The organism is Streptomyces sp. NPDC047061 (assembly GCF_040643955.1).
GTDB lineage: Bacteria > Actinomycetota > Actinomycetes > Streptomycetales > Streptomycetaceae > Streptomyces.
Map to the genome: position 1 here is coordinate 111,517 of NZ_JBEYVI010000028.1, position 43,063 is coordinate 154,579.

At 73.9% G+C, this 43,063-nt stretch carries 35 protein-coding genes and 2 pseudogenes (1 of these 37 cut by a window edge); 17 read left to right on the forward strand and 20 right to left on the reverse strand.

Annotated features, from left to right (window positions below; translation table 11 throughout):
• Positions 1–255, reverse strand: partial view of a TetR/AcrR family transcriptional regulator gene (locus ABZ887_RS32985; RefSeq protein ID WP_361297395.1) — the 5' portion only. Its footprint begins 342 nt before the window's first position; only the first 255 of its 597 coding nucleotides appear in the window; its start codon is at positions 253–255; its stop codon lies beyond the left edge, outside the window.
• Positions 256–361: 106 nt separating this feature from the next.
• Here ABZ887_RS32985 and ABZ887_RS32990 point away from each other — a divergent pair, with 106 nt between their 5' ends.
• Positions 362–793 (forward strand): tautomerase family protein, encoded by a 432-nt coding sequence (locus ABZ887_RS32990; protein ID WP_361297398.1) that lies wholly within the window; start codon positions 362–364, stop codon positions 791–793.
• Positions 786–1,811: an alcohol dehydrogenase catalytic domain-containing protein gene (locus ABZ887_RS32995; RefSeq protein WP_361297401.1), complete on the forward strand. Its 1,026-nt coding sequence runs from the start codon at positions 786–788 to the stop codon at positions 1,809–1,811. Before ABZ887_RS32990 ends, ABZ887_RS32995 begins: the two co-directional genes overlap by 8 nt.
• A gap of 25 nt (positions 1,812–1,836) precedes the next feature.
• Here the strand turns inward: ABZ887_RS32995 and ABZ887_RS33000 are convergent, their stop codons facing one another.
• A complete protein-coding gene (locus tag ABZ887_RS33000) occupies positions 1,837–2,997 on the reverse strand; it encodes an NAD(P)/FAD-dependent oxidoreductase (RefSeq protein WP_361297404.1) in 1,161 nt (386 codons plus the stop codon).
• A 120-nt stretch (positions 2,998–3,117) separates the two neighbouring features.
• Here ABZ887_RS33000 and ABZ887_RS33005 point away from each other — a divergent pair, with 120 nt between their 5' ends.
• From ABZ887_RS33005 to ABZ887_RS33015, 3 genes are all read left to right on the forward strand, one after another.
• Positions 3,118–3,891 (forward strand): TetR family transcriptional regulator, encoded by a 774-nt coding sequence (locus ABZ887_RS33005; RefSeq protein ID WP_361297407.1) that lies wholly within the window; start codon positions 3,118–3,120, stop codon positions 3,889–3,891.
• Positions 3,892–3,920: 29 nt separating this feature from the next.
• The gene (locus ABZ887_RS33010; RefSeq protein ID WP_361297410.1) at positions 3,921–4,796 is read left to right on the forward strand and encodes a PhzF family phenazine biosynthesis isomerase; all 876 of its coding nucleotides are present in this window, start codon (positions 3,921–3,923) and stop codon (positions 4,794–4,796) included.
• A gap of 119 nt (positions 4,797–4,915) precedes the next feature.
• On the forward strand, positions 4,916–5,677 hold the full coding sequence (locus ABZ887_RS33015; protein WP_361297413.1) for a TOPRIM nucleotidyl transferase/hydrolase domain-containing protein: 762 nt from the start codon (positions 4,916–4,918) through the stop codon (positions 5,675–5,677).
• On the opposite strand, the gene ABZ887_RS33020 is transcribed toward ABZ887_RS33015, so the two are convergent.
• Positions 5,660–6,532, reverse strand: coding sequence for an LLM class F420-dependent oxidoreductase (locus ABZ887_RS33020; RefSeq protein WP_361297416.1), 873 nt, complete (start codon positions 6,530–6,532; stop codon positions 5,660–5,662). The two genes, ABZ887_RS33015 and ABZ887_RS33020, sit on opposite strands and share 18 nt — an antisense overlap.
• A 326-nt stretch (positions 6,533–6,858) precedes the next feature.
• Here ABZ887_RS33020 and ABZ887_RS33025 point away from each other — a divergent pair.
• Positions 6,859–7,947 (forward strand): annotated as a pseudogene (locus tag ABZ887_RS33025) (right-handed parallel beta-helix repeat-containing protein); the annotation flags it as partial.
• Positions 7,948–8,015: 68 nt separating this feature from the next.
• Here ABZ887_RS33025 and ABZ887_RS33030 read toward each other — a convergent pair.
• Both ABZ887_RS33030 and ABZ887_RS33035 read right to left on the reverse strand, forming a co-directional pair.
• Positions 8,016–8,255: a hypothetical protein gene (locus tag ABZ887_RS33030; RefSeq protein WP_361297419.1), complete on the reverse strand. Its 240-nt coding sequence runs from the start codon at positions 8,253–8,255 to the stop codon at positions 8,016–8,018.
• 26 nt (positions 8,256–8,281) lie between these two features.
• On the reverse strand, positions 8,282–9,352 hold the full coding sequence (locus ABZ887_RS33035) for a chitinase (RefSeq protein ID WP_361297422.1): 1,071 nt from the start codon (positions 9,350–9,352) through the stop codon (positions 8,282–8,284).
• Positions 9,353–9,550: 198 nt separating this feature from the next.
• On the opposite strand from ABZ887_RS33035, the gene ABZ887_RS33040 reads away from it, so the two are divergent.
• The gene (locus ABZ887_RS33040; RefSeq protein ID WP_361297425.1) at positions 9,551–10,591 is read left to right on the forward strand and encodes an NlpC/P60 family protein; all 1,041 of its coding nucleotides are present in this window, start codon (positions 9,551–9,553) and stop codon (positions 10,589–10,591) included.
• Between the two features lie 7 nt (positions 10,592–10,598).
• Here ABZ887_RS33040 and ABZ887_RS33045 read toward each other — a convergent pair whose 3' ends face one another.
• Positions 10,599–11,261, reverse strand: a complete 663-nt coding sequence (locus ABZ887_RS33045; RefSeq protein ID WP_361297492.1) for a response regulator transcription factor — start codon at positions 11,259–11,261, stop codon at positions 10,599–10,601.
• A gap of 73 nt (positions 11,262–11,334) precedes the next feature.
• Positions 11,335–12,585 (reverse strand): sensor domain-containing protein, encoded by a 1,251-nt coding sequence (locus tag ABZ887_RS33050; protein WP_361297495.1) that lies wholly within the window; start codon positions 12,583–12,585, stop codon positions 11,335–11,337.
• 245 nt (positions 12,586–12,830) lie between these two features.
• On the opposite strand from ABZ887_RS33050, the gene ABZ887_RS33055 reads away from it, so the two are divergent.
• The 3 genes from ABZ887_RS33055 to ABZ887_RS33065 are packed head-to-tail and all read left to right on the forward strand — an operon-like array spanning position 12,831 to position 16,353.
• Entirely contained in the window at positions 12,831–13,076 is a 246-nt protein-coding gene (locus ABZ887_RS33055; protein WP_361297428.1) for a hypothetical protein, read from the forward strand.
• Complete coding sequence (locus ABZ887_RS33060) at positions 13,073–13,822, forward strand: ABC transporter ATP-binding protein (RefSeq protein ID WP_361297431.1); 750 nt, start codon at positions 13,073–13,075, stop codon at positions 13,820–13,822. Before ABZ887_RS33055 ends, ABZ887_RS33060 begins: the two co-directional genes overlap by 4 nt.
• 2 nt (positions 13,823–13,824) lie before the next feature.
• A complete protein-coding gene (locus ABZ887_RS33065; RefSeq protein WP_361297434.1) occupies positions 13,825–16,353 on the forward strand; it encodes an ABC transporter permease in 2,529 nt (842 codons plus the stop codon).
• Positions 16,354–16,659: 306 nt separating this feature from the next.
• On the opposite strand, the gene gndA is transcribed toward ABZ887_RS33065, so the two are convergent.
• Complete coding sequence (gndA, locus tag ABZ887_RS33070) at positions 16,660–18,099, reverse strand: NADP-dependent phosphogluconate dehydrogenase (RefSeq protein WP_361297437.1); 1,440 nt, start codon at positions 18,097–18,099, stop codon at positions 16,660–16,662.
• A 186-nt stretch (positions 18,100–18,285) separates the two neighbouring features.
• Between gndA and ABZ887_RS33075 the strand changes: the two genes are divergently transcribed.
• Both ABZ887_RS33075 and ABZ887_RS33080 read left to right on the forward strand, forming a co-directional pair.
• Entirely contained in the window at positions 18,286–19,203 is a 918-nt protein-coding gene (locus tag ABZ887_RS33075; protein WP_361297440.1) for a peptidoglycan DD-metalloendopeptidase family protein, read from the forward strand.
• A gap of 99 nt (positions 19,204–19,302) precedes the next feature.
• A complete protein-coding gene (locus tag ABZ887_RS33080) occupies positions 19,303–20,250 on the forward strand; it encodes a glycosyl hydrolase (RefSeq protein ID WP_361297443.1) in 948 nt (315 codons plus the stop codon).
• A 10-nt stretch (positions 20,251–20,260) separates the two neighbouring features.
• On the opposite strand, the gene ABZ887_RS33085 is transcribed toward ABZ887_RS33080, so the two are convergent.
• The 8 genes from ABZ887_RS33085 to ABZ887_RS33120 are packed head-to-tail and all read right to left on the reverse strand — an operon-like array spanning position 20,261 to position 28,277.
• Positions 20,261–21,598 carry a zinc ribbon domain-containing protein gene (locus ABZ887_RS33085; protein ID WP_361297446.1) on the reverse strand — a complete coding sequence of 446 codons (1,338 nt, stop codon included), beginning with the start codon at positions 21,596–21,598 and terminating at the stop codon, positions 20,261–20,263.
• The gene (locus tag ABZ887_RS33090) at positions 21,595–22,155 is read right to left on the reverse strand and encodes a phage tail protein (RefSeq protein ID WP_361297449.1); all 561 of its coding nucleotides are present in this window, start codon (positions 22,153–22,155) and stop codon (positions 21,595–21,597) included. Before ABZ887_RS33090 ends, ABZ887_RS33085 begins: the two co-directional genes overlap by 4 nt.
• A 28-nt stretch (positions 22,156–22,183) precedes the next feature.
• Positions 22,184–24,145: a putative baseplate assembly protein gene (locus ABZ887_RS33095; RefSeq protein WP_361297452.1), complete on the reverse strand. Its 1,962-nt coding sequence runs from the start codon at positions 24,143–24,145 to the stop codon at positions 22,184–22,186.
• A gap of 5 nt (positions 24,146–24,150) precedes the next feature.
• Positions 24,151–24,594: a GPW/gp25 family protein gene (locus ABZ887_RS33100; RefSeq protein ID WP_181806072.1), complete on the reverse strand. Its 444-nt coding sequence runs from the start codon at positions 24,592–24,594 to the stop codon at positions 24,151–24,153.
• 40 nt (positions 24,595–24,634) lie between these two features.
• A complete protein-coding gene (locus tag ABZ887_RS33105; protein WP_361297456.1) occupies positions 24,635–26,542 on the reverse strand; it encodes a VgrG-related protein in 1,908 nt (635 codons plus the stop codon).
• Positions 26,542–27,264 carry a tail protein X gene (locus tag ABZ887_RS33110; RefSeq protein WP_189262974.1) on the reverse strand — a complete coding sequence of 241 codons (723 nt, stop codon included), beginning with the start codon at positions 27,262–27,264 and terminating at the stop codon, positions 26,542–26,544. The genes ABZ887_RS33105 and ABZ887_RS33110 overlap by 1 nt, the downstream gene beginning before the upstream one ends.
• A 15-nt stretch (positions 27,265–27,279) precedes the next feature.
• Positions 27,280–27,702, reverse strand: a complete 423-nt coding sequence (locus ABZ887_RS33115) for a phage tail protein (RefSeq protein WP_181806069.1) — start codon at positions 27,700–27,702, stop codon at positions 27,280–27,282.
• Positions 27,703–27,758: 56 nt separating this feature from the next.
• Positions 27,759–28,277, reverse strand: a complete 519-nt coding sequence (locus tag ABZ887_RS33120; RefSeq protein WP_361297460.1) for a hypothetical protein — start codon at positions 28,275–28,277, stop codon at positions 27,759–27,761.
• Between the two features lie 1,135 nt (positions 28,278–29,412).
• Between ABZ887_RS33120 and ABZ887_RS33125 the strand changes: the two genes are divergently transcribed.
• Positions 29,413–31,236: a hypothetical protein gene (locus tag ABZ887_RS33125; RefSeq protein ID WP_361297463.1), complete on the forward strand. Its 1,824-nt coding sequence runs from the start codon at positions 29,413–29,415 to the stop codon at positions 31,234–31,236.
• On the opposite strand, the gene ABZ887_RS33130 is transcribed toward ABZ887_RS33125, so the two are convergent.
• The 4 genes from ABZ887_RS33130 to ABZ887_RS33145 form a co-directional block, all read right to left on the reverse strand.
• The gene (locus tag ABZ887_RS33130) at positions 31,173–31,343 is read right to left on the reverse strand and encodes a DUF6760 family protein (RefSeq protein WP_361297466.1); all 171 of its coding nucleotides are present in this window, start codon (positions 31,341–31,343) and stop codon (positions 31,173–31,175) included. The two genes, ABZ887_RS33125 and ABZ887_RS33130, sit on opposite strands and share 64 nt — an antisense overlap.
• The gene (locus tag ABZ887_RS33135) at positions 31,340–31,810 is read right to left on the reverse strand and encodes a hypothetical protein (protein WP_361297469.1); all 471 of its coding nucleotides are present in this window, start codon (positions 31,808–31,810) and stop codon (positions 31,340–31,342) included. The genes ABZ887_RS33130 and ABZ887_RS33135 overlap by 4 nt, the downstream gene beginning before the upstream one ends.
• Positions 31,810–32,253, reverse strand: coding sequence for a phage tail protein (locus ABZ887_RS33140; RefSeq protein ID WP_351494137.1), 444 nt, complete (start codon positions 32,251–32,253; stop codon positions 31,810–31,812). The genes ABZ887_RS33135 and ABZ887_RS33140 overlap by 1 nt, the downstream gene beginning before the upstream one ends.
• Before the next feature lie 77 nt (positions 32,254–32,330).
• Positions 32,331–33,914, reverse strand: a complete 1,584-nt coding sequence (locus tag ABZ887_RS33145; protein WP_361297472.1) for a phage tail sheath subtilisin-like domain-containing protein — start codon at positions 33,912–33,914, stop codon at positions 32,331–32,333.
• Positions 33,915–34,256: 342 nt separating this feature from the next.
• On the opposite strand from ABZ887_RS33145, the gene ABZ887_RS33150 reads away from it, so the two are divergent.
• The 4 genes and pseudogenes from ABZ887_RS33150 to ABZ887_RS33165 all read left to right on the forward strand — a co-directional run.
• Positions 34,257–39,572, forward strand: coding sequence for a hypothetical protein (locus ABZ887_RS33150; protein ID WP_361297475.1), 5,316 nt, complete (start codon positions 34,257–34,259; stop codon positions 39,570–39,572).
• Between the two features lie 93 nt (positions 39,573–39,665).
• Complete coding sequence (locus tag ABZ887_RS33155) at positions 39,666–41,195, forward strand: DUF4157 domain-containing protein (RefSeq protein WP_361297478.1); 1,530 nt, start codon at positions 39,666–39,668, stop codon at positions 41,193–41,195.
• 83 nt (positions 41,196–41,278) lie between these two features.
• The gene (locus ABZ887_RS33160; protein ID WP_361297481.1) at positions 41,279–42,727 is read left to right on the forward strand and encodes a hydrolase; all 1,449 of its coding nucleotides are present in this window, start codon (positions 41,279–41,281) and stop codon (positions 42,725–42,727) included.
• A 4-nt stretch (positions 42,728–42,731) separates the two neighbouring features.
• A pseudogene (locus ABZ887_RS33165) lies at positions 42,732–43,063 on the forward strand (hydrolase); the annotation flags it as partial.

Sequence of the window (43,063 nt, forward strand, 5' to 3'; positions counted from 1 at the left end):
CGCCCTCAGCCCGGCCGCCGGACCCGCGGCCAGCTCCTTGCGCAGCAGCCGCTCGACGGCCGTACCGGCGTACCGCACCGCCTCCGTCGCGAGCTGCTGCTTGCCGTCGGGGAAGTAGTGGTACGTCGAACCGAGCGGCGCGTCGGCGTGTTTGGCCAGCTCACGGATGCTCGTGGCGTTCAGACCACGCCGGCTGATCAGGTCGGCCGCACCGGCCACGATGCGATCCCGCGACGGCCCACCGGACTTGCCCACGCTTCCGCTCCCTCCGACCACCCCTGGCTATAACACTCGTCATAGTCTAGCGTGGCCTCGCTCTATAACGATCGTCATAGCCGCTGCTTCGTCATGGAGGAGACCCATGCCCCTGATCCGGCTCACCGCCCCGTCCGGTTCGCTCACCGACGAGGGCCGCAGGACCGTCCAGCGGGACCTGGCCGCCGTCCTGCTGCGCTGGGAGGGCGCGCCCGACACGCCCTTCTTCCGCGCCCAGGCCTGGAGTCACCTCGTCGAACTGCCGGACGGCGCCCAGACCACCGCCGAGGACGACGCGCCCCGCTTCCTGGTGGACGTCACCGTTCCCGCGGGCGCGCTGTCCGAGCGGCGCCGGGCCGGACTGGTCGAGGACGCCACCCGCACCGTCCTGACGGCGGCCGGTCTCACCTCCGCCGACGCCCTGCGGGTCTGGGTCCTGGTGCACGAGCAGCCGGACGGCACCTGGGGCGCGGGCGGCTCGGTCGTCCGGTACGCCGACCTGGTGGCGCTGGCGGAGGGTGCGCGGGCCGATGCGTGAACTGACCTACGTCGCCCGCGACACCGTCGAGTGGCGTGAGGCCCCGGACCCGGAGCTGCGCGGCGACGGGGAGGCGATCGTGGCGCCCGTGGCGGCGACCTCTTGTGATGTGGACACCGCGATCCTGGCGGGACACGGCTTCATCGAGCCGCCCTTCGCGCTGGGCCACGAGTGCGTGGCGAGGGTGGTGGAGACCGGCGACGCGGTGACCGTCGTACGCCCCGGCGACCTGGTCGTCGTCCCCTGGTCCATCAGCTGCGGCAGCTGCGAGCACTGCCGTGCCGGACGCACCGCCCACTGCTCGGCCGTCCCGCACATGGCGATGTACGGCGCCCCGATCGGCGGCACCTGGGGCGGCCTCTTCTCCGACCTGGTCCGGGTCCCGTACGCGGACGCCATGCTCGTACCGCTCCCCGCGGGCCTCGACCCGGTGGCCATGGCCTCGGCGAGCGACAACTGGTCGTTGTCCTGGCGCCTGGTGGCCCCGCACCTGAGGAGCAGGCCGGGCGCCCGGGTGCTGGTGGTGGCCCGCGGCAGCATCGGCCTGTACGTCGCCGACATCGCCCGCGCGCTGGGCGCGTCCAGCGTCCTCTACGTCGACCCCGACCCCGGGCACCGGGAGATCGCCCGGGGCTTCGGCGCCGCCACGGCCGAGAGCCTCGACCCGCCCGTCCACCACGGCTTCGACATCGCGGTGGAGGCCACGGGCCGCGTCGACCAGTTGGCTCTCGCGGTCAAGTCCCTTGCCCCGGAGGGCATCTGCGAGTCCGCGGGCAACCACTTCCGCCCCGGTGAACTCCCCCTCCTCGACATGTACCTCACCGGCGTCACCCTCCGCGTCGCCCGCGACAACGTCCGCGCCCACATCCCCGACGCCCTCGCCCTGGCCGGCTCGGGCAAGGTCGACCCGGCCCGCGTCGTCTCCCACGTCCTGGACTGGGAGCAGTTGCCGGAGGCCCTCCCGGAGAAGCACCTCAAGCCGGTCTTCGTACGGGACGAGGGGTCGGCCGGGCCATGATCGACGCTCACGCGGTCGGCTGACCTCAGGCTCCGGCTCCGGCTCCTGTGAACATGGCGATCAGGCCGTGCGGGGAGTCGTCGCCGAGCATGTGCTCATGGAGGGCGGCGGCGTCGGCGGCCTCCGCGGCGCTGCGCGGGAACATGGCCTGCTCGTACGCGGTGAGCGCGGCCTCGGTGTCGCCGGGGTGCGCGGCTAGCGCCTTGCCGAGTTCGGCGCCGTCGTACATGGCCAGGTTGGCGCCCTCGCCGTTCGGGATCATCAGGTGGGCCGCGTCGCCGAGCAGGGTCACCCCCGGCACCCGGTCCCACCGGTGCCCGGCGGGCAGGGTGTGCAGCGGACGCAGGACCGGTGCGGTGTCGGCGTCGGTGATCAGAGCGGTGAGCTCGGGCGCCCAGCCGTCGAACTCCGCCGCGATCCGCGTGGCGACCGTGGTGGCCGGGGTGGCAGCGGCCGGATCGGTGAAGCCGGCCGCGGTGAACCACTCCTGCGGCCTGCGCAGCGCCACGTAGGTGTGGAGGGTGCCGCCGGTCTCCCGGTGGGCCTGGATCCCCTTTCCCGGCGCGAGCGCGAACATCGCCCCGCCGCCGACCGCCTTCGCGGCGGCCGGGTGCCGGAGGTCGGCGTCGAACAGGTAGGTCTCGACGAACGAGGTGCCGGTGTACTCGGGTACGGCGGCGGACAGCAGCGGGCGGACCCGGGACCACGCGCCGTCCGCGCCGACCAGCAGGCCCGTGGTGACGACGGTGCCGTCGGCGAACGTCACCTCGTGGCGGCCCTCGCCGAGGGCGCGGACGCCGTCGGCCTTGTGGCCCCACCGGACGGTGCCGGGCGGCAGCGATTCGAGCAGGATCCGGCGCAGCTCGCCGCGCAGCACCTCGGGGCGGCTCCCCGTGCCGTCGTCGGCCTCCTCGAACAGGACGGTCCCGTCGGCGGCGAGGGCCCGGGTCGCCTCGCGCCCCTCCAGCACGAGGGCGCGGAACTCCTCGTAGAGGCCTGCCTCCCGGAGCGCCGGCTGGCCGTTGTGCTCGTGGATGTCGAGCATCCCGCCCTGCGGGCGTGCCGTCGCGGAGGCCTCCGCCTCGTAGACGGTGGCCGGGATGCCGTGGACGTGCAGGACGCGGGCGAGCGTGAGGCCACCGAGTCCGGCTCCGATGATCGTGACGGGCGTGACGGGCACGCGCATGGTGACTCCTCCGGGGAAGGGGCCGGCCTCTCAGGGCCCAGGCCCAGCTCTGGAACGACATTCCATAATGGAATGCTGTTCCATGTTGGAACGACGCTCCAGCCGTGTCAAGATGGCGCCATGGCAACGCGGACACGCCGGTCGCAGCGGCGCACAGAGGCGCTCTCCCGGGAGCGCATCGTCGAGGCCGCCGTCGAGCTGCTCGACACGGCCGGCGAGAGCGGGCTGACGTTCCGGGCACTGACCGAGCGCCTCGCCACCGGGCCCGGGGCGATCTACTGGCACGTGGCCAACAAGGACGAGCTGCTCTCCGCCGCCACGGACGCGGTCGTCACCGCCGCCGTGGCCGTCGGGCACACCACCGCCGGAGCCCCGCAGCCGCCGCCGGAGAAGCCCGCGCCCGAGCCCACGCCCGAGGCCTCGCCGCAGGACGGGATCCGGGGTGTCGCGCTCGGGCTGTTCGACGCGATCGAGCGGCATCCGTGGCTCGCGACGCAGCTCGCCGTACAGCTCACCCGCAGCCCCTGGGGGACGGTGACGCCGCGGATCTTCGAGAGCATCGGCCAGCAGGTCCGTGCCCTCGACGTGCCCGAGAGCGAGTGGTTCACGGTGGCTTCCGCCCTGGTGCACTACATCCTCGGCGCCGCCGGCCAGAACGCCGTGAACAGCGTGAGCGCCCGCGACTTCGCGCCCGGCGTGGACCGCGCCCGTTTCCTCGACACCGTGTCCAAGGCGTGGGAGGAACTCGACCCCGACGAGTACCCGTTCACCCGGGCCGTCTCCGACCAGATGCGCGAGCACGACGACCGCGAGCAGTTCCTCGCCGGCGTCGATCTCGTCCTCGCCGGCATCACCGCCACCCGGCACCGGGAGTCCGGCCGCGTGCAGGAATAGCCGCCGGTCCGCGCCACGTTGCCGCGACCATGACGACGAACGCGCCACGGCCCGAGATCCTGCGCTACACCGCCTTCTCCAGCTCCCCCGAGGGCGGCAACCCCGCCGGTGTCGTACTGGACGCCACCGGTCTGGACGACGGGGACATGCTCGCCATCGCCGCCGAACTCGGCTACTCGGAGTCGGCGTTCCTGACCGCGCCCCCGGCCGGCCTCGGCGGCCAGGACGGACGGGCCTACACCGTCCGCTACTTCAGCCCCAAGGCCGAGGTGCCGTTCTGCGGGCACGCCACCATCGCGACCGCCGTCGCGCTCGCCGAGCGGACCGGCCCCGGGGAGCTGGTGTTCGCCACCCGCGCGGGCACGGTGCCGGTGGCGGTGACCGTGGAGGGCGGGGCGGTCCGGGCCACGCTCACCAGCGTCGAGCCGCACACCGAGGAGATCCTGGACGCCGACCTCGCGGAGGCGCTCGCCGCGCTCGACTGGCCGGCCGCCGATCTCGACCCGGCCTTCCCGCCCCGCATCGCGTTCGCCGGCGCCCGCCATCTCGTGCTCGCGGCGGCGAGCCGCGCCCGCCTCGCGGACCTCGCGTACGACTTCGCGCGCCTCGAGGCGCTGATGCACCGTCTGGACCTGACCACGGTCCAGCTGGTGTGGCGGGAGTCGGCGACCGTCTTCCACGTACGGGACCCGTTCCCCGTCGGCGGGGTCGTCGAGGACCCGGCGACCGGCGCCGCGGCCGCCGCGTTCGGCGCGTACGCCCGTGAGCTCGGCCTGGTCCCCGAGGACGTCGTCCTCACCCTGCACCAGGGCGAGGACCTGGGGCGCCCCGGCGAACTCACGGTGACCCTGCGCGCGGCCGACCCGCGCGTCCGTGTCGGCGGCACCGGGGCCCGCATCGCCTGAGCCGCCGGGCCGATCCCGAGCGCGGTGGTGCCACGGACGTGCGGTGGTGCCACGGACATGCGGCGGTGGCACGGATATTCCGTGGCACCGCCGCCGGACCCGGGCGGAGACTCGTCCCCATGACGGACACGCCGGACACACCGGACCCGGCGCATGCGGCGCACGCAGAGGCCGGAGTAAGCGAGGCAGATCCGGCCAATGCGGCCGATACGGCACCCGCCACGGGCGCAGCCCGTCCCGCGGGCATCGCGGTCACCCCCCGCCCGCCCGACCTGGCGGCCTTCCGGGAGGCCGTCCGCGCCTGGGCCGGCGGTGGGCCCGAGGAACCCGCGCGGGAACTCGCCGGCCGGCTCGCCGTGCGGGTCGCCGTGCTGCTCGAAGGACCCAGCGACCTCGCGGCCGTCAACGCGCTGGCCGCCCTGCGCGGCCGGGACCTGGCAGCCGAAGGGGTCTGCGTGCTGTCGATGGGCGGGGCGATGAACGTCGGCCGCTTCGCCCGCCTCCTCGGGCCGACCGGTCTCGGCCTGCGCCTGACCGGGCTCTGCGACGAACGCGAACGCCCCTACTACACCCGCGGCCTGGCGCGGGCCGGCGCCGCGGAGCACGGCTTCTTCGTCTGCACGGCCGACCTGGAGGACGAGCTGATCCGCGCCCTCGGCCCGCCCCGGGTCGCCGAGCTCGCCCGCGCCGAGGGCGACCACCGTGCCCTGCACACCTTCCTGAACCAGCCCGCCCAGCAGGGCCGCGGCGCGCAGCAGCAGTTGCGCCGCTTCCTCGGTACGACATCGGGCCGGAAGATCCATTACGGCCGGGTACTGGTCGAGGCCCTGGACCCCGACCGCGTACCCGCACCGCTCGACGCCCTACTCGCGAGCCTCTGAGCCCCCCAGCCCCAGCCCCAGTGCCCCCGCCAGCGCCCGGTAGGCGGGCAGCGGGTCGGTGCCGTCGGGGTGCAGTACCTGGAGCGCCACGTGGTCGGCGCCCGCTTCCAGATGGGCCCGGACGCCCTTCGCGACCCGGGCCGTGTCGCCGTGCACGATCAGCGCGTCGAAGAGGCGGTCGCTGCCGCCGTCCGCGAAGTCGGCGTCGTCGAAGCCGAGGCGGCGCAGGTTGCCGACGTAGTTGGCCAGGCCGAGGTAGAAGCCGAGCGTGGCGTCGCCGATCGCGCGGGCCTTGGCGGGGTCCGTCTCCAGGACGACCTTCTGTTCGGGGGCGAGGAGGGGCCCGGCGCCGAGGATGTCGCGGGCCCCGCGGGTGTGCTCGGCGGTGACGAGGTAGGGGTGCGCGGCCGCCGTGCGGTCGCGGGCCAGGCGCAGGACGCGGGGACCGAGGGCGGCCAGCGCCCGGCGGGCGACCGGGACACCGCCGGCGTCGAGGACGTCGAGGTAGTCGTTGAGGGCCTCGTAGGGCCGTACGAACTCCTTCGTGGCCTCCGGGTGGCCCGCGCCGATGCCCAGCAGGAAGCGGTCCGGGTGGCGTTCGGCGATGCGCCGGTAGGAGCGGGCGACCCGCTCGGCCGGATGGGACCAGATGTTCACGATGCCGGTGGCGACCACCAGGTTCTCCGTGGCGTCGAGCAGCTGCTCGGCCTCGGTGAGGTCCGGGTCGTTCACCCCGCCGAGCCACAGCGTGCCGTAGCCGAGGCGTTCCAGCTCGGCGGCGAGGCCGGGCTCCGTCCTGCCGTGGCGCCACACACCGACGGCGCCCAGGTCGATCTTGCGAGGGATCTCGTCCATACCCCGGAGAACCGGCGGGCCACCGCCGACTATTCCGCTCGCCATCGAAATAGTTCGCGAGCACCCACCACGCGCACCCCTCACGCGCACCGGCCACGAACGCCCACCACCACACACCTTCACGATCACACTTATGAACGTCAATTACATGCATGACCCTTGACGCGCCCACAACACCCTCCTAGCTTCGCAGAGAAAGCGCTTTCCGCAAGGTCCTCGATGGAGACGAACGGAGATGAACGATGCACGTCAGACCAGTCATCGCGGCCGTCGGCCTGCTCGCCGGCACGCTCGTCGCACTCTCCGGCAGCCCCGTGCAGGCCGCGTCCAGCGTGCTGTACGTGGCGCCGGGCGGCACCGACGGCGCGGCCGGCACCCAGTCGGCCCCGACCACGCTCACCTCGGCGATCAGCCGTATCGCCGCCGGCGGCACGATCTACCTGCGCGGCGGGACGTACGCCTACTCCGCCACCGTGACCATCCCGGCCGGCGCCAACGGCACCTCGGGCGCGCTCACCACCCTCTCCGCCTACCCGGGCGAGACCCCGGTCCTCGACTTCTCGGCGCAGAGCGAGAGTTCGTCGAACCGCGGCCTCCAGCTGTACGCCGACTACTGGCATCTGTACGGCCTCACGGTCGAGCACGCCGGCGACAACGGCATCTACGTCGGCGGCAGCAACAACGTCGTCGAGCGAGCCGTGACCGCGTACAACCGCGACACGGGGCTCCAGCTCGGCCGGATCTCCTCCAGCACGCCCAGCAGCCAGTGGCCGGCGAACAACCTCGTCGTCAGCTCCGAGTCCCACGACAACGCCGACAGCGACGGCGAGGACGCGGACGGGTTCGCGTCCAAACTGACCACCGGGACCGGGAACGTCTTCCGGTACGACGTCTCGCACCACAACATCGACGACGGCTGGGACCTCTACACCAAGACCGACACGGGAGCCATCGGGCCGGTCACCATCGAGTACTCGCTCTCCTACGGCAACGGCACGCTGAGCGACGGCAGTCAGAGCGGGGACGGCGACCGCAACGGCTACAAGCTCGGCGGCGACGACATCGCCGTCAACCACGTGGTGCGGCACGACATCGCCTACGGCAACGGCCACCACGGGTTCACCTACAACAGCAACCCCGGCACGATGACCGTCTCGAACAACGTCGGCATCGACAACGCCGAGCGCAACTTCTCCTTCGACAAGGGCACTTCGGTGTTCCGGACCGACACCTCGTGCCGGTTCGCCGTCAGCGGCTCCAACGACAAGACGGTCGGTGACGCCGACAGCTCCAACCAGTTCTGGACGGGCACCAACGGCTCCCGGTGCGCCCCCTACGCGGGCGCCCTCGGCTGGTCCTTCGCCTCCTCCGGCAAGCTGAACGTCACCTTCGGCGGGGCGGTCGTGTCGCCCTGACGGGGGGCACCGCCGGTGCGGTGCGGCCGGGGCCGTCCACAGGGTGTGGACGGCCCCGGCCCGCCGGGTCAGAGGGCTGCCAGCCAGGCCGCCGTGTCGTCCGGATGGCCGAGGGAGTCGATGATCCAGTGCGGCTCGCCCACGAGCCTGGACACGTCCTCGGTCAGCCTGCTGTTGACCGCCCAGCCGGGACCGTCGAAGTACAGCGCGTCCATCTCGTGGTACGGCAGGCCCAGTCGGCCGCTCAGGGTCCGGGCGAGCGTGGACTTGCCCGCGCCGGTGACACCCACCACCAGGATCCGTTCCACGGGGGCACCCCCAACCCGGTGACGGGCTAGGACCGCCGGCCGCCGAACGGTGCGAAGGTGTGGCTGAAGTACCACTGGTCCTGGGCGATTCCGGAGCAGGCGTTGGCGCCGGCGGTGCCGACGCAGCCGCCGTTGTCGCGCTGGAGGGCCCAGAAGGAGAGGGTGTCGATGCCCTGGGCGGCGGCCCAGCGCTCGACCATCGCGGCGTTCTGGGTGGTGAAGGTCTCCGCGGGACCGAAGTCGTCGATGCCGGGCATCTCGGTGACGCCGACCTTGCCCCACAGGTCCTTGGCGCTCTTGTGCGGGTAGAGGGCGTGGAGTTGGGCGTGCAGGCCGTCGGCCGCGGTCTTCGTGTCGGCGGCCATGTCGTGGGCGGCACCGTCGTAGTAGTCGAAGGTCATGATGTTGACGACGTCCACGCGCGCGTGGTTGGCGACGGCGTTCTGCAGGACGGCCAGTCCGTTGGCCTCCAGACCCTTGGTGGTCGTCGGCAGGGTGTAGGAGAACTGGAGCGGGCGGCCGGTGCGTTCGGCCCACCGCTCGGCCTTGGCGACCGCCTTGTTGCGGCGGTCGATACCGGCCGTGTTCGCGAGGGAGTCCGCCTCGATGTCGAGGTCGATGCGGCTGATGCCGTAGGTCGTGACGAGCTTCTCGTAGACGCCGGCGATGGCGTCCACGTCGGCGCAGCTGTCGGCGAGTTCGGTGCCGGTGGTGTCGGCGCTGTAGCCGCCGAAGGAGGGGATGGCGTTGCCGCCGCGGGCCTGGAGGGCGGCGATGTCGGCGCCGAAGGTCCCCGGGCCGATGGGCTGGGTGGCGTCGCCGTTCCAGTCGGCGGCGCAGGAGCCCGCGTTCGGGGTCTGGAGGAAGGCCAGGGTGAGGTACTTGTTGCCGGACTCGGCGGCGAGCGCGGCGGGGCTCTCGCCGGTCCAGGCCTCGAAGTAGGGGGCCGCGACGTGGGCGGGCATGGGCTTCGCGGCGTGCTGGGCCGCGTGCGGGACGGCGGCGGGGGCCGCGTGTGCGGCGCCGGCCCCCAGGGCAACGAGCGCGGCGGACAGAGCGGTTGCGGGCAGGGCGTGCAGGGCACGAGTGCGTCTCATGGACGCCCATATTTGGACTAGACCAATTAACTGTCAAGGTTCTTTACAATCAACAGACCCTTTCGTTCGATGTGTCGTCAAGAGACGTTCCTGTTCAGTCACTTCCGGCCAAGATTTTTCATGCGAAGATTTGAACTGACCATAAGAGAGTCATTAGGGTCTGTTGCCCGAACCTCTGCTCGGAAGGAGCTCGCCTCCGTGGCGTCCCACCGTCGTGCAAAGCAGCCGGGCCGTGCCCGCGTCACCGTGCTCACCTCCGCCGCCGCGGCGGCCGTGGCCCTGAGCGCGCAGGCGGCCAACGCCGCGCCCAGCGAGAAGCCGAGCAAGAACGAGGTCAAGTCCCGGGTCGACAAGCTCTACGAGGAGGCCGAGCAGGCCACCGAGAAGTTCAACGGGGCCAAGGAGAAGCAGGAGAAGCTGCAGAAGCAGATATCCGCGCTGCAGGACTCGGTCGCCCGCGGGCAGGACGAGCTCAACGAACTCCGGGACGGCATCGGCTCCATGGCCACCGCCCAGTACCGCAGCGGCGGCATCGACCCGTCCCTCCAGCTGTTCCTCTCCTCCGACCCGGACAGCTACCTGGACAAGGCGTCCACCCTCGACCAGCTGAGCAGCCAGCAGGTCGAGACGCTGAAGAAGATCCAGGCCAAGCAGCGCGAGCTGGCGCAGGAGCGGGCGGAGGCGACCGGCAAGCTCAAGGACCTGGCCGCCACCCGCACCGAACTCGCCAAGAAGAAGAAGGAAGTCCAGGCCAAACTGGCCGAGGCACAGAAGCTGCTGAACAGCCTCACCGCCGCCGAGAAGGCCGCCCTCACCGCCGAGCAGGAGCGCGCGAGCCGCTCCTCCAGCGAGCGGGTGGACCTCGGCGACGACACCTCCGCCACCGGCCGGGCCGCCGCCGCCTTCGCCGCCGCCAAGACCAAGCTGGGCACCCCGTACGTCTACGGCGCCACCGGCCCCTCCTCCTTCGACTGCTCGGGCCTGACCTCCTGGGCCTACGCGCAGGCCGGCGTCTCCATCCCGCGCACCTCCGAGTCGCAGGCGACCATCGGCACCAAGATCTACTCGACCTCCGACCTCCAGGTCGGCGACCTGGTCTTCTTCTTCAACGACCTGCACCACGTGGGCCTGTACGCGGGCAACGGGCAGATCCTGCACGCCCCGCGCACCGGCACGGTCGTCCGCTACGAGTCGATGAGCACCATCGGCGGCCCGTTCATGTTCGGCGTCCGCGTCTGACCCGGGATCAACGGGATCTGACCCGGGCGTCCTCCAGGTAGTGCAGGACCGCCGCCACCCGGCGGTCCACCCGGTCGGCCGGGGAGAGGTCCAGCTTCGCGAAGATGGACCGGATGTGCTTGTGCACGGCGCCGTCGGTGACGACGAGCCGTTCGGCGATCGCGGAGTTGCCGAGGCCCTCCGCCATCAGCGCCAGGACGTCGCGCTCGCGCGGGCTCAGCCGCTCCAGGCGGGTGTCCTGGCGGGACCGGGCGAAGAGCTGGGCGACGACCTCGGGGTCGATCGCGGTGCCGCCGGCCGCCACCCGGTGCAGGGCGTCCAGGAACTCCTCCACCCGGCCCACCCGTTCCTTGAGCAGATAGCCGAGCCCGCCGACCCCGCCGGTGAGCAGCTGGGTCGCGAAGCTCTGCTCGACGTACGCGGACAGCACGAGGACGGCGAGACCGGGGTGGCGGCGCCGGGCCTCGACGGCCGCGCGGATGCCCTCGTCGGTGTGGGTGGGCGGCATCCGGACGTCGAGGACGGCGACGTCCGGCGCACACGCCTCGACGGCGTCCAGCGCCTCGTCCGGGGTGCCGGCGGTCGCGGCCACGTCCATCCCCTCGGCCCGCAGCAGCAGGGCGAGGCCCTCGCGGAGCAGGGGGTCGTCCTCGGCGATGACGATCCGCAGGGACGGGCGTGCATCGTCGCGTGCCGGACGAGCACCGCCATGTACTGGGCGGGCACCGTCATGTGCTGGTGCTTCACGATCCACTGGGCAGGTCCACTTCCAGGGTTGTCGGGCCGCCGGGCGGGCTGGCCAGGCGGAGGGTGCCGTCGTGGGCGGCGACGCGGCGGCGGATGCCGGTGAGTCCGGAGCCGCCGGCCTCCTCGGCGCCGCCCCGGCCGTCGTCGGCGACGGTGAGCCGCAACCGCCCGCCCCGGGCCCGGACGGTCACGGTGACGGAGCGGGCGCCGCTGTGCCTGGCGACGTTGGTCAGGGCCTCGGCGACGACGAAGTAGGCGGTCGCCTCGGCGGAGGCGGCACAGCGTTCGGGCGCGTCCACGTCGATGCGGCAGGGCACCGGGCAGTCGGCGGCGAGGCCGGACAGCGCACCCGCGAGCCCCCGGTCGTCCAGGACCGGCGGCAGGATGCTCCGCGAGACCGTGCGCAGCTCGGCCAGCGCCTGTTCGGCGGCGGACTGGGCGCGCTCCAGGATCTCCTCGGCGCGGGACGGATCGCGCGCCACCTGCCGGCGGGCGGCGCCGAGCAGCACCGTGACGGAGACCAGCCGGTTCTGCGTGCCGTCGTGCAACGCCCGCTCGATGCGCCGGAGTTCGGTGGCGTGGGCGTCGAGCGCGGCGGCCCGGGTGGCGGTGAGTTCCGCGACCCGCAGGGAGAGGTCCTGGTCGGGTCCGGCGGCCAGCAGCCGCCGCCCGGGGCCCGCCTGGAGCCGGGCCATGCCGGGGGTCAGCCCCAGGATGACGGCGAGCGAGCCGATCCCGAACGCGCAGACGGCGAAGGCCTCCGGCCAGGAGTGCGCGACGCCGAAGCCGACGGAGGTGGCGGTGGTGTCCTTCGGCACGAACTGCCAGTACAGCGGGAACGCCGTGTCCCGGACGGCGGACAGCGGCAGCAGGAACCCGGCCAGGCCCAGCAGCAGCCCGGCCGTGCCGTGCCGGGCCAGCCAGCGCAGCTCCCGCCCGGTGGCGGGGTCGCCCAGGGCGGTGCGCAGCCGGGTCGGCGGGGCCGGCTCCGGGGCGGGGACCTCGGGGCCGCGTCGGCCGAGCCGTTCGCGTTCCCGGCCTGCCAGGGCGTGCAGCGCGCGCAGCAGCGGGGGCGCCAGGAGCAGGCCGACGCCCAGCGGCGCGGTCACCGCGGCGACCGCGAGCAGCAGGAGCAGGAGCAGGGCCGTCGCGGCCGTACCGAGCCCGCCGACGAGCTCCGCGAGCGCGCCGCCGGCGGCGCGTACCGTCCGCCCGGCGAGGGCCCTCACTCCCTCACCGCCGTCCATCCGCTCGCCGCCGCCCGCCGCCGTACCCCCGGGCGACGGCCGGGAGCCGGTGACAGCCATCGTCATCTCCCTTCTCGACGTCAACAACCCTAGGGCGTACGGCAGTTCACCGGGTCCCGGAACCCCGGAAGGTACAGCCTGCTGTACCTCCGATCCGGCGGTCCACGGGATCGGCCGAGGGGGGTCACGGTCCGTAGCGTCGGTGCCCGTACCGCAGGACGTCGGCCCCCAGCAGGAGGTTCCCCGTGGCCCACCCCGACCCGTACCGCCTCACCGGCACACCGCCCGTCGACCACCGTGACGACGGCACCGGAACCGGCGGCGTGGACCTCACCCGCACCCTGCTCTGGTCCCTGCTCGTCCTCAGCGCGGCCGCCGACATGGCGACCTCCTACGGCGGCACCGCCCCCTGGATCAACGTGGCCTGCGGAGTGGTGACCCTGCTCAGCGCCGGCACCCTGGCCGTGCGCCGGCTGCGAGGCCGCCGATGACCACCACCGCGACGGACACCGCCCGCCGGGCCCCGGCCATCGCGCTCGCGGGCGTCGGCAAGACGTACCCGGGCGGGGTGCGGGCCCTGGACGACGTGTCGCTCACCGTGGAACACGGCACCTTCCTCGCCGTGATGGGCCCCTCGGGCTCCGGCAAGAGCACGCTGATGCACTGCGCGGCGGGCCTGGACGCTCCGACGTCGGGCAGCGTCCGCATCGACGGCCGCGAGATCGCCGGGCTGAACGAGACCAGGCGCACCGAACTGCGCCGGGAGCGCGTCGGTTTCGTCTTCCAGGCCTACAACCTGATCCCGTCCCTCTCCGTCGAGGACAACATCACGCTGCCGCTGCGGCTGGCCGGCCGCCGCCCCGACCGGGACTGGATCCGCACCCTGGTCGAACGCGTGGGTCTGGCCGACCGGCTCCACCACCGCCCCGCCGAGCTCTCCGGCGGCCAGCAGCAACGCGCGGCCCTGGTACGGGCGTTGGCCGCGCGCCCGGCGGTGGTCTTCGCCGACGAGCCGACCGGCGCGCTCGACCTGCGCAGCGCCCACCAGGTCCTCGACCTGCTCCGGACCCTCGTCGACGACCTCGGCCAGACGGTGGTGATGGTCACCCACGACCCGGCCGCCGCGGCCCGCGCGCACACCGCGCTGGTGATGGCCGACGGCCGGGTCGTCGAGGCCCTGCACCACCCGATGGCGAGTCAACTGGCCGCCCGGCTCGCCACGTTGGGAGACCACTGAACATGTTCCGCTTCGCCCTGCGGATGGCCGCGCACCGGATCGCCTCGCTGCTCGCCGTGGCCTGCGCGGTCCTCGGCGGCGCCGCCCTGATCACCGCCACCGGGGTGCTGGCCGAGTCCGGTCTCCGCTCCCAGCTGCCCCCGGGCCGCCTCGGCGGTGCGGATGTCGTGGTCGCCGCCGACCAGGAATTCCACGTCTCCGGCGACCTGCCGATCGCGCTGCCCGAACGGGCCACGGTCCCGGCCGGCCTCACCGCCCGCCTGGCGAAGCTGCCCGGTGTCACCCTCGCCGTCGGCGACCTCGGTCTCCCGGCCGCCGTGACGGACGCGCACGGCCGCCTGCTTCCGACCGGCGCCGGCCAGGACCCGGCGGCGGCCGGACACGGCTGGTCCTCGACGAAGCTACTGCCCGGCGCGCGCGTCGAGGGCGCGGCCCCGGCGGCCCCCGCCGAGGTGGCGGTGGCCGCGACGACCGGCCTGTCCGTGGGCGACCGCGTCCTGGTCACCGCGAACGGCCGCGCCGCCACCGCCTACCGCGTCTCGGCGCTGGTCCACGCCCCGGACGCGGGCGTCTACTTCACGGACGCCAGGGCGGCCGAACTGGCGGGCCGTGGCGCGAAGTCGGCCGACGCCGTGGACCTCATAGGCCTCCGCGCCCGGCCCGGCGCCACGGACCGGGTGGCCGCGGAGGTCCGTGCGGCGGTCGCCGGCAGCGGACTGAAGGTGCTCACCGGAGCCGACCGCGGTACGGCCGTGGCCCCCGGCGTGGGATCCGCCCGCTCCCTCCTCGTCCTCCTCTCCGGCTCACTCGCCGGGATCGTCCTGCTGATCACCGGGTTCGTGACGACCGGCGCCCTGGGCGTGGCGATCGCCGGGCAGCGCCGGGACCTGGCGCTGATGCGGGCCGTCGGCGCGACCCCGCGGCAGATCCGGCGGCTGGCCGCGGCCCAGTCGACGGCCGTCGCCGCGGTGGCCCTGGTCCCGGGCGTCGCCCTCGGCTACCTGCTGGCCGGCCGCTTCCGCACCCTGCTCGTCCACCGGGACGTCCTCCCCGACCGACTCCCCCTCACGCTCAGCCCGTTCCCGGCCCTGGCCGCCGTCCTTCTCCTCCTCGCGGCCGTCCGGTTCGCGGCCCGCTGCGCGGCCTGGCGCACGTCGAGGATGCCGGCCACCGAGGCGGTCGCCGAGTCCCGCAGCGAGCCCCGCGCCCCCTCCCGCCCCCGCACGGTCGCGGGCCTGCTCCTGATCGCCGGCTCCGCCGTCCTCTCCGTCACCCCGCTCCTGCAACGCACCGCGATCGGCGCCTCCGCCACCTCCATCGCGGGCATCGTCGCCGCGATCGGCCTGGCCCTGGCCGGCCCCGCGCTGGTCGGGGCGGCCGGGGAGGCGGCCGTACGACGGCTGCGCCCCGGGGTGTCCGCGCCGACCTGGCTGGCCCTGTCCAACGTCCGGGCGTACGCGCGGCGCGTCACCGGGGTGGTCAGCCCGCTCGCCATGGCGGTCGTGTTCGTGCTGACGTACACCCTCGCCCAGACCACCGTGCTGGCCGCGACCTCCGACGACACCCGCACCGGGACGCTCGGCCAGTACCGGCTGACCGCGGGCGCCCTGGGCGGGCTGCCGACGGACACGCTCTCCGCGGTACGACGGCTGCCGGGCGTTCGGGCCGCGGCCCCCGTCGGCACCACGACGGTCGTCTGGCCGTACCGTCAGTTCGGCGACACCGACACCGAGTCCGCCGCCGCGCTGATCCTCACCCCCGCAGCGCGGGACGTCCTCGACCTCGGGGTGACCCGGGGCAGCCTGGCCGGCCTCACCGGGGCAACGGTCGCCGTCAGCAGCGAGGTCGCGGGCCCGCGCGATGCGCAACTCGGCGCCCGTATCAAGCTGTTCCTGGGCGACGGCGCGCCCGTCGAGGCGAAGGTGGTGGCCGTCTACGACCGCGGGCTCGGCTTCGGCCCGGTCGTCCTCTCCCGCGACCTGGCCGCCGGGCACACCACGTCCGGGCTCGACCAGAGCGTCCTCGTCCGCACCGACGGCACGGCCGGCGCCGAACGCGGGCTCACCGCGCTGACCGCCGCCCGACCCGGCCTCGCCCTCTCGGACACGGCCCCGGAGGCGGGCGCGGACACGCCGCCCGAGGTGTGGGTGAACCTCGCCGTCATCGTCGTCCTGCTCGGCTACCTCCTGCTCAGCATCGCCAACCGGCTGGTCGCGGCGACGGCCCAGCGCCGCACGGAGATCGCCGCGCTGCGGCTGGTCGGTACGACGCCCAGGCAGATCCTCGCGATGATGCGCAGGGAGGCCGGGGTGATCGCGGTGGCCGCGCTGGTCTCGGGGACGGCGCTGTCCGCGGTGCCGCTGGCGCTGCTGGGCGAGGGTTTCCTGTCCCGCCCCTGGCCGGCCGGCCCGGCGTGGCTGTTGCCCGCGGCGGCGGCGACGGTGGTGGCAACGGCGTACGTGACAGTGGAGCTGCCGACGAGAAGGGCCCTGCGGCTGCCAGCGGCCGAGGCTGTCAGGGTGGGTGCGTGAAGCGCCCTGTCTTTTGGGGGCGCGGGGCTGTATTTGACTTGCGGCTGCCGCCGCGTGGGCGCGACCAGCCACGACGGACCCGCAGCGGGCCGCGCCCCGACGCCCCCGGACGAGCCCCGTAAGGGGCGCGGGGAACTGCGCGACAAGCCACGGCGATGCTGCAGTCGGCTGACGACGGATCGCGGCACTCTCGGACCGCAATTCCGTTCAGTGTCGGCTGCGGGTCCGCTGTGGCTTGTCGCGCAGTTCCCCGCGCCCCTAAAAGCCAAAAGCAAAAAGCAAAAGGACAAAGACAGGGCGCGCTGATCAGCTCTCGGTTTCCGGGCGGGCCTCTGTTGCCCAGTGGGTGTGGAAGGTGCCCTCTCTGTCGACGCGGGCGTAGGTGTGGGCGCCGAAGTAGTCGCGCTGGCCCTGGAGGAGGGCCGCGGGGAGTCGGGCGGCGCGGAGGGTGTCGTAGTGGGAGAGGGCCGCCGAGAAGGCCGGGACGGGAATGCCCCGGCGGGCCGCCGACGCGACCGTCTCCCGCCACGGCACCTGCGCGTCGGCGATCTCCTTCGCGAACTCCGCCTCGGCCAGCAGGCTGACGAGGTCCGGGTCGGCCCGGTAGGCCGCGCGGATCCGGTCCAGGAAGGACGCGCGGATGATGCAGCCGCCCCGCCAGATCCGGGCCACCGCGCCGAGGTCGATCTTCCAGCCGTACTCGGCGGCCGCGTCCTGGATCATCGTCCAGCCCTGGTCGTAGGCGATGACCTTCGACGCGTACAGGGCGTGTTCGACGCGGGAGGCGAAGCGGTCGGCCTCGGTGGCGCTGAGCGGGGGTGTGGTGCCGCCCGGCAGACCGGCGTAGGCGGCGCGCAGCGCGCTGCGGCCGGACGCCGCTCGGGCGAAGGTCGCCTGGGCGATCGCGGTGACCGGGGAGGCCAGGTCCAGCGCGGTCTGCACGGTCCAGCGCCCGGTCCCCTTCTGCCCGGCCGCGTCGGCGACGACGTCGACGAAGGGCGCGCCGGTGGCGGCGTCGACGTGGGCGAGGACGTCGGCGGTGATCTCGATGAGGTAGGAGCCGAGACGGCCGCCGTTCCACTCCCGGAAGATGTCGGCGATCTCGGCCGGCGCGTACCCGCCGACCTGGCGCAGCAGGTCGTACGCCTCGGCGATGAGCTGCATGTCGGCGTACTCGATGCCGTTGTGGACCATCTTCACGAAGTGCCCGGCGCCGTCCGCGCCGACGTGCGTGGCGCACGGCTCGCCGCCCACCTTCGCGCTGATGTCCTCGAACATCGGCCCGAGCACGGCGTACGACTCCGCGGAGCCGCCCGGCATGACCGACGGCCCGTGGAGCGCGCCCTCCTCGCCGCCGGAGACGCCCACACCCACGAAGTGCAGGCCCTTCTCGCGCAGCGCGGCCTCGCGGCGGCGGGTGTCGGCGAAGTGGGCGTTGCCGCCGTCGATGACGATGTCACCGGGTTCGAGGAGCGGCACGAACTCGTCGATGACCGCGTCGGTCGCGGCACCCGCCTGCACCATGATCATGAGGCGGCGGGGGCGTTCCAGGGCGGCGACGAACTCGGCCGCGGTCTCGGCGCCGACGAAGTCGCCCTCGCTCCCGTACTCCTCGATCAGCGCACGGGTGCGGGCGGGGGTGCGGTTGTGGACGGCGACCGGGTAGCCGTGCCGGGCGAAGTTCCGGGCCAGGTTACGGCCCATCACGCCCAGGCCTGTCACGCCGATGGCTGCGGATGCGTTCACGGGGGGACTCCGTTCTGCGGACACGTGCTGTGCCCGGAGGTACGGGCCGACGGCGGGCGGGCGTTCAGTTCCGGACGGGTGAAACGGTGCGGGCCGCGCCGGGGACGATCATCCGAACAGGCGAAAGTCGTGGCCCCGGGCGCGTGGGGCCACCTCCCGGGGAGCCGTTCGTCAGAGGATCCGAAGATGCGAACGGATGATCTACGGCTGCTCGTCGCCGCACTGGTGCTCCTCCTGACCGGCGCGTTCCTCACCACGCCCGCCAAGGCCGCCCAGCGCCCCGGCCACTGCGCCTTCGGGCGGCCCAGCACCCCGCCCCCCGCCGCCGCCCGCAAGGGCGGGACCGGACGCGCCGACGTCGTCAGTCACACCGGTCGCACCGCCCGCACCTCCCGCACCGCCCGGTGGACCGCGCCCACGGTCCGCTACCGGCTCTCCGCCCGGTACGCCGCCAAGGGCCACCACTGGCAGCACCGGCACACCGGCCAGGACTTCGCCGTCCGCACCGGCACGCCCGTGTACGCCGTCGGCTCCGGCCGGGTCGTGGCCGCGTCCTGCGGCGACGGATTCGGCAACCAGGTCGTGTTACACCACTGCGACGGCTACTACACCCAGTACGCCCACCTGTCCGTCATCAACGTCCGCCCCGGCCAGCGGGTCTCGACGGGCCAGCGCATCGGCGGCGCGGGCGCGACCGGCAACGCCGACGGCCCGCACCTCCACTTCGAGGTCCGCACCACCCGGCACGCGGACTCCGCCATCGCGCCGCTGCCGTGGCTGCGGCACCACGGCGTGAGCGTGCCCGCAACGGCGTCCCCGGAACACCCGCGCCCCCACTCCCACTCCCACTCGCACTCTCACTCCCACCCGCGCCCGCATCCGCGTCCCCACCCGACCCCGAGCACTCCGAGCATCCCCGACACCCCGTACCCGAGTGCACTGCCGTCGGCCGGCTGGACGGGACCCGCGCAGCCGTGGCACGGCCGGCCGCCGAGGGCGCCGGGGAAGCCGGGGACGCCGACGCCGCAGAAGGCCCCGGCGACACCGTGGAACCCGGCCACGCCCTGGGATCTGACGACGCTGTGGAACCCGGGGACGAGGTGAACCCGCCGCCGGCACGGCGGTAGCACGACGACAGCGCGCAGGGTCACGTTATGTCCACATAGCGTGGCCCCCGCGCGCGCAGCGGCCAGACTGCCTCCCATGGCACGTCTGAGGTTCCTGTGGGCCGCCGCGCTGACCGCCGCCCTGCTGCTGCCGGTCTCCCGGCCGGAGACCCCGCGGCCCGCCGCGCCCGGGCCGTTCGGGGCGTACGTCGGGTACGGAGCGGACGGGGTGCGGCGGGTCGCGGCGCTCGGGAACTGGCTGCGGGACGAACCCCGGGTCGGGCACACCTACCTGCCCGGGGACGTGTGGCGGAACATCGAGGGCGCCCCGGACTTCGTACGGATCTGGGCCCGGTGGCGGCGGGCCGAACCCGACCGGCTCCTCGTCCTCAACGTGCCGATGCTGGAACACACCGAGGCACACGTCCCGGACCCCGAGGTGCGCCGCCAACTCCAGCTCGGGGCGAAGGGGTCGTACGACGGTCACTTCCGCGCCCTGGCCCGCAGGCTGGTCGCGGTCGGCGCGCCGGACACCGTCGTCGTGCTCGGCTGGGAGATGAACGGCGTCACGTACACCCACCGCTGCGAGCCGGACCCCGCCTCCTGGCGGGCCTACTGGCGGCGGATCGTGACGGCCATGCGGTCGGTGCCGGGCGCCCGGTTCCGGTTCGACTTCGCGCCCAACCGGGGCCGGGACGCCATCCCCTGGACCGCGTGCTACCCGGGGGACGGGTACGTGGACGTGGTGGGGATGGACGCGTACGACGCCCCGCGGGGGATGTCCTTCCAGGAGCAGGTCAACGAGCCGTACGGGCTGCGGGCCCAGGTCGAGTTCGCCCGGGCCCACGGCAAACCGGTCTCGTACCCCGAGTGGGGGCTGTACGAGAACGGCGACGACCCCGCGTATCTGCGGGGCATGCTGGACTGGTTCGCGAGCAGCCGCCCGGTGTACCAGACGATCACCGACTACTGCCCGCACGGCGTGTGGAGCTGCCGGGGCAACCCCAGGTCCACGGCCGTCTACCGGTCCCTGATGAGGAGCTAGGAGCCAGGAGCTAGGAGTTCGCGCTCGACGGGCCGAAGAACTCGATCTCGGCGATGGCCACCTGGGTGTCGGCCGACGCCTGGTACGAGGACTCGATCGTGAAGCGGACGGAGACGACGTCCGCCGCGCGGAAGTCACGGGTCTGGCCGCCGGCCGTCTGATCGAGGGTCAGCTCACGGGTCTCGGTCTTCCCGTCGTCGGTCTTGATGGTCGCCTTCATGCGGTGCGGCAGCGCCGACTTCCTCAGCTGGTCGTTGTGGGTCGACTCGCCGGAGGTGATGACGACGTTCAGGAGGCGGGTCGGCTCGTCGAAGTGCGCCTCGATCCACTCGCCCTCGCCGCCCTGGGTCACGCCCGGACCCCACCACGTGTTGTTCAGCTTGTCGAAGACCAGTTCCGGCTTGTGGCCGGCGTACGAGCGGGAGGCACGGTAGGTGGCCGGGGAGACCTGGGCGCGCTTGGCGAAGTGGTCGCGGGTGGCGCTGATCGCCTTCGGCGTGTTGACCGCCAGGACGATGGCTCCGGTGAGGACGACGGCGGCGACGATCCAGGTGAGGACGCGGTCGAAGGTGCGGCGGAGGCGGGGGCGGTCGCCGGCCCACGGGGTCTCTCTCCTGCGGAAGTCGAGGATGCGGCGCCACCAGGGGCGGGGGGCGGAGGCGGCGGCGCCGGGGTGGCCGGCCATGGGCATGGCGCAGCGGGTGCAGAAGTGGCGGTCGGGGCGGTTGGGGGTGGCGCACCAGGGGCAGGGGGTGCCGCCGTGGGCGCCGAGGTCCTCGCCGGGGGCGCGGACGGAGGCGGGGCGTTGGGGGGTGGGGCGGCCGGGGAGGACGGGGGCGACGGAGGGGGGTGCGGCCGCCGGTTCCGGGTCGGTCACGGGGATGAGGAGGCGGCGGGCTCGGTCGTGGTCGGGGGAGGGGGTGGGGGTGGGGGTGGGGGTGGGGGTGGGTACGGGTTCCGGTTCGGGTGCGGGTTGTGGGGTGGGGATGGGGGTGGTTTCGGCCGTGGGTGACGTGGCGGTGAGTGGGGGCTGGTCGCGCAGTTCCCCGCGCCCCTGAGGGGGCGCTGTCGTTGCCGCACCTTGCAAGTCACCGTGGCCCTGACGGGGCGCTGTCGTTGCCGCTGGTTCCAAGGAGGCTGTCCGCTGGGGCAGCCCGGTGGCGCCGTCTCTTCGGGTGAAGGCGTCCCAGGCGGGGGCGGGGGCCGGGTCGGGGGGCGAGGGTTGCCGGGGCTGAGGGGGCTCCTCGCTGTTGCCCGCCCAGCTCAGGACCGCGCCGCACGCGTCGCAGAAGGACTGGCCCGGTTCGGCGACCGTGCCGCACTCCGTGCAGTTCCGGTTGGTCGTCATGGCTGCGGGGTCCTTTCGGCGGACGCGGTCACCTGGACCGTGTAGGGCATGTGAGCGGGGCGGGCGGCGGCCACGAGGTGTTCCAGGCGGACCTCGTCGGCCGGGGTGGGGAACGGGAGCGTGAGGTGGACGTGGAGGTGGGGGCGGGGGGTGCCGGGGAAGGGGCCCAGCGGGCGGGCGTTCCAGTCGGCGCCGCCGCTCTCCGTGATGTCCGGGGTCACGCCGAAGGCCAGGCGGACCGTCTCGGACAGGCCGAGGCGGGTGCCCCGGATGCGGTGCAGGTAGGCGGCCGCCGCGACGGCAGCCCGGAGCAGGGGTTCCGGTTCGGTGCCGTCCGTCTCGGCGCCGACCCAGGTGCCGAGCCATTCCGCGAAGTCCAGCGGGGCCAGGGCCGGGTCGAAGTAGCTGGGCAGGCAGTCGAGGACGTTCGGGATCGGGGCGATCACGTCGTCCAGGCCGGCGACGAAGCGCAGCGCGAGGTCGTCGTCGGCGAAGACCGCCGGGAGCATCGCGCCGATGGGGACGGAGGAGCCGAGGCCGTCGATGGAACCTCTCAACGGAGGCCTCCGGACGGGTTGTTGCCGGTCATTCGCCGATCACCCTCACCCGGTGGTCGAAGGAGAAGACCAGGGACGGGGCGTCCAGGTCGATGCGGTCGGTCGGGTCGCCGCGCTTGCCGGTGAGCGGGTCGGCGGGGTGGAGCACGACTTCGTCGACGAGTTCGACGCCGGGGACGCGCTGCAGCACCGCGAAGACCTCGCCGGACTGCACCGGGCGCCCGAACCGCCAGCCCTTGCCGTCCGCGCCGCCGGTCAGCGGGTCCAGGTGGCGGTAGAGGGCGTCGTGGGCCTGGTGGCGGACCCGGTCGACGTCCACGCCGCGGAAGGCGTGCACGGTGGCGACGACCGTGACGCCCTGGTAGAAGGGCGGGCCGACCGCCAACCGGGTCCCGATGAGGCGGCGTTCGTCCAGGTAGCGGGTGATGCGGTCGAGCAGGGCGTCGCCGGGGACGAGTTGTTCGAAGCGCAGGCGGCCGCCGGGGTCGGGGACCGCCTGGGGCACCACCAGGACCCGGACCGCGTACGACCCGTGCTCGCCCTCCTCGCCCTCCAGGCAGGTGATCCGGGCCGTCTCGGGGGCGGCGCGGCGGGCCAGCTCCTCGTAGTCGCGCAGGGTCACCGCCCGCTCCTGGGCGCGCAGCGTGATCGGGGCGCGGACCTTCGCCTCGGCGACCGTCTCGCCGTCCACCCCGCCGCGCGCGGCCTCCCGGTTGACGACCTCCGCCACGTACGGGATGGAGGAGCGCAGGATCTGTACGGCCCCGCGGGCCACGTTGCCGTCCCGGCCGCCGCCGGTGCGGTAGCGGCGGGCCCGGACGACCGCGCCCTTCGGGGCCACCGTGCCGTACTGGCGCAGGGTGCCGTCCGGTTCGCGGACCGCGGGGCCGAAGGCGATGTCGCCGGTGGTCGCGTCGAGGGTGATGTGCCGGTCGTGCGGGCCGGAGGCCGCGAAGTGCGGGACGACCTGCCAGTCCGCCCAGCCGTCCTCGCCGTCGTGCTCGGCGGTCTGCAGGAGGAGCGGCGGGGTGTCGCCGACGACGGGGGCGTGGGCGAGCCTGAGGCGCTGGCCGGGCAGGCCGGTGGACTCGCCGAGCGCCTCGTCCTCGACGGTCTCCGCGTGGACGGCGGCCGTGGTGCCGCCCACCGTGCAGGCCTCGACGAACCGGACCGTCGGGGAGGTGGTGTAGAAGGGCTGGTCGGCGTGGGGTTCGGTGACCCGGCAGCGCAGCCAGCTGGCCTCCAGGCCGCCGTTGCGGGACAGGACATGGCCGCCGGGGACGTGCAGGACGATCTCGCCGGGGCGGTTGAGGCCGCCGGTGCCGTCCCGGTCGACCTCGCACTCCCGCCAGCCGTCCTCCGTCCACGCCTCCCAGACCAGCGGAGGCTGCCGCGGGTCCACGCCGACACCGTCGACCCGGCTGTCCAGGTCCAGGGCGACCGCGCAGTGCGGGACGGCGGCGGAGAGGCCGAGCAGCATGCAGTCACCGGGGTTCGGGGACTCGGTGAAGCACAACAGGTCCTTGCCCTCGGCGAGTTCATGGGTGAGGTCGACGACGGCCGCGCCGTGCTGCTGCCGCAGCAGGTGCCGCAACTCGCTGGGCACGATGGTCAGTTCGCGCTCGGTCGCGAAGACGACCGCCTCCTGGGTCTCGGTACGGCGGGTCGCCACCTCGGTGCCGACCGGCACCGGGACCGGCTCCTCCTGGGCCGCCGACAGCCAGAACGTCACGTCCGTGCGGGCGGCGGACGGCGGGAAGAGCGTGATACCGACCAGGTCCAGGAAGGCCAGGTGGTTCTTCTCCGGGACCCGGTTGAGCCGGTACACGATCTGGTCGGCCATGTGCGCGACCGTCTCCACCAGGGTGATGCCGGGGTCGGAGACGTTGTGGTCGGTCCACTCCGGGGCGCGCTGCTGGATGTAACGCTTGGCGTCGTCGACGAACTGCTGGAAGCGGCGGTCGTCGAGGTTCGGGGAGGGCAGGGCCATCGGGATCAGCGGTCGCTTTCGGAGGAGTCCGGGGAGGCGGGCGGCAGGTCCGGCTCGTCGTGGGAGGGGATGACGTAGAAGGGGAAGACCAGGCTGCGCGGGTTGTTGGTGCCGCGGATCGAGTAGCGGACGTCGATCATCAGCACGCTCGGGTCGGCCCCGGTGGTCACCTCGACGTCCTCGACCTCGATCCGCGGCTCCCAGCGGTCGAGGCTGGCGTGCACCTCGTGCTGGATCCGGCCCGCGGTCTGCTCGTTGACCGGGGCGAAGACCAGGTCGTGGATGGCGCAGCCGAACTCCGGCCGCATCGGGCGTTCGCCCGGGGCGGTGGAGAGGATGAGCCGGATGGCCTCCTCGACCTCCTTCTCGCCGCTGACCAGGGCGATGCCGCCGGTGGGCCCGATGCGCAACGGGAACGACCAGCCGGAGCCGACGAACTGCTCTGCCATCAGCGCCGCACCCGCCTCTCCGGGAAGACCTGCGGGCTGCTCACGGGACCACCATCACGTTCAGTCCACCCATCGTCATCATGCCCAGGACCGGTACCTGGGGGGCCTGGATCCCCACGGTGACCAGGGAGCTGATCGCGACCGCCGCGTTGCCGCGCAGCGACAGGGCGGCGTTCGCCATCACGTTCACGGCGGCGGCGTTCACGGTGACCGCGCCCGCGGGGGCCTTGATGTCGACGAGTTCCGCGCTCTGCAGGGACAGCGGTCCCCCGCTCCTGATGCTGAGCGCGCCGCCCGCCTTCAGGGACAGGTTGGCGCCGGCCTCCACCGACACCGACCTGCTGCCCTTGATGGAGACGCTGCCCTTGCTGTCCACGGTGATCTCGGTCTGCTGCCGGTCCAGGAAGACGGTCAGCTTGTCGTCGCCGCTGGCCAGCCGGACGCCCTGTTTGCGGCCCCGCTGGTCGAGCAGGTCCATGCGGTTGCCGACGCGGTCGGAGACGGTGTGCCGGGTGGCCCGGCCGCGCATGCCGTCGTGCAGCGGCACGTCCTTGACCCGGGTCGGCTTGTCCTTGCCGTTGTAGAGGCCGCCGATGACGTACGCGTGGTCGAGGGCGCCCCGGTCGAAGGCGACGAGGACCTCGTCCCCGACGTCCATCGGGAAGACCCCGCCGCCGCGCACCCCGCCCCACTGCATGCTCCGGGTCCAGTCGCTGACGTAGGTGTCGTCCAGCCACGGGAACTTGAGCTTCACCCGCCCCTGCTGGAGCGGATCCTGTACGTCGGTGACGAGGGCCTGCGCCACGCTGAGCTGCCGGTCGCTGCCCGCGTCCCCGCCGCCGCCCGAGGCGACGCCGTACAGGGACCGCCACTGCCGGCCGCTGACCGTCACCCAGGTCTCGTAGTGCTTGGCGTCGCCGAAGACGTGCCGTACCGAGGTGACCGTGTACTTCCCCTCGAAGGGGTCCCCGACGTCCGCGAGCGCCACCGGCACCCCCGGCCGCAGCTTCGGGTTGCCCCGCACCACCACCTCCACCTCGGCGAACGTCGAGGTGACGTCGTCGGAGAGGGCGTCGGCCGCGTACGTCACCTCGGACTGCTTGTCGTAGGGCGTACGCGTCTCCACCAGCTTCGACGTCTTGAACTCGCCGGCCGCCGCGCCCGGGGTGGTGCCGATGCTGTACCCGGTGTTGCTCGCGGGCGTCACGGTGGCCGTGAGCGCCTTCTTCGTCCGTACGTCCCAGCCGCGCGACTCGACCTTGTTCACCTGGTCGGAGGCGGTGACCGCGGTCCGCAGCCGCAGGATGTCGTGCCCGGCCTCCAGCACGAACGGGCTCTTGTCGCCGTCGGTCCGCGGCGAGGGCGCCCCGGAGGCACTCTTCTGCTTCACGAACTGGAACTTGCCGTCCGCGTCCACCGACATGACCATCTCGTTCTCGTCGGCGAGCCGGGCCAGGAAGTCCCAGTCGGTGACGTTCGACTGGCTGATGAACTCGTAGACGGTCCTGGTGGCCTGGATCCGGCCGATCGGCACGCCGTCCTGCGCGGCGAGCTTGCGGGCGATGTCGGAGGCGGTCTGGTTGCGGTAGGCGACCACGCGGCGCTGCCGCATCAGCCGGAACCCGTAGTCGTAGCCCCGGACCACCGCGTAGCTGCCGGTGCCGTCGTACTCGGCCTCCATCCCGGTGACCTCGCCGGTGAGCAGCGGATCGCCGGTGCCCTGCCCGTCGGAGACCGGTGTGATCACCACCGGGGTGCCGAACTGCACGCCCAGCTTGCCCAGCAGCTTGCGCGCCGGGTCCCGGAAGGTCAGCTGGAAGGCGGCGGGCACCCCGACGCCCTGGTCCACGTGCGCGTCGACCAGATAGCGCCCGTACTCCGAGGTCGCGGTCAGCTCCTTGCCGCCGATGACGACCTTGACGACGTTCGAGAAAGCGTGCTTCACCATCAGGACCGCACCTCCTCGGCGGCCGGCAACACCAGTTCCGTCCCCGTGGGCAGCCACCCCGGGTCGTCGATCCCGTTGGCGTCCGCGATCGCCCGCCAGGCGGCCGCGTTGCCGTACTCCCGCCAGGCCAGCGACTGCAGCGAGTCCCCGGCGACGACCCGGTGCACGCGCTGCGCGGTGAGCGCGCCGGACGTCGGGTTCTGTCCCGCGGTCTTGCTCGGGATCTCGTGCAGCTGGAGCCGGCAGCTGGCCCGGATCGGCATCCCGCTGGTCCCGAAGAGGGAGTAGGAGACGTCGGCGGAGGCCACGTACGCCGTGAAGTTGGCCGTCGAGAACGAGCCCCACTGGAAGACCACCCAGGGCGGCGACGGCTGCTTGGCGGCGATGCTCTTGCTGGTGACCTCGCAGCAGGCCAGCAGCGACTCCACCTTCTTCATCACGTCGTTGCTGTCCGGGTCGTCGGACCGGTCCAGGAAGATCTCCACGCTCATCTCGCGCGGATGGGTGCCGAGGAACTCCGGGAGCGCGCCGTCCCGTTCGATCGGCGCCGCCGACGACTTCCAGTCCGCCCGGCGGGCGATCGACAGCTGCGCCGGGTTGAACTCGAAGCCGAACGTCTTGATGATGCCGCCCGGGCTGGTGCTGGTGCCCACGGGCGGCTCGTGAATCGCGAGGGTGGCCCGCACGAGGCTCTTGCCGGCGCCCCGGCTGCTCCTGGCCATGATCTGGTCTGCCTCTCAGTCCGTGAATCCGTGGTGGGCGATCTCCAGGACCTCGGTGGCGACGGACGGGCTGCCCGCGTCCAGGGAGGGCCCCTGCCAGCTCACCGGCAGCACGTCGAGGAGCCCCCACCGGGCGACCTCCGAACCGTCCGCGCGCAGCGCCGTGATCTGCCCGGTGGGCCGCTCGATCCCGGTCTGCACGGACGAGATCCACTTCGCGACCTTCGTGGTGTCCGGGGTGAGCGGGCGGGTCAGCCGGATGTGGGAGAAGGTGACCCGGGTCGGCAGCTGCCACACGAACCCGTTGTTCCCGCCCTCCTGCCGCTGCTCGATCTCCACCTGCGAGGACAGCCCCTCGCACCCGTTGAAGTAACCGAGGTCCTCGCCGTCGATGGAGAGGCTGAACCAGACCGTGGTTCCCGGGTCCTGGCGGTCCATCGGGGGCCTTTCTGTGGAGGTGGAGTGGGTGCGGCGGGTGTCGTGACCGGTCGCCGTCAGGGGCGGAAGTCGCGGAGCTTGCCCACGCGTTCGCGGTCGCGGCGGAGTTCGGTGCGGACGTGCCGGGTGATCCGGTCGATGATCCGGTGGACGAGGGCGTCCACCTGGAACTCGGTGAGAGCCCGCGGGTCGAAACCGCCGCCCTCGACCGCCGTGTAGCCGGGGGGCGGATCGTCGGCGGCCGAGGCGGAGGCGGAGTACCCGGGTGGCGGCGGGTCGTCGGAGGGCGGTGGCTGCCTGGCCGTCTGGGTCCGGGGAGCCGCGGCGCGCGTGGTGTGGGTGGTCCCGACGACGGGCGCCTTTTTCAGGGAGGTCGTGGGCTGGGCGACGGGGAGCGCGGTGGTGAGCGGGGCGCGCTGGACGACGAGGGGGGCGACGGGCAGGGCCGCGGTGGCGGAGATCGGGGTGGTGGGGCGCAGGGGGACGGCCTGGGCGGGCGCGGAGGTGGAGGTGGGGGTGGAGGCGGCGGTCGGCTTGACCGGCAGGGCGGCATGCGGAGTCGCGGCTCGCTGCACGAAGAGGGGCAGGGGTGCCGTCGGTCCGGTGGGCGGCGGGGGGCTCGCGGGGAACGGCGACTGCGCCGCCCGGGGGCTTCCGGGCCCGGGAACGGCACCCCGCTGCACGAAGGGGGGCAGCGGTGCGGCCACCGCCGAGGGGCCCGCCGAGGTGGGGCCGGGGAGAGAGGGTGGCGGTGTCGGTACCGGTATCGGTACGGGACCGGTGGGGGCGGGCTGCGCATGCCCGGCCGTCGGCGTGGGCGTGGGCGTGGGCGTGGGCAGGCCCGGAGCGGACGCCCGCTGGACCGGCAGGGGCGGCGCTGCGGGGACCGGCCGGGAGGTGGCGGTCGGCGCCTGCCCGGCGGGACCCGCCGACGGACCACCTGACGAGCCACCTGACGAACCGCCCGCCGCCCGCCGCTGCACGGACGGCACAGCCGCCCGGCGGCCGACGGACCTCGCGACCGCCGCGCTCGCGGCCGGACCCGTGAAGGGGGCGCCGAGACCGAGGCGGGGTGAAGCGGGAGTGGTCGCACCGGCACGCTGTACGGAGGCGGGGGGAGAGGCGAGGGGGGAGGCGGGGGCGGGCCCAGGGACCGGCGTCGGCGCGGGCGCGGGCCGGGTCTCCGTGGCCGGAGCGGAGGACGACGGGACGGGTCCCCGCTCGTGCGGACCCGGCGACGTCTGCGCGTCCGGCACCACTGCTCCCGGCACGGCAGCGGAGGAGGCCTGCGGACCCGCTGCCGTCCGCCGCTGTACGGACACCTCGCGACCACCGCCGCCGGGCGCGCGCGAAAGCGGGGCGCCGAGGCCGGGGCGGGAGCGGGGGGCATCCGGGGTGGATGCGGCACGCTGCACAGGAGCCGGAGTCGGAGCCGAAGCCGAAGCCGACGAGGGAGCGGACGCGGGAGTGGGAGCGGCAGCGGGCGTGGGCGTGGGCGCCGCCGTCGAGGTGCCGGCAGCGTCCGGGCCGGGCTCACGCGGTGGCGTCGGCACGGCAGCCGGTACGGTTCCCCGCGCTGCCGGACCTGGCGCTTCCCCTACGGCACCGGGTGCGCCCGCGTTCTCCGCCGCCCTTCGCTGCACAGGCGTCTCGCGGCCACCGGTCGCCGTCGGGGACGCCGAGGGTCGCGCACGCTGCGGGACGGGGGGCGTGGCCGGCACGGTGGGCGAAGAAGCCGTGGCGGCTTCGGCGCCGGTGGCCGTCGTGCCGGTCCGGGGCATGGGTGCCGAACTCGCCGCCGTACGGCCGCTGTCCGGTGACGACGCGGTGTTCCGGGCGGCCTGGTCGGTGACGGCACGGCGCTGCACGGAGGGCGTCGCGGGGCTGCCGGGCGACTGCTGCGGGGTAGTCGTCGAGCCGCTGGGCACGGTCGGAGAGACCGGCGCGCGACGGTCGTTCGCGGCCTGCCGCTGCACAGGGGTCGACGCCCCGGCGCCGGGCATGCCGGAAGGCCCGCCGACGCCCGGGGGCGTGGCAGGCGACGTGGGCGTGGCGGCCACCGAGGGCGGCGCGGGGGGCGAGGCAGGGACAGCCGGGGGTGTCGTCGTAGGAGACGCGGCGGCCGGACGAGCCGTGGCCCCGGGCAAGCCGGGTGCCGAGGCCGTACCGCCACCGCCAGCGCCAGCGCCACCGCCACCGCCGGAGGACGCCCTGGCCGGAGCCGGACCTGCCGTGTTCGGCCGGGCTGTTGACGGTCCACCGGCGGATGCGGACCGCTGTACGACGGCAGGTGCCGGAGCCCGTCCGGGAGCAGCGCTCCGAGAAGCGCGCGGAGTCCCGCCGGGGGAGGTGCTCCCGGGGACGGTGCCGGCGTCACCGCCGCCACGCGGGCGCGACCAGCCCCCGCTCACCCGCACCGGATCCCCGCCGTCGGCCGCCTGTCGTAGGACCGTGTCCGGCGCCGTTCCGGCCCCCGCTCGGTCGCCCTCGCCCGAGGCGGTCACCGCGCCCTCGGCAACCGTCGCCCGCGGCGCCGACGGCAACGTACGCCGCTGCACGGCCGTCACCGACGTGCCGGCCGGTGCCTGCGTGAGCGCGCTGCGGCGCGGCGGGACAGGCGGTGCAGGCACAACGCGCGGACCGGTGGCCGGAGCCGGCACGACCGGAGTCGGCTGCGGCGCCCACGCCACCGGCACCGCCGTCGAGGCGGCGGCCGTCGGTGTGGCCGACCGCTGCACGGCGGGCGTCGCCCGCTGCCCCTTCCCCTCCGCGGAGGACGCCGTTCCCCCGGCCGCGACGGTCGACGGAGCCGACGGGAGCGCCGAGTTCGACGTGCCGTTCCCGTTCCGTGCCGCTCCCGCCGTCACCCCCGGCGTCCGGGCAGCCGCACCGCCACCACGCCGTCCGGCCAACGGCACCCGCTGCACCGCGGGCGCCACCGAACCGGCCGTACCCGCCGATCCGACCGCACCCGCCGAACCACCCCCCACTGCCCCCACTGTCCCCACCGCCCGCAGCGGCACCACCGGAACCGAGGCCTTCCGGCCGCCCGTCGGCCCCGGTTGCCCCGCCGCTCCCGTCGGGCCCGCCAACGGCAGTGCCTGCACCGGACGTTCGAGGCCGGACAGGGCACCCGCGCCCGCCCCGGGCGTCCCCGCAAGGCCGCCCCCGGCAAGACGCGCGCTGGACTCGCCGTCGAGGACCGCGTGCGAGCGCGTGCCCGTGAACGACGGGTTCTGCCAGGTCGGCAACCGGCCGCCGAACCCGGCGTCCGCGACCGGCCCGCCCGTCCCCAGCGCACGCTGGATCGGCGGCAGCCCGGACCAGGCCGCCGCCACCACGCGACGCGGCGCCTCCGCAGGCGCCTCAGGTCTGTTCGCGTTCCCGTTCGCGTTCCCGTTCCCGGACTCGCCGGCCTCGGAGGACGTCCCCGGGCCCCGTCCCCGCATCCGATCCCACAGCCCCACCCGTCAGCCCTCCGCCCCTGCGGCGGCCGTCGCCCTGGTCACCAGGGACGCGATCTCCGCCGTGTAGCGGCGGCGGTCGGCGTGCTCCAGGTCCAGGATGTCCTCCAGGTTCCAGTGGAAGTGGTAGGCGACGTACGCGATCTCCTCGTGCAGCCGGTCGGTCGCGTACGTCACGATTCCCCCAGGCGGCTCCCGCCGAGTTCCACTTCGAAGGGCTCCGAGCAGTGCGGGCAGTTGACCGCGGCCCGGGTGTGCCCCTCCGCGTTGATCTGGCGGTAGAAGTCCTGCAGGAACGCCAGGTCGGAGGCGAACATGTTCTCCACGACCCCGTCGTGGACGAGCGCGAGCGTGCCGAGGCGGGTGATGACCCGGCCCAGCAGCACCACCGACAGGAACGCCGGGTTCTCCTGGACGCGGACGTCCCGCAGCGGGACCAGCTCGTCGCGTGCCGTGGACAGACGCATCACGCCGTCGCGGTGGACGGTGCCCTGCTCGTCGACGTACCCGCGCGGGAGCTGGAACGGGAACTCCGTGCGCAGCACCTCGACGGGCGTCTCCGGTTGCTGGGGAGCCTGGGGCGCCGCCGCCTCCGGTGCGAGCGGCGCGCCCACTCCCCCGGCCCTGACAGCCGAACGCCTCATTACTCGATGACCAGTTCTTCGAACGTGATGGTCACCGACTCGGTCAGCGCGGACGCCTCGCCCGCCTTGACCGTGCTGGTGTCGATCTTGCTGCACCAGGCGTTGCGCAGGTTGTAGCGCTTCACCGGGTTGTTCTCGAAGTCCATCATGATGATGGAGGCGTTCTTGCGGGCCGTGGCCATCTGGCCGTTGATCGACTCGTTGATCCACTGGGTGAACGACGAGGACTGGGTCATACCGCGGACGACCGTGCAGGTGCCGTTCTTCTTCACGCCCGGCAGGTTGCGGACGTGGTTCTTCCCGTCCGGCGTGTTCTGCTGGTAGGTGATGACGTCCTGCTCCATCGTCATGCCGCTGACCTCGGCGAGGTACTCGACCATCACGCCGTCGATCTGCAGGCCGAAATTGTGCGATGTGAGGGCGTCACCCGGCTGGAGACTCATGTGTTACTGCCCGTTCTTCTCAAAGTGCCGTGACAACAAGGGGGTTGGGGACCGAGGGGCCCGGGGCCCGGGGCCCGCTACTCCTGCAGCTCGCCGCTGCCGCTGCTGAACTGGGCCAGCCGGAAGATGACGAACTCGGCGGGCTTGACCGGGGCGATGCCGATCTCGCAGATCACGCGGCCGACGTCGACCGACTCCGGCGGGTTGGTCTCCTCGTCGCACTTGACGTAGTACGCCTCCTCGGGCCGCTGCCCGAACAGGGCGCCGCTGCGCCACTCGTTGACCAGGAACGCGGAGATGTTGCGCCGGATACGGGCCCAGAGGTTGTGGTCGTTGGGCTCGAAGACCACCCACTGGGTGCCGATCAGGATCGACTCCTCCAGGTAGTTGAAGTACCGGCGGATGTTCAGGTAGCGCCAGGCCGGGTCGGAGGAGAGGGTGCGGGCGCCCCAGATGCGGATGCCGCGGCCCGGGAAGGCGCGGATGCAGTTCACGCCGATCGGGTTGAGGAGGTCCTGCTCGCCGCGGGTGATCTGGAGCTCCAGGTCCACGGCGCCGCGGATGACCTCGTTCGCGGGGGCCTTGTGGACACCGCGCTCGGCGTCGTTGCGGGCCCAGACGCCGGACACGTGGCCGGACGGCGGGATCAGCCGGGACTGGCCGGAGGACGGGTCGAAGGTCTTGATCCAGGGGTAGTACAGGGCCGCGTACTTGGAGTCGTAGCCGGCCGTCTCCTGGCGCCAGACCCGGATCTGGCGGGCGTTGAGGCCCGGCGGCGGGTCGATGACCGCGACCCGGTCGCCCATCAGCTCGCAGTGCGCGATCAGGCCGAGCTGGACGGCCTTGACCTGCTCCAGGTCGATCGCACCGCGCTGGTAGGCGGCCATCAGGTCGGGGACGGCCACCATGGACACCTCGTCGACGGCCTCCAGGCCGCCGAAGCCGGTGCGGTCGGCCGAGTCGCCCAGGTACTCGGCGGGGCCGGGGTGCGAACCGGCGTCCGCGACGGGGGGCGCGGACGCCGGCGTCTGGGTGGGGGCCACGAGGGCCACCGTCTGGTTCTCCGGACGGGCCAGCTGCGCGGCGGGCGCGGCCTCGGTCACGGTGATGAGCCGGGAACGCTCCTTGACCTGCGTGACGACGTAGTTGCGGCCGCCCTTCTTCGCGGTCACGTCGAAGGTCTCGGCGACCTTGCCGGCGTCCTTGACGACCAGCCTGAAACGTTCGGCGGGGCCCTCGCCCTCCGGGTCGGCGACCTCGACGCTCAGGTCGCCGGAGGCGATGGCGCTGACGCTGAAGGTGCCGAGCGGCCTGGCCTCGCCGGGCGGCAGGGCGGCCGGGGCGGCGGAACCCCGCAGGGCGGCGGGGGACTTGGCCTCGCCGCCGGCGCCCTCGTCGGAGCCGCCGACGCGGACGACGTACGCCGCCGAGCCGCCGTTGTTGAAGAAGCCGTAGACGGAGTGCGCGAGATAGTACCCGTCGGTGAACTCACCGAAGGACGCGACGTACTGCGTCCAGTTGGTCACGAGGGTCGGCTCGTTCAGGGGACCGGTCGGGGCCAGGCCCACGAAGGCCGCCACCGACGTGCCCACCCCCTCGATGGGGCGCGAGCCGCTGGCCACCTCCTCGACGTAGACGCCGGGCGACAGGTAGGACGGCATGCTCTGCTCTCCTCGGGGTACGAGACAGGAACGCTTCCCACCCTCACGCGCGAGCGTGACCGCCGAAACGGCCACCGGTGCCCGGGCCCGGGCACACCTGTTGCCCCCAAGGGCAGCCCTGGGGGCAGCCGTTCGCCGTACGTCGCTGGTCACCGGCCCGGAAGCAGCCCCGACCCCCGTTCGTTAACCGGTCCGTCCGGTGACCTTCCCCTTGTGGACCATCCCTGTTCACGCACTACCCTGCACGGCCAGGCGGGCTGCGTCCCGCTCACCGGCGCCCGCACGCGCCACCAGGACGACGCGGACGGGGCCCCTGGTCCCGGCGGGACGGGAGTGCGCGGGGTGCGGCGGACACGGAAACCGGTGCCGGGCGACGGCGGGGCGAGCGGTGCCGGGGTGAGGCGTGCCGGGCAGGACAGCGGGGGCGGCGGCCTCTCCCGGCGGCAGCCGCTGATGTCGGGCGCGCTGGGCGGGCACCCGGCCGCCGTCGAGATGCAGAACCTGCAGAGCAGGGCGGGCAATGCCGCCGTGGCCGGCCTGGTCGAGGGCGGCAGGCAGCCCGCGCCGACCCGCACTCCGCCGCCCGTGCCCACCGAGGCCCGGACCCAGGGGCCGCTCACGCTCCCCCCGTACCTGGCGGCGATGACCTCGGCGGGCCTGTCCACCGCCTCCGGGCTGACCGGCCACTCGTTCGTCGCCGCGGAGGTGACCCGGGTCACCGGGCAGGACGGCGCCGACGTGGACGCGATCCAGGAGGAGTTGGCGGGGCGGCCGGAGACCTTCTACGGCCGCGGGCGGGCCTTCGCCGTGCGCGGGCCGAAGGGGGCGTCGTACGACGTCACCGTCGCCGTCAGGCCACGGGACGAGGACGACGCGGCCGCGCTGTCGTTCGCGGACAGCGCCCAGGGCGAGGACGCCGACACCAAGGTCGACCACCTGCACAACTCGGCGGGCACGGTGGCCGCCGACACGGTCCGCACCCGCCAGTGGGGCGCCGGCGCCTCCGGCACGGTCCTGGTCCCGACGCCCACGCCCGGGGTCCTGGGCGGCGCGCAGCTCGCCGCCGGAGCCGCCCTGACCTCCACCCAGGACACCCACTCCAACCGCACCGTCTCCGAGCCCCGCACCTTCCGCAGCGGCGGCGGCACGGTCACGGCCCGGCGCCGGGTGAGCTTCGTCGTGCGCATCAAGCAGCACGGCGCGCGGGGCCGGCACGTCGCGAGCGGCGACGGCGGCCTCGACATGCGGGTCCCGCACGAGCACCTGGTGCCGCACGGCACCGCACGGCCGGTCCCCGGACCGGAGCTGAGCGAGGAGCAGGCCACCTCGGTGCGGCAGGCCGTGTCCATGGCGGCGCTGGCCGTGGAGGACCCCGGCGGCCCGCACGGCGGTGGCGGCGGCCTGTTCGACACGGTCGCCTCCGTGCTCGCGCCGTCGGTGACCGCGCCCGGCGCGCCCGGCCGGGCCCGGCTGTTCCAGGCCACCTCCGGCACGACCGTGCTGCAGGACCTGCCCCGGCTCCTCGCCGGCTGGGTGCCCGGCGAGGACCTGCCGGCCAAGGACGGCAGCGCCGCGAGCGCGTACCGGATGCGCGCCGACATCGTGTCCCTGACCCCCGGCTGGGGTGCGGGGCAGACCCAGCTGCGCACCCACCAGCAGAGCGCGCACGGCGCGGGCCGCACCGCCTCGAAGGGCGCGAGCGGTCAGTTCGGGGCCGGTCCCGCGGTCGCCTTCGGCGCCCCGGGGGCACCGCCGGTCGCCCGGTTCCAGGGCATGGGCTCCGGCGCTCTGAAGGGCGCCCGGTTCTCGTCGTCCGACCAGAGCGTGGCCACCCGGAAGGGCGCCGAGATCCGCGGTGACAAGGTGCTCTACCTCGGCCGGGTCCGGCTGACCGTGCAGGGCGTGGGGCCCGCGTCCCCCGCGCAGCGGCTGCACCCCGGGCAGCGCACGGCCGAGCACACCCTGGACAGCTGGGTCAGCCTGAGCGCCCAGGAGGCCCGGCACATCGGGCTGCCGCTGCCGGAGGGCGTCCGGGCGGACCCCCTGCACCGCAAGCCCACCGAGACCGCGCCCGACGGGACCGAGCGCGAGACCGAACGCCGGCTGCCGTTCGGCGCCGCCGGCAACAGCGTCTCCCTCACCCACCTGGACGTGCGCCCCCTCGTCGAGGCGCTGGAGCGGCTGTTCGCGTCCCGGCCCGAACTGGCGGGCTATCTCCCGGACTTCGGCACCGGCGACCGGCCGGCCGGGCAGATCCCCGACCCGGCGGAGGCCGAGGCGCGCATGCGCAACTACCGCGAGCTGGTCACCGTGCTCTCGGAGACCAACCTGCGGGCGAAGAAGAACCAGCTGCTGGGCGCCGGCGTCCCGGTGCGGCTGCGCCGGAAGACCACGCTGCACTCCCACGACGTGCAGGTCCGGGTGCGCGGGCGGGTCGGCGAGCTCAGCTATCTCGGCGACACCGACAACTGGCTGGTGCGCAGCAGTTCGGGCGTCGCCTCCGGCGGGCAGACCGGCCGCTCCACCGCCCGCCGGGCCGGGGTCCAGGGCAGTGCCAACGTCACGCTGCTGCCGGGCGCGCTGTCCTTCGGCGTCACCGCCAACGCCGCCGTGGAGAGCGCCCGCCGGGTCCAGGGCGGGCCCGCGGTCCGCGGCGACTCGCTCAACAGCGGCGATGTGAGGACGAGTACGTTCGGTACCCGGCTGATGCTCGACGCCAAGGTCACCACGACCACCCGGGAGCGCACCCTGAAACGCTCCCTCACCCCCGGCAGCCCGGGCCGCGAGCAGCCCGAGGCCCGGCCCGTCGCCTCGCTGGGCGACCTCGACGCCGCCGTTCCGCAGCACTTCGACGGGAGCGCGGAGGGCCAGGACGTGGAGCTGAGCACGCCCGCCGCGCTCACCGTGGGCGAGGGCGAGCACCGCAGGACGGCCGCCCGGCGGTCCAGGCCCGCCCGGTTCCACCTCGCCTCCCAGGCCACCGGCATCCACGACCTGCTGACCCGGCCGCCCGGTGCGGACACCGAACGGCAGGTGCGGGACTGGGACTTCGTGGAGACCGTCGGCGACGGCGAGCAGCTGCGGCAGCTGGCCTTCCGGCTGCTCGCCCTGGCCGCGCGCAAGGGCGACCGGGACAGGCCGGGGGACACCGCGTACCAGGCGGAGGGCCTCGCCCCGCGCCTGGCGCTGGAGGAGCGGCTCGGCCCGGAGGCCGTCACCGCGGCTCTGCGGCAGGCGACCCGCACCGGCTGGGTGGTCGGCGACCTGCGCCATGCCCGGCGCACGGCCGCGCTGAACGGCGCCGTCGGCACCCGGCTGGCCCTCACCGGCCCGCGGGTCCTGCACCGCAGGCCGGAGCAGAGCGGGGTGGGCGGCGCCGGTGTGGAGAACATGGTCCTGGGCGGTCATCAGGCGTCGGGGCAGCACGCGTCGACGAAGAGCAAGGCGGTGACCTTCAACGGCACCGGGTCGGAGCGCGGCTCGGGGTGGACGCTGGCCCAGAGCGTGTCGCCCGCCTTCGGGCAGGCGACGACCACGACCGACACGTCGACGACCGGCGGCACGATCGAACGCAACGCCGTCCATCCGCGCTCCCGGCCGCTCTACCTCGTCCAGTGCGACCTGTCCGCGTGGATGGTGGCCGAGGTCGCGGTGAACGGCCGCGGCCCGTACGCCATGTCGCAGCGGCTGACGGTGCCGGGCGCCGTCGGACTCTGGCTCACCGAGCCGCAGTTGCGGAAGGCGGGCCTGAGGACGCCGGAGGAGCGGACCCGGGAGCAGGAGCGGGCGCTGGCGGAGACCGCGGCGAAGTGGCGGCCGGCGCCCGGCGACCGGGCGACGTCCGGTGACCCGGCGACGTCCGGCGGCCGGGCGGCGGGCACCGCCGATCCGGGCTCCGAGTCCGGGCCGCGGGAGGGGATGTCGGAGAAGGCGAGGGGCAAACTCCCGGAGCGGGCTCAGGGTTCCGGCAGCCGGGACACCGACCGGCAGGGACGGCAGGAGCAGCGGGACCGGCAGGAGCAGCAGGAGCAGCAGGTCGCTCCGCCCGCGCCACCGCGCGACGTGTCCGGCGTGCCGGCGCTCGCCGCGCACCTCCCGCTCGGGGCCGGTCTGGTCGACGACATGCCCGACTTCGTGCCGCTGCTCGGGCGGCTGCGGGCGGCGGTGCGGGACCGGGCGCTGGCGGCGGACCTGCTGCCGACCCGGGTGCTGGACGACCGGTTCGAGAACGTGCAGCGGCTGCTGCGGGTGCTGGACCAGGACGGCGCGGTGGGCCTGCTCGCCGGCGCCATGGACGGCGGTGTCCCCGTCGAGCTGCTGCGGAACAGTTCCGTGCCCGGCCGCCGGGCCACGTCGTACTGGGCCGTCTTCCACGTCCGCCGTGCCGGGCCCGGCACGGTGGCCGGGCCGTCCGGCAACGACCGGGAGATGGAGTTCGCGACCGTCGCCTTCTCACAGCGCGCGACCGGCAGCCAGGAGAGCCGCACCAGTGGCGTCGACGCCTCGCTGACCGGTGCCGGCAAGCCGCACGACGACCTGGTCGGCAGCGCGGGCGCCGTCGCGGGCCCCGGCGTCGGGAAGACCACGTCGACCAGGCAGGCCGCGTCCGCCCGGACGCAGACCGGGCTGCGCACCATCGTGGACACCGAGCCCGGCTCGGTGAACGTGACGGTCCCCTTCCAGGCGGAGCTCGAACTGCGCTCCGCCGACGGCCGGCTGGCGTCCGTGACCCTCGACGGGTCGTTCCTGCACCGCGTGCTGGACAACGACCTGAAGGCCCTGGCCCGCGCCCGGCCGGAGCGGGCCGCGGAACCCGCCCGGGGCAGCACGGCCCCGGTGCGCGACGCCACCGCCGCCGCCCTGGCCGCATGGCGTGCGGACGGCGCCGAACTGCCCCTGGAGGCACAGGTCAACGGCTTCCGGGGGGCACCGCAGATCCGGGAGCTGATCGGCCGGGCCATGGCACAGGCGCACGTCGGCGGCGGCTTCCGGAAGGCCGGTGACGCGGCGCACTATGCCCAGCAGGAGGCGGTGTCCACCGAGTGGCTCACGGCGGCGCTGCCGCTCCTGGCGTCGGCCGGTGCCCAGTTGCCGCCGGTGCACGTGTCCGGCGTGGAGGGCCAGGACATCGCCTGCTCCCTGCACGCGCGGCTGCGCGACGGCGAGATCCTCGGCAGGGGCGACAAGATGACGTTCGAGACGGTCGCGCAGAGCGGCCCCGAGGGGCGCCCGGCGGCCGCGGACGCACAGCACGCCTCCCACCACGGCCGTTCCGCGCGGATCTTGGGCGGCGAGGGCCCGGTCCGCGCCGACTACTCGGGCATGAACAGCATCCCCGGCTCGTACGGCCGCGACGGCGGTCCCACCGACGCCGCGGGCAACGCCTCCGGCACGGTGCCGCTGCGGAAGCCGAAGGCCGCTTCGATGCTGGTGCAGTTCACCCTGCAGGTCAGGGCGGTGGCCCGGGTACGGCACCGGCACACCGGGGCGCTGCGGGATCCGGCGCGGGCGGTCGGCGTGCAGGACTACACCCTCACCTACCCGGTGGTGATCCGGATGCCCGAACCCGCCGTACGCCGCATGGCGGCCGCCGCGCGGGGCGGGCACGCGCCGGCCGATCCGCACCACGTCCTGGCCGCCGCGGACGGCGAGTCCTGAGGATGCTGCCCCCGAGACTGCCCGAACGACCCTTGCCCACCCCGCCCCGGCACTCGTAGTTGTGGTCGAGGGTCCGTCGCCGAAAGGTAGTTCATGCACGCACAGGAGGAACACAGCCAGGCCGGCCGCCCGCAGGCCGTCAGCCGCCCGGCGGCACGGGAGGCGTCCGCCGGCGCGGACCGTACGGCCGTGACCGGCACCGCGGCCGGGCTGCTCGCGCTCCAGCGGACGGCGGGCAACGCGGCGGTGGCCCGCACCGTCGAGGCGTCCCGCCACCAGCACGACGCGGGCTGCGGCCACGAGCCGACGGTGCAGCGCCGGGCCCTGGTCCACCGGGTGATCGAGTCCCCCGGGCAGAGCATGGACCAGACACTGCAGTCGGAGATGGAGACCCGGTTCGACGGCGCGGACTTCAGCGGCGTACGGGTGCACACGGGTTCCCTGGCCCGGGAGTCGGCGAAGGAACTCGGCGCCAAGGTGTACACCACCGGCCGCAACATCGTGGTCGGCGACACCATGACGAAGGAGGACTGGGCCCACGAACTGACCCACTACGAGGACCAGTTGAAGGGCCCGGTCCCGGGTACGGACAACGGCGCCGGGGTGCGCGTCTCCGACGTCAACGACTCCGGTGAACGCCGGGCGGTGGACAACGCCCGCAAGGTGATGAGCGGCCCGGTGCCCCCGGTGCAGCAGATCTCCGCGGCGCCGGCGGCGTCCGCCGCCCCCGCGGCCACCGACTCCGTCCAGCGGGTCACCGCCGTGCAGCGGGTCACCCAACTCGCCGTGCAGCAGGGGCCGTCCTGCTGGCTCTACGTGCTGGAGGCCATCGCCGAGCACCACGGGCTGCCCGTCCAGGCACTGTCCGTCGCGATGCGGGCCTACCCCACCTTGGCGGACCGCGACGAACGCCAGCGGGAGGAGAAGCAGAAGGGGAACAAGATCGAGGGGCGCCGGCTCGCGGTCATCATGACGGCCGAGGCGCTGGACTCCATGGTGCGCAAGCTCGACAACTGGCGCGCGCACCACGACCAGGCCACCACGGACATCTCCCGCGACGAGGTCGCCCTGTTCGCCCGCCGGTCCATGGGGGCGGAGACCTCGCTCGACAAGCTGGTCTTCCAGAACGGCAGCGCGCAGTTCGCCTCGATCCGCGACGTCTACGCCAAGGCCTCCGACCGCGCCAAGACGCTGATCCAGAAGGTCGGCGCGCCGGGTGACGAGGTGAGCAAGCTCCTCGACACCGCCCCCGCCCACATCGACGCGAGCCAGAGCCTCGACGACGTACGCCTTGCCATGGAGAACCAGAGCCTGCCCTGTTACGCCGGTATCAGGCGGAGGTTCAAGCTGGACAACAGCGACGACAGGTCCGCCTCGGTCATCGACCTGACCAGCCGGTCGGCGGACAAGATGGAGAGCACGGTCCACGCCGTCCTGATCGACTCCTACGACAGCTCGGCCCGGGTCGTCACCTACAAGGACCCCAACTACGGGAACGTCTCGCTGAAGGTGACCCTCTACCAGCTCCGGGCGATGGCCGGCAACAGCTCGCAGAGCATGACCCTGCGGCCCTACTCGACCGGCCCGCGCGCGAGGCCGGGCCTCGACGACCTGGCGGACTGACCGCCGCCACTCTGCCCCGCCGGTCACACGATGTGCCCCAAAACCTCCTGACCGGCGCGGGCGGCCGCCCCTAGCGTGACGGCGTGAGCCTGTGGACCTCCCTCGAACCCGCCTCCGCGACCGTCGATCCGGGCAGCAGCACGCGCGTACGCCTGCGGCTTCGCAACACCGGTGACGTCGTCGACGAGTACCGCTTCGAACCGGTGGGCCCCATCGCGCCCTGGACGACCGTCGAGCCGCAGACGCTCCGGCTCTACCCGGGCACCACCGGCACCGTCGACCTGACGTTCGCGCCGCCCCGCACCCCGGACGCCACGGCAGGCCCGAACCCCTACGCGGTCCGCATCACGCCCACCGAGCACCCCGAGGCCGTCACCGTCCCCGAGGGCAACCTCACCATCACCCCGTTCACCGAGATCCGCGCCGAGCTCGTGCCGCCGACCGTCAAGGGCCGCTTCCGGGGCCGTCCGAAGCTCGCCATCGACAACCTCGGCAACACCAAGCTCACCGCCTCGGTCAGCGGCAGCGACAACGGCGACCAGCTCGCCTACGATCTCCGCCCGAGCAACGTCCAGATCGAACCGGGCCGGGCCGCCTTCGTGGACGCCACGCTGAAGCCCCGGCGGATCATCTGGTTCGGCCCGAAGGAGCAGCGGCCGTACCGGCTCACCGTGCAGCGGTCGGGGGTGAACCCGGAGCCCGTCGACGGGACGTACATCCAGCGCGGCTTCCTGCCCCGCTGGCTCGCCACCTTCTTCGGCACCCTGCTGGCCCTCGCCGTCACCTTCGCCCTGATCTGGTTCAACTACCGGCCGCACGTCCAGAGCCTCGCCCAGGAACAGCCGCAGGAGGCCGGGGTGAGCACCCTCGCGCCCAGCCCCTCGACGACCCCGACCCCGCCCCCGGCGCCCAGCGAGACCGCCGCCGCCGCGCCGGCCGCGGACCCGACCACCGAGGCCGCGGGCAACGCCGGCGGGGGAGGGGGCGGCGGAGGCGGAGGAGGCGGCGGCGGGGGTGCGACGGCCACCGTCACCGCCAAGCCCAAGCAGGACACGGCCGCGACCGCCGTGAACCGGCTCGCCGCCGCCGACCCGGGCGGCCGGCACATCTGCTACCGCGCCTACGTGCAGGGCTCCGGCTGGTCGAAGCCGGTCTGCGACGGCACCATCGCCGGCACCGTCGGCAAGAACACGCCGATCAAGGACATCAACGTCGCGGTGTACGGCGTCGACGGCTCCGCCGGCAACTCCTTCGTCTACGACTCCCAGTCCACCAACGGGCAGGGCAAGTGGCAGACCTGGACCGCGGTCGTCGCCGACGGCAAGGACAACTACATCGGCAGCACGAAGGCGTCCGACCCGTACCTGGAGACGTTCACCCTCAACGTCGGCAACGGCCAGGTCTGCGGATTCGCCCATGTCCACAACGTGGGCTGGGGCAACCAGGCGTGCAGCGACGCCCGTCCCGCCCTGCTCACCCTGGGCACCTGGGACAACACGCTCTGGCTCGAAGCCTTCAAGCTGACGGTGTGAGCCCATGACTCTCTGGACCTCCCTCGAACCCGCCTCCGCCACCGTCGACCCGGGCGCCACGACCCGCGTACGCCTGCGGCTGCGCAACACCGGTGACGTCGTCGACGAGTACCGCTTCGAACCGGTGGGCCCCATCGCGCCCTGGACGACCGTCGAGCCGCAGACGCTCCGGCTCTACCCGGGCACCACCGGCACCGTCGACCTGACCTTCGCCCCGCCCCGCACCCCGGACGCGACCGCCGGCCCGAACCCCTACGCGGTCCGCATCACGCCCACCGAGCACCCCGAGGCCGTCACCGTCCCCGAGGGCAACCTCACCATCACCCCGTTCACCGA

What these genes read in the sequence shown, in the direction of transcription:
- ABZ887_RS32990 (WP_361297398.1), top strand. Translation starts at nt 362, where the DNA reads ATGCCCCTGATCCGGCTCACCGCCCCGTCCGGTTCGCTCACCGACGAG.
- ABZ887_RS32995 (WP_361297401.1), top strand. Translation starts at nt 786, where the DNA reads ATGCGTGAACTGACCTACGTCGCCCGCGACACCGTCGAGTGGCGTGAG.
- ABZ887_RS33000 (WP_361297404.1), bottom strand. Translation starts at nt 2,997, where the DNA reads ATGCGCGTGCCCGTCACGCCCGTCACGATCATCGGAGCCGGACTCGGT.
- ABZ887_RS33005 (WP_361297407.1), top strand. Translation starts at nt 3,118, where the DNA reads ATGGCAACGCGGACACGCCGGTCGCAGCGGCGCACAGAGGCGCTCTCC.
- ABZ887_RS33010 (WP_361297410.1), top strand. Translation starts at nt 3,921, where the DNA reads ATGACGACGAACGCGCCACGGCCCGAGATCCTGCGCTACACCGCCTTC.
- ABZ887_RS33015 (WP_361297413.1), top strand. Translation starts at nt 4,916, where the DNA reads ATGACGGACACGCCGGACACACCGGACCCGGCGCATGCGGCGCACGCA.
- ABZ887_RS33020 (WP_361297416.1), bottom strand. Translation starts at nt 6,532, where the DNA reads ATGGACGAGATCCCTCGCAAGATCGACCTGGGCGCCGTCGGTGTGTGG.
- ABZ887_RS33035 (WP_361297422.1), bottom strand. Translation starts at nt 9,352, where the DNA reads ATGAGACGCACTCGTGCCCTGCACGCCCTGCCCGCAACCGCTCTGTCC.
- ABZ887_RS33050 (WP_361297495.1), bottom strand. Translation starts at nt 12,585, where the DNA reads ATGGACGGCGGTGAGGGAGTGAGGGCCCTCGCCGGGCGGACGGTACGC.
- ABZ887_RS33060 (WP_361297431.1), top strand. Translation starts at nt 13,073, where the DNA reads ATGACCACCACCGCGACGGACACCGCCCGCCGGGCCCCGGCCATCGCG.
- ABZ887_RS33065 (WP_361297434.1), top strand. Translation starts at nt 13,825, where the DNA reads ATGTTCCGCTTCGCCCTGCGGATGGCCGCGCACCGGATCGCCTCGCTG.
- ABZ887_RS33075 (WP_361297440.1), top strand. Translation starts at nt 18,286, where the DNA reads ATGCGAACGGATGATCTACGGCTGCTCGTCGCCGCACTGGTGCTCCTC.
- ABZ887_RS33080 (WP_361297443.1), top strand. Translation starts at nt 19,303, where the DNA reads ATGGCACGTCTGAGGTTCCTGTGGGCCGCCGCGCTGACCGCCGCCCTG.
- ABZ887_RS33085 (WP_361297446.1), bottom strand. Translation starts at nt 21,598, where the DNA reads ATGACGACCAACCGGAACTGCACGGAGTGCGGCACGGTCGCCGAACCG.
- ABZ887_RS33095 (WP_361297452.1), bottom strand. Translation starts at nt 24,145, where the DNA reads ATGGCCCTGCCCTCCCCGAACCTCGACGACCGCCGCTTCCAGCAGTTC.
- ABZ887_RS33100 (WP_181806072.1), bottom strand. Translation starts at nt 24,594, where the DNA reads ATGGCAGAGCAGTTCGTCGGCTCCGGCTGGTCGTTCCCGTTGCGCATC.
- ABZ887_RS33105 (WP_361297456.1), bottom strand. Translation starts at nt 26,542, where the DNA reads ATGGTGAAGCACGCTTTCTCGAACGTCGTCAAGGTCGTCATCGGCGGC.
- ABZ887_RS33110 (WP_189262974.1), bottom strand. Translation starts at nt 27,264, where the DNA reads ATGGCCAGGAGCAGCCGGGGCGCCGGCAAGAGCCTCGTGCGGGCCACC.
- ABZ887_RS33115 (WP_181806069.1), bottom strand. Translation starts at nt 27,702, where the DNA reads ATGGACCGCCAGGACCCGGGAACCACGGTCTGGTTCAGCCTCTCCATC.
- ABZ887_RS33135 (WP_361297469.1), bottom strand. Translation starts at nt 31,810, where the DNA reads ATGAGGCGTTCGGCTGTCAGGGCCGGGGGAGTGGGCGCGCCGCTCGCA.
- ABZ887_RS33140 (WP_351494137.1), bottom strand. Translation starts at nt 32,253, where the DNA reads ATGAGTCTCCAGCCGGGTGACGCCCTCACATCGCACAATTTCGGCCTG.
- ABZ887_RS33145 (WP_361297472.1), bottom strand. Translation starts at nt 33,914, where the DNA reads ATGCCGTCCTACCTGTCGCCCGGCGTCTACGTCGAGGAGGTGGCCAGC.
- ABZ887_RS33155 (WP_361297478.1), top strand. Translation starts at nt 39,666, where the DNA reads ATGCACGCACAGGAGGAACACAGCCAGGCCGGCCGCCCGCAGGCCGTC.